Raw genomic sequence first — 57,208 nt, forward strand, 5'->3', positions numbered from 1 at the left:
GTTGGAGTACCGGTGCTGTAAAAATTCAGAAAGTACTGAGGAAAGGGGCAACGAAGAGCACTGCGGCAGGACGTTGAAACGCATTCACCAAATACCGCTGTATTTTCACAGCAATTTCAGTATAGACCGAGTTGGGAGGGCGTCAACGCTTTTTTTAGCACTTTATTTAAGTTTTTTAATCCGCAAAAACAACAAGTTGTCATAAAATCGTCACCAAACGGACGCACCGTTGTGGCGCAGGTTCCGATTGGTGACGGCGTCTCGGGGTCAGCTTTTGAACTGCTCGCTGATTTCTTCCAGTATGGCGGGGTCGTCAATCGTGCTCGGCACCGCGTAGTCCTCGCCATCGGCGATCTGCCGGATTACCCGGCGCAGGATCTTGCCGGACCGGGTTTTGGGGAGCCGCTCCACGACCAGCGCTTTGCGGAAACAGGCAATGGCGCCGATTTTTTCGCGCACCATCTCAACCAGCTCTTCTTCCAGTTCGTCGTGGTCAATGGTTGCGCCGTCCTTGATCAGTACTAGCCCCACGGGCACCTGGCCTCTCATGTCATCGTGAGCGCCGACCACACAGCATTCCGCGATTGCCGGGTGGGCGGCAACCACTTCCTCCATCTCTCCGGTGGACAACCGATGGCCCGCGACGTTAATCACGTCGTCCGTTCGACCCATGACGAATACATATCCGTCTTCGTCAACAAATCCGCCATCACCGGAGCTGTAGAACCCGTCAATGGGGGCCAGGTAGGTGTTACGGAATCGGTCGTCGTCACCCCAGACCGTGGACATGCAGCCCGGAGGTAGTGGTAGCTTAACGGCTATCTGGCCCTGTTCCCCGGCTGGAACCTGGCTGCCCTCCATGTCCACCACTTGAACATTGAACCCGGGAGACGGAAGTGTGGCCGAGCCGGGTTTCGTCGTCATCATCTCGACGCCTACCGGATTACAGCAGATCGCCCAGCCGGTTTCGGTTTGCCACCAATGGTCCAGTATTGGCAGGCGGGTATGTTCCTTTAGCCATTCGTAGGTGGGTGGGTCCAGTCGTTCACCGGCCAGGAAGAGGCGTTTCAGGGAGCTGATGTCGTAGCGGGACAGCTGATCAGCCTCCGGGTCCTCCTTGCGCACCGCCCGGAACGCGGTCGGTGCCGTGAACAACAGATTTACGCCGTGGTCCTGGACTACGCGCCAGAATGCGCCGGCATCCGGAGTTTTGACCGGCTTGCCTTCGTAGAGGATGGTGGTGCAGCCTGCGAACAAGGGGGCATAGACTATATAGCTGTGCCCAACCACCCAGCCAACGTCCGATGCCGCCCAGTAGACGTCTCCCGGGCTGGCATCGTATACCAGGTGCATGCTGTAGCGAAGAGCCACGGCGTGGCCGCCGTTGTCGCGTACGACGCCCTTGGGTTTGCCGGTGGTTCCGGAGGTGTAGAGGATATAGAGCGGGTCAGTGGCCCTGACAGGCACCGGGTCTACCGCCCGGGCCCGGCTGACCAGTTCACTCCAGTCGAAATCGCGACCTTCCCGGAGTGTGGCCTGAACCTGCGGGCGCTGGAACACAATGCAGCACTCCGGCTTGTGCTCGGCCTGATCGATGGCTTTGTCCACCAGAGGTTTGTATTCAATGACCTTGCTGACCTCGATGCCGCAGGAGGCTGTGATGACGGCCGTGGGCTTGGCATCATCAATGCGCACGGCCAGTTCATTGGATGCGAAACCGCCAAAAACCACGGAATGAATAGCGCCAATCCGGGCGCAGCCCAGCATGGCAATGACGGCTTCCGGAATCATGGGCATGTAGAGAATTACCCGGTCACCCTTGGTGATGCCTCTGTCCTGGAGAGCGCCGGCAAAGACGGCTACTGCTTGGGTAAGCTCGGCGTAGGTGTATGAGCATGTGGTGCCGGTAACGGGGGAATCGTAAATCAGGGCTTTCTGTTCGCCGCGCCCGGCCCGGATATTGGCATCCAGTGCTACATCGGAGGTGTTAAGGATGCCATCGGGAAACCATTGCCCATGGACGTTATCGGTGGGCTGCCAGATGGTTTTCGGGGGCTCCATCCAGTCAATGGCAGACGCTTTCTCGCGCCAGAAGGCGTCAGGGTGGTCGATTGATCGCCTGAACTCGGAGTGGTAGTCCATAACATCCACCTCGCATCACTGTTGTTGTTGTGTTTTGTAATACCCACAACTTTAGGCGCTTTGAGGTGTAGGACTACTAGACCATAGGCTAAGTTTCTGTCTTTTTGAAAGTTATTGGTTTCCTGATTTGACTGCGGTCACGTTCGCTTCAAGGTGGCCGCTGGCGACACGGGCGGTAATCCTGTCGCCGGGCACGAGTTCACTGGCCTGGCGAACTATATTCCCGTTTTCCTGCTGGACGATGGCGTACCCCCGGCCCAGGGTTGCCAGCGGGCTGACCACGTGCAGTGTTTGAGCCAGGTGCTCAAGCCGCTCCTGACGTTGGACGACGGACTGGCGAGCCACGCGGGCCAGCCGTTCTGACAGCTGGCTGACGCTCCTGCGGTTGTCGTTGAGCCGCTTTGCGGGGGATTGCATTCTCAGGCGCTGGCCAAGGTGCTCAGTGCGTACATTTTCCCGCTCGATGCGTTGTCGCATAGCCTTACCAAGCCGCAGGTCGAGGTCATCCATGCGCTGGGCTTTTTCCATCAGTTCACGCCGAGGGTCCCTGAGCCTGGCGGAAAGATGCTCCAACTGAGTTCCCATTCGTTTGAGCGCTCGACTGGCGGCACCGGCGAGCCGACGCTCCCGTTCCCTGAGCTGTCGGAGCCAGTCCTGTTGGTCGGGTGATATTTTTTCCGCAGCGGCGGACGGTGTTGGTGCCCGCAGGTCGGCGACAAAGTCGGCAATAGTCACGTCCACTTCGTGACCAACGGCGCTGACCGTTGGCAGGGGGCATGCTGCGATGGCGCGGGCGACGGCTTCCTCGTTGAAACACCAGAGATCTTCCAGTGAGCCGCCACCACGACCAATAATCAATACATCGGCGACGCCGTGCCGGGCTGCCCGGTCAATGGCGCGGACGATATCAGACGTTGCTGCCTGTCCCTGGACGGCGGTGGGGTAAAGGGTGACGGGAATGGCAGGGCAGCGTCTGGCAAGTACGGTGAGAATATCGTGAATGGCGGCGCCGGTGGGTGATGTCACGACGCCTATGTGGCGAGGAGTCGATGGCAGCGGTTTTTTGCGTGCAGCGTCAAACAGGCCTTCCATCTGCAACTTTCGTTTGAGCTCTTCATAGGCCTGCTGCAGCGCGCCCAGTCCCGCTGGTTCGACATGCTCGACGATGATCTGGAAGTCGCCCCGGTTCTCGTAGAGCGTTACCTTGCCACGGATGCGGACCTGCTCGCCTTCTTTCGGAATTTCTTTCACCCGCTGGTTGAAGCCCCGGAACATGGCGCAGCGGATCTGGCATTTGCGATCCTTCAGGGAAAAGTACCAATGGCCGGAAGAGGGGCGGGAAAACCCGGACAACTCACCCTCAACCCAAACCTGCATGAAGCTGGCTTCCAGCAGATGGCGGGCCTGGTGATTGAGCTCGCTGACACTCAGCGCCCGGGGCCGGGAATCCTGAAAACCGCTGTCCAAAGGGAATGCTCCTTAGTTTCTGTGGCGTTGCTGTATACGCAAAAGCCGAAAATTGGGGAGTAAAAATAGCGAAAATTCAAAAAGATGCAACTCAATAGGTAGTCAGCCCCGGTTTACTGTCAACCAAGGCCCATTTATAATAGGTCGATTAAGAATTTTGTACTGCCACAGCCGGCGGGGTGTGGTGTCAGAATTCTCCAATCTAGCATGTTCAAAAGGCGGATCCCAATGCTGCGAATTGCCGAAGAAGCCCTCACCTTTGACGATGTACTGCTCGTTCCAGGACGCTCAGAGGTTCTTCCTCACCAGGTCAGCCTGCAAACCCAGCTGACCAAAGGTATCACTCTGAATATTCCGCTGGTGTCGGCGGCTATGGATACCGTAACCGAAGCTGATCTGGCCATCTCCATGGCTCAGGAAGGCGGCATCGGCATCATGCACAAGAGCATGTCTGTTGAGCAGCAGGCCGCGGCCGTCCGCAAGGTCAAGAAGTTTGAAAGCGGCGTTGTGAAGGATCCTATTACGGTAACGCCGGACACCACGGTTCGCGAACTGGTGGACATCACCATGGCCAACAACATTTCGGGGCTGCCGGTGGTGGACGGTGTCGATCTCGTTGGTATCGTAACCGGTCGTGATATTCGCTTTGAAAGCCGCCTGGACACGCCTGTCTCGGAAATCATGACCGCCAAGGACAAGTTGGTGACGGTGAAAGAGGGTGCCAACCTGGACGACGTGAAAGAGCTGCTACATCGCCACCGCATTGAAAAAGTCCTGGTTGTGAATGACGACTTCGAATTGCGCGGGCTGATCACCGTCAAGGATATCCAGAAGGCGAAGGACTATCCCCTGGCCTGTAAAGACGAACAGGGTCGTCTTCGAGCTGGTGCAGCCGTCGGCACCGGCGCAGATACGGATGCACGGGTAGCCGCGCTGGTTGAGGCTGGTGTTGATGTGATCGTGGTGGATACGGCCCACGGCCACTCCAAGGGCGTGCTCGACCGGGTTCGCTGGATTAAAGAGCATTTCCCGGAGGTTCAGGTGATCGGTGGTAATATCGCCACCTCTGACGCCGCAATTGATCTGGCGGACGCCGGTGCAGACGCGGTCAAGGTGGGTATCGGTCCCGGTTCCATCTGCACCACCCGTATTGTGGCCGGCATTGGTGTGCCACAGATCACCGCCGTGTCCAATGTGGCAGCCGCCTTGAAAGACCGCGGCGTGCCCGTGATTGCGGATGGTGGCGTTCGCTTCTCTGGCGATATTTCCAAGGCCATTGCCGCCGGAGCCTACAGCGTTATGATCGGCAGCCTGCTGGCCGGTACTGACGAAGCACCAGGCGAGGTTGAGCTGTATCAGGGCCGTAGCTATAAAGCCTACCGCGGTATGGGTTCCATTGGAGCCATGGGGCAGGGGTCCAGCGACCGTTACTTCCAGGATGCCAGTAAAGGCATCGAGAAGCTGGTGCCGGAAGGCATTGAAGGCCGCGTTGCCTGCAAGGGCCCGATGCGGAACATTGTGCATCAGTTGATGGGCGGTCTGCGGGCCTCCATGGGTTACACCGGCAGTGCCACCATGGAAGAAATGCGTACCAAGCCTGAATTCGTCCGCATTACCAATGCGGGCATGCGTGAGAGTCACGTCCACGATGTGACTATCACCAAAGAAGCACCCAACTACCGTATCGGCTGACCATTGTCGATTCAGGCGCGGCTCATTCAGTGAGCCGCGTTTTTTCTTTCTGCTCCGAGGATTTCATGGCCCACAACATCCACGACCACCGCATTCTGATTCTCGATTTCGGTTCCCAGTACACCCAGCTCATCGCGCGCCGCGTTCGGGAAATCGGGGTCTATTGTGAGATCAAGGCCTTTGATATTACCGATGAGGAACTGAAAGAGTTCAATCCCAAAGGCATCATTCTCGCGGGTGGCCCCGAGTCGGTGACCCAACTGGGTGGCCCTCGCGCGCCGGAAGGCCTGTTTGACAAAGGGATTCCGGTTCTGGGCATTTGCTACGGCATGCAGACCATGGCTGAGCAGCTGGGCGGCCGTGTTGCCAGTTCCGAAAAGCGGGAATTCGGCTATGCCCAGGTCAAAGTACGGGCCAAGGGGCCCTTGCTGAAAGACATTACAGACCATCTCACGGCCACCGGCGAGTCGTTGCTGGACGTGTGGATGAGCCATGGCGACAAGGTTGTGGTGATGCCGGAGGGCTTCGAGCTGCTGGCATCGACGGAGAGTGCGCCGATTTCGGCCATGCAGGATACGTCGCGCAATCTCTACGGCGTCCAGTTTCACCCGGAAGTGACCCACACCCTGCAGGGCAAGCGCATCCTGGAGCACTTCATTCTCAACATCTGCCAGTGCGAGGCGCTGTGGACGCCGGCCAAGATTGTTGATGACGCGGTGGAACAGATCCGTAGTCAGGTGGGCAGTGGCAAGGTGTTGCTGGGGTTGTCCGGTGGTGTGGATTCTTCCGTGACCGCCGCACTGCTGCACAAAGCCATCGGCGACCAGTTGACCTGTGTGTTCGTGGACAACGGCCTGCTGCGCCTGAATGAAGGCGATCAGGTGATGGATATGTTCGCCAGTAACATGGGTGTGAAGGTTATTCGGGTTGATGCCGAAGACCTGTTCCTGTCCAAGCTCAAGGGTATTGATGATCCCGAGAAAAAGCGCAAGATCATTGGCAACACCTTTATTGATGTGTTCGACGACGAAGCCGCCAACATCCGCGATGTAAACTGGTTGGCCCAAGGCACCATCTACCCGGATGTGATTGAATCCGCAGCTTCCAAGACCGGTAAGGCCCATGTCATAAAATCCCACCATAATGTGGGTGGCCTGCCGGAAACCATGAAAATGAAGCTGGTAGAGCCGCTGCGGGAGCTGTTCAAGGACGAGGTTCGCCGTATTGGTCTGGAGCTTGGGCTGCCTTACGACATGGTGTATCGCCACCCGTTCCCGGGGCCTGGTCTGGGCGTGCGGATTCTGGGTGAAGTTAAGAAGGAATACGCCGAAATCCTCCGTCGGGCTGACGCCATATTCCTGGAAGAGCTGCACCGAGCTGACTTTTACCACAAGACCAGCCAGGCATTTGCGGTCTTCCTGCCCGTCAAATCGGTTGGGGTGGTCGGTGATGCGCGCCGCTACGAATACGTTGTGGCATTGCGTGCGGTGGAAACCATCGATTTCATGACTGCACGTTGGGCGCACCTTCCGTACGATCTGCTGGAAACGGTATCCAATCGCATCATCAATGAAATTGAAGGTGTGTCCCGGGTAACCTACGACGTTTCCTCCAAGCCGCCGGCAACCATCGAGTGGGAATAAGCAGGCTCTGTGGCCAGGCTGGATGCGATGACTGGCAACGAGGAAGATGAAGCCTGGATGAGCCGTGCCCTGCAACTGGCAGGGCAGGCGGGCGCTGCCGGGGAAGTTCCGGTCGGAGCTGTGGTGGTGTTGGATGGGAAGGAAATCGGCACCGGCTTTAATGCACCGATCAGCGGTTGCGACCCCACGGCTCATGCCGAGATTCGTGCGCTGCGGGACGCGGCGGCGCGGGTAGGCAATTACCGGTTGCCGGGTGCAACGCTTTACGTCACCCTTGAGCCGTGCACCATGTGTGTGGGCGCCATTGTGCACAGCCGCATCAGTCGTTTGGTGTACGGTGCGGCGGAACCGAAGGCGGGTGCGGTGGCGTCGGCTCGGCAAACACTGAACGAGCCACATCTCAACTGGCGTGTTGAGTCTGTCGGAGGTGTTCTGGCGGATCAGTGCAGCCATGTTATCAGCGAATTCTTCACGCGTCGGCGGGCCGACATCCGCCGCCGGAGGCAACTGTTTTCAGGGAAGGAGTGACGATCGATCATGAAAGTTCTGGTAACCGGCGGAGCCGGGTATATAGGTAGTCATGTCGTAAGGCAACTGGGCGAAGCCGGACACGACATTGTTGTTTTCGATAACCTGTCCACCGGATACCGTTGGGCGGTCACCTGTGGTGAGCTTGTGATCGGAGACCTCGCCGATGAACAGGCCATTGCGGACCTTTTCAGCCAGCACCGCTTTGAAGCCGTGCTGCATTTCGCCGCCAATATCGTGGTGCCGGAATCGGTCGAGAATCCTCTCAAATACTACCGCAACAATACCCGTAACACGCTGAATTTGCTGAAGGCAGTAGAAGAACACCAGGTACCTTACATGGTGTTTTCGTCGACGGCTGCCGTTTATGGCATGCCAGAGGAAACCGTACTGACGGAAGATCTTCCGCTGGCGCCGATCAATCCCTATGGCGCCTCCAAGATGATGAGCGAGCGGATGATCATGGATCTGGCTGCCGCGTCATCCCTCAATTACGTGATCCTGCGTTACTTCAACGTAGCTGGGGCCAATCCGGACGGTTTGCTGGGTCAGGCCACACCTGAAGCTACGCACCTGATCAAGGTTGCGTGTGAGTGTGTGACGGGCAAGCGCGATGGCATGAGCGTGTTTGGCACCGACTACGACACCCGTGACGGTACCTGCATCCGCGACTACATCCACGTGGAAGACCTGGCCAAGGCTCATGTGATGGCGTTGGAGTATATGGCCGGTGGAGGTGAGTCACGGGTGCTGAACTGCGGCTACGGGCGTGGGTTTACCGTCCGCGAAGTTATAGATGTGGTCAAGCGCCAGTCAGGCAACGACTTTCCGGTACAGGAAACCGGCCGTCGGGCAGGGGACCCTGCCGCGCTGATGGCTGACAATTCGCGGATCAAGAAGGTGCTGGGCTGGCAGCCGGATTACGACGACCTGGATACCATCGTCGGCACAGCCCTGGCCTGGGAAAAGATCTGGCAGGACAAGCAAGCCTGAGGCTGCTTGCTCTCGTGTTTTAAACAAATTCAATTTCAGGGTTTTGGTGGATGAAAATTACTATTTTCGGGACCGGTTACGTCGGGCTTGTGACGGGTGCCTGTCTGGCCGACGTGGGGCATCATGTCCTGTGCATGGATGTGGATCAGGGCAAGATTGATAAGCTGAAGAATGGCCATATCCCCATTTATGAGCCTGGCCTTGAGTCCATCGTAAAGCATACGGTTGAGGCAGGCCGTCTGGCGTTCACCACCGATACCCAAGAAGCCGTGGCCCATGGTTCCCTGCAGTTCATCGCAGTGGGTACGCCGCCGGATGAAGACGGTTCTGCCGACCTGCAGTACGTGACCGCCGTCGCGCGTTCCATTGGCCAGTATATGGATGACTACAAGGTGGTGGTGGACAAGTCCACCGTGCCGGTCGGCACTGGCGACAGGGTTAAGGCTGCGGTGCGCTCGGAGCTGGACAAGCGTGGCCTGGAACTTGAATTTGATGTGGTGTCCAACCCGGAGTTCCTGAAGGAAGGGGCTGCCATCAACGACTTCATGAAGCCCGACCGCATCATTGTCGGCACCGACAGTGAGCGGGCCAGGGAATTACTGCACGAAGTTTACTACCCGTTTAATCGTAGCCACGACCGTATGATCTTCATGGACATCCGGTCCGCTGAATTGACCAAGTATGCGGCCAACTCCATGCTGGCCACCAAGATCAGCTTCATGAACGAGATAGCCAACCTGGCGGAACGTTTAGGGGCCGATATAGAAAATGTACGCCGTGGCATTGGTTCCGACCCCCGTATCGGCTACCACTTTATCTACCCCGGTTGCGGTTATGGCGGTTCCTGTTTCCCGAAAGATGTACAGGCATTGACCCGCACCGCCAGGGATTGTGGCTACGACTCCCGCCTGTTGAACGCCGTGGAGGCCGTGAACAATGCCCAGAAGCACGTGTTGTTCGACAAGATCAGTCACTACTTCAATGGCAACCTGAAGGGCAAGGTCGTCGCGATCTGGGGGTTGGCGTTCAAGCCCAACACCGACGATATGCGCGAAGCCTCTTCCCGTGCCCTGATGCAGGATCTCTGGAAAGCCGGAGCGAGTGTGCAGGCCTTCGATCCGGAAGCCATGGAAGAAACCCAGCGTATCTTTGGCGACCAGACAGGGTTGACCCTCTGCGGCACCAAGGAGCAGGCGCTGAAAGGGGCGGATGTGCTGGCCATCTGTACCGAGTGGAAAGAGTTCCGTTCCCCGGATTTTGAAGCCATTGCCGCAAACCTGAAGGAGCCTGTCGTGTTTGACGGGCGCAACCTCTACGAGCCTGAAATGCTTGAACGCCACGGTATGATCTACTACGCCATTGGCCGAGGCCGGAACCAGTTCCACGGAGGTTGATATGAGTGGGGCGGAGTCGCTGTTTGTTCTGCACGAGCGTCTGGAGGCGGATACGGTCAGCCTCGGACAGAGCAAGCTGTGTGAAATTCGGTTGATGAACGACAGCAACTGGCCCTGGATCCTTCTGGTGCCAAGGGTTGACGGTGTGCGGGAGATCTATCAGCTGTCTCCGGAGCAGCAGCGACAGTTATTGGCAGAATCGTCCCTTCTCGGGGAGGGTATGATGGAACTGTTCGGTGGGCATAAGCTCAATGTCGCCGCGTTGGGTAACATGGTGCCGCAACTCCACCTTCATCATATCGTGCGTTTCGAAGGCGATTCCGCCTGGCCTGGCCCTGTCTGGGGCAAACTTCCGCCGAAGCCCTACAGTGTCAGCGACCTGGCCAGAATAAGCGAACAACTGAAGCCGTTACTGGGCCGGCTCTCGCAAAGAGTGGCTTAGCGTTTGTGCCGAGCGATGGTGCGCGACCCAACCAGGATCATCCTGAGCTCGGTTTTCAGTTTGTCTTTCAGCGCTTCCTTTTCCAGTGGTGTGGCGTCAAGTGCCTCTGCGCCTTGATTGAACACCAGTGTCACCATGGCGTCTGCCACCAATTTCGAGTCTGATAGCGGGCGATTCTCTTCGTCTGCGATGCGAGCCAGATCTGCCGCCAGCTCGGTCACAAAGTGGTCGATTTCAGCTTTGATGGCCGTGCGGAAGGGTTTTGATACCCCGGTGCTTTCCCGCAGCATCAGACGAAACAGGTTGGAGTTGTTGCCAAGATACTCCATGAAAGTGTCCACCGAGGTGCTGATGGCGCTGCCGTTCCGTGCAATTCGCTTGCGTGCCTGGCGCATGAGTTGTCGCAGGGCGACACCGCCTTCATCCACCAGAGCAAGCCCCAGCTCGTCGAGCTCAGAAAAGTGCCGGTAGAAAGATGTCGGCGCAATGCCGGCTTCCCTCGCCACTTCCCGAAGGCTCAGGCTGCCAAAGCCCCGGTCCGCGCTGAGTTGAGCAAGGGCGGCGTCCATCAGGGCGCGGCGAGTGCGGAGTTTCTGTTCGGCTCGGGCTGACAAAGGCGACTCCAAAGGGTGGTAAATCGGCCCATTCTAGCGGCCAAACGTTTTACCGTCACCCACGGTGATGGAAGCCTGATTTTCCCGTTCATTGTGTTTATAATGGGCCGCTTTTGCAGTAGGGTCCGCCAAAACCATTTTTGCAAACTTTTACGCACACATCAGATACAACGGGAACCGGTATGCGCAGTCATTATTGCGGTGGAATCAACGAATCTCACATCGATCAGGAAGTTACTCTTTGCGGTTGGGTTCATCGTCGCCGCGATCACGGCGGGGTGATCTTTCTGGACCTTCGCGATCGGGACGGTATTTCCCAGGTCGTGTTCGATCCGGATACCCCAGAGAGCTTCAATCTGGCGGAGAAGGTCCGCAGTGAATTCGTAATTCAGGTGACCGGCCGTGTGCGCCGTCGTCCCGCCGGTACCGAAAACGCTAACATGCCGACTGGGCAGGTTGAGCTGCTGGGTAAGCAGTTGTCCATCCTGAATGCCGCTGCCACGCCTCCGTTCCCGCTGGATGAGCATGTGGATGTGGGCGAAGATGTTCGCCTGAAGTATCGCTTTGTAGACCTGCGTCGCCCGGAAATGCTGAACCGCCTGCGTTTCCGTTCCAGGGTGACCAGCTATATTCGCAACTTCCTGGATAGCAACGGTTTCATGGATGTTGAGACGCCCATCCTGACCCGAGCCACTCCGGAAGGCGCACGTGACTACCTGGTGCCAAGCCGCACCCATGAAGGCTCCTTCTTTGCGCTGCCCCAGTCCCCGCAGCTTTTCAAGCAGTTGCTGATGGTGTCCGGTGTGGATCGCTATTACCAGATCGCCAAGTGTTTCCGCGACGAAGACCTGCGCGCCGACCGCCAGCCGGAGTTCACGCAGATTGATATCGAAGCCTCGTTTATTGACGAGGAAGCCCTGATGACCCTGAACGAGAACATGATTCGTTCGCTGTTCAAGGATGTACTGGAAGTGGATCTGCCTGAATTCCCGCGCATGCCGTACGCCGAGGCAATGCAGCGTTATGGCAGCGACAAGCCGGACCTGCGTATCCCGCTTGAGCTGGTTGACGTGGGTGATCTGGTTGCGGGCGTTGACTTCAAGGTGTTTGCCGGTCCCGCCAATGACCCCAAGGGCCGCGTAGCAGCACTACGTGTTCCGAAGGGCGGCGAGCTGACCCGCAAACAGATCGACGACTACACCAAGTACGTGGGTATCTACGGTGCCAAGGGCCTAGCCTACATCAAGGTCAATGATACGTCCAAGGGCGTTGAAGGTCTGCAGTCGCCGATCATCAAATTCCTGGGTGACGACGTTGCACAGGCGGTCATCGAGCGTTCCGGTGCGGAAGATGGCGATATCGTGTTCTTCGGCGCCGATAAGACCAATGTGGTCAACGAAGCCCTGGGCGCGCTCCGCATCAAGGTCGGCCATGACCTGAACATGCTGACGTCCGAGTGGGCGCCACTGTGGGTGGTGGACTTCCCGATGTTCGAGGAAACGTCTGACGGAAGTCTGACTGCGATTCACCATCCGTTCACGGCGCCGTCCTGTTCTGGCGACGAGCTGGAAGCGTCACCGGCAACAGCATTGTCCCGCGCCTACGACATGGTCCTGAACGGCACCGAGCTCGGTGGCGGTTCTATCCGTATTCACGACGAAAAAATGCAGGAAAGCGTGTTCCGTACTCTGGGTATTGAGCACGAAGAAGCTCGAGCCAAGTTCGGGTTCCTGCTGGATGCATTGAAATATGGTTGCCCTCCCCATGGCGGCCTGGCGTTTGGCCTCGACCGTCTGATCATGTTGATGACTGGCGCCAGCTCCATTCGCGATGTAATTGCGTTCCCGAAAACCCAGAGCGCCACCTGTCTGATGACACAGGCGCCCGGAGAAGTGGACGACAAGCAGTTGCGTGAGCTTCATATCCGCCGCCGCAAGCCCTTGGCCAAGGCCGGCGAAAGTAAGGAAGACACCCAGGCAGGCGAGTAACGCAATGCCGGAGCACACCCTCGTGTGCTCCGCGACTGAACGGAGTTGATTATGGCTGGACACAGTAAATGGGCCAACATCAAGCACCGTAAAGCGGCTCAGGACGCCAAACGCGGTAAGATTTTCACCAAGATCATTCGCGAGTTGACGGTGGCGGCCCGTCAGGGCGGGGGAAATCCGGATGACAATCCGCGATTGCGGGGCGTTATCGACAAGGCCCTGACCGCCAACATGAAGAAGGACACTATCGAGCGCGCCGTTGAGCGGGGTGCCGGGGATGGTGACGACAGCAACTACGAGGAACTGACTTACGAAGGTTATGGTCCTGGTGGCGTTGCGATCTTTGTGGAAGTCATGACGGATAACCGTAACCGTACCGTGGCCGACATTCGTCACGCCCTGAACAAGATGGGCGGCAACCTCGGGACTGACGGTTCGGTAGCGTATCTTTTCAGTAAGCAGGGTATTATCAGCTACAGTCCGGAGATGGACGAAGACCGGCTGATGGAAGCCGCCCTGGTTGCCGGTGCTGAGGACTTGGCAACGCTCAGTGACGGCTCCTTCGAGATTGTCACCGTGCCAGATCAGTTTCTCGACGTTAAACAGTCCTTGGTGGAGTCCGGCCTGATACCCGATAACGCAGAAGTCACTATGGTGCCCTCAACCACTGTAGAGCTGGGTGAGGAGGGCGCAGAGCCCATCCTCAAGCTCATCGATATGCTGGAAGACCTGGACGATGTGCAGAATGTCTATCACAACGCCGATATATCGGCGGACGTGATGGAGGCACTCCATCAATAAGGACGCAACGTGTCGATAATCATGGGGGTTGACCCCGGATCACGCATTACCGGTTACGGTATTGTCCGGGCCGAAGGCCGAGTGATCGAATATATTGACAGTGGATGCATCCGGGTCGGCGAGAAGCCCATGGCGGAACGCCTGCAAACCATCTTCCATAGTCTGGCAACGCTCATTGGCGAATACCGCCCTGAAGAATTCGCCATCGAGCAGGTATTCATGGCCCGTAACCCGGATTCAGCGCTGAAGTTGGGGCAGGCGAGAGGCGCGGCAATTGTTGCGGCGGCCAACAGCGGGCTGGCTGTCCATGAGTATTCCGCCCGGCAGGTGAAGCAGGCCGTCGTAGGCAAGGGCGGGGCTGACAAGGCCCAGGTCCAGCATATGGTACAGGTGCTCTTGGCGCTGTCCCGCAAGCCCCAGGCCGATGCCGCAGACGCACTGGCAATCGCGCTGTGTCACGCCCACATGAGCCAGAGCGTTGCCAGGCTGGCGTCTGGAGGCGGCGGAAAAGTGCGCAGTGGCCGGGTCCGAAGACAATAACCGGGTTCATTGAAATCCAGGGAGAAACCCATTGATTGGTCGTATCCGAGGCATCCTGATTGAAAAATCCCCCGCCCAGGCATTGGTGGAATGCGCCGGCCTGGGGTATGAAGTCGATATTCCCTATACCACCTTCTTTAACCTTCCCGAAACCGGCGCTGAGCTGGTTCTCCACACCCACTTTGTTGTTCGCGAGGACGCCCAGAGCCTCTACGGCTTCTCTTCACGGCTGGACCGGGACCTGTTCCGTTTGCTGATCAAGGTCAATGGGGTTGGTCCCAAGCTTGCCGCGGGGATTCTGTCGGGGTTAGATGCCAATCAGTTTATCCGCTGTGTTGAGGCTCGCGATGCCAATGCCCTGGTCAAGCTCCCCGGTGTTGGCAAGAAAACCGCCGAACGCCTGCTTATTGAAATGACAGATCGTATAGGGCAACTTGAAGGGCAGTTCATACCAGCGTCGCCAAATGCGACGGTTACCTCTGACTCAGCCAATGCGGGCGTTGTGGCAGGTCATGACCCCAGGGAAGAGGCGGAAGCCGCCCTGATTGCCCTGGGTTACAAGCCGCAGGAGGCGTCCAAGGCCATCAGCAAAGTGGCGGAGGAAAGCATGTCGAGCCAGGAATTGATTCGGTTAGCGCTACGGGCAATGATTCCTGCCAGTTAGCCGGCTGGTTAAAGGAGTGTCATCAACCACCTCCTGGCCCCATATGTGTAGAGAGCGTAACGTGACAGCAAAAGCGCCGTTTGTACAATTGGGGCATAATGAACCCGATACGAGTGTACAGGCATGTTGTTGATTTCCTCTGAGCGGGTAGTTCAATGATTGAATCGGATCGCCTGATTACAGCCCAGGCCGGACAATACGAGGAAGTGCAGGATCGAGCGATCCGTCCCGGTGTTCTAGCGGACTATGTTGGCCAGCCCGCTGTGCGGGAGCAGATGGAAATCTTCATTTCCGCCGCGCGGGGCCGCCAGGAGGCATTGGATCATGTTCTGATCTTTGGTCCGCCGGGGCTGGGCAAGACCACGCTCGCCAACATCATTGCCAATGAAATGGGTGTGTCGATTAAGACCACATCCGGCCCGGTGTTGGAAAAAGCCGGTGATCTGGCCGCCATGCTGACCAACCTCGAAGAGGGTGATGTCCTCTTCATTGATGAAATTCATCGTCTCAGCGCCGCCGTGGAAGAAGTGCTCTACCCGGCGATGGAAGACTACCAGCTGGATATCATGATTGGAGAGGGGCCGGCGGCCCGCTCCATCAAGCTGGACTTACCCCCGTTTACCCTGGTGGGTGCTACAACGCGCGCCGGGCTTCTGACATCGCCGCTGCGGGATCGTTTCGGCATCGTCCAGCGCCTTGAGTTCTATAACACCAAGGATCTGACCGATATTATTCTTCGTTCCGCGCGATTGTCATCGGTCACTATCGACAACGGCGGTGCCTACGAGATTGCCCGCCGTTCCCGGGGAACACCCCGTATTGCCAACCGCCTGCTACGCAGAGTGCGTGACTTTGCGGAGGTAAAAGCAGATGGCCGCATTAGTGAATCCATCGCGGACCAGGCACTGAATATGTTGAAAGTGGACGCCCAGGGGTTTGATCACATGGACCGGCGCCTGCTTTTGGCGATGATTGAAAAGTTTGATGGTGGCCCGGTGGGTGTCGAAAGCCTGGCGGCGGCGATCAGTGAAGAACGGGGTACCATCGAGGACGTTCTCGAGCCGTTCCTGATCCAGCAGGGTTTCATGGTACGCACGCCCCGTGGGCGAATGGTGACGTCCAATGCCTACCAGCATTTCGGCGTAGTACCATCCGGTCCGGAACGGGAGGACCTTTTTGACTGAGCGTTATGATTCGTCGGCCGGGTTGGCGGTTCGCGTGTACATCGAGGATACCGACGCCGGAGGTATCGTATACCACGCGAAGTACCTGCACTACATGGAACGTGCCCGTACGGAGTGGGTTCGTCACAAGGGTGTCGGGCTTCGCGCCGGCCTGGCGGATAACATCAGTTACGTTGTCCAGCGCCTGTCGATTCATTACGGTGCCCCGGCCAGGCTCGACGATGAGTTGCGAGTGATCGCGGAACCGGTGGCCTTCGGCCGTGTATGGATGGATTTTCGTCAGCAGGTTGTTCGCAGCTCCGACGACAAGGTACTGGCATCGGCGGACGTTCGCGTGGCTTGTATTGCACTGGATTCCGGCCGGCCAAGACGCCTTCCGGCAAACATGCTGGAGTTGCTGGAAAGCAACCTGAAAACCAATTCACAAGTGGAATAATCCAGGAGTAAAAGGTGGAGTCAGAAGTTTCTGTTTGGTATCTCATCGCCAACGCCGGCGTGCTGGTTCAGCTGGTTATGCTGTTGCTTGCCCTGGCGTCCATTATCTCCTGGGCACTGATCTTCCAGCGCCTGAAGGTGTTCCGCAAGGCCAAGCAGGCCCAGTATGCGTTCGAGGAACGGTTCTGGTCCGGAATGGACCTGGGTCAGCTCTACCGGGAAGTGAACAGTAATCCGACGCCGTTCTCCGGTATGGAATCGTTGTTCCGCGCCGGTTTCAAGGAATTTTCCCGTCTGCGCCAACAAAGCCGGGATGCCGATGCTGTCATGGAAGGCACCCAGCGTGCGATGCGAGTGGCGTTTTCCCGCGAGCAGGAGCGGTTGGAGATGCATTTGCCGTTTCTTGCAACCGTCGGCTCCACCAGCCCCTATGTCGGTCTGTTTGGCACGGTCTGGGGCATCATGAATTCGTTTCGGGGACTGGCTCAGGTTCAGCAGGCGACCCTTGCAACGGTAGCCCCCGGTATTTCCGAGGCATTGATAGCAACGGCAATGGGCCTGTTTGCGGCCATCCCCGCCGTGATTGCCTACAACCGTTTCTCCGCTATCTCCGACGCACTGCTGAAGAACTATGAAACCTTCGCCGATGAGTTTTCGAGCATCCTCCATCGCCGTGTGCATAACAGCGAGCAGTCAGCCGCATGAGGATGGCAGCCAGTAAAGGACAGCCAGTCGGGAGAGCCGAAACATGAAAGGCATGGGAATGATGCCGGCGAGAAGTCGCAAGCCGATGTCTGAAATCAACGTCGTACCCTACATCGACGTCATGCTGGTGCTGCTGATCATCTTTATGGTGACGGCGCCGATGCTGACGCAAGGCGTAAAAGTGGATCTGCCGGAAACCACATCACAGCCGATCCAGTCCGACAAGAACGTGGAAACCATCGTGGTGTCTGTGGACAGCAACGGTGCGTATTTCATGGATATCGGGGACGAAAGCAGCGACCCGATGTCGCTCGCCGACATTCGCGACCGGATCGCCAAAATTCTGTCCCAGCGTACGGACCGCGAGGTGCTTGTTCGGGGTGATGAGCATGTTGAGTACGGTACCGTTGTGCGGCTGATGGCACAGTTGCAGGCCGCAGGGGCGTCTAATGTCGGATTGATCACCGAAGCGCCATCCATTGATGAGTAGGTACAGAGCAGGCAGGTTTTTGTGAGAGGTCATGAGCGTGATGTAACCAACACGGGCCAGCCCCCCTGGAAGTCGCCCGTGGCTCTGTCAATCCTGCTGCATGGATTGATTCTGGGCGTGGCCCTGGCCGGGTGGACATGGACCGATCCCTCCGAGGATCCGCCGCCGCCCAGTATTTCTGCGCGCCTGATCACTCCGAACGAGCCGGAGCCCAGCCCGGTGACGGAACCGGTTGATGAGCCGGATCGTGACGAAGAACGCAGGCAGGAGGAAGAGAAAGAACGTAAGGAAGAAGCCGAACGCCGAAAAGCCGAAGAAGAGCGCGAACGGGAAGAGGCCCGCCGTATCCAGCAGGAAAAAGAGCAGAAGCTGGAGCAGCAACGCCAGGAAGAAGCGGCCGAGCGGGAGCGTGAGCAGCAGCGCAAAGCGGAAGAGGCTGCCCGCCAGAAGGCTGCGGCTGAAGCCAAGGAGCGCGAGCGTCAAAAGGCCGAGGAAGAAAAGCGTCGTCAGGAAGAGGCCGCCCGGAAGGCTGCGGAGGAAAAACGCCGCGCCGAAGAGCAGCGAAAGAAGGAAGAGGCCGAGCAGAAAGCAAGGGAAGAGCGAGAGCGCCAGGAAGCCGAACGCAAACGCAAGGAGCGAGAGCGGCGGTTGAAGGAGCAGCAACTGGAAGCTCTGGCGGAAGAAGCGCAGCAAGAGCGCGAGGCTGAAGAGCGCCGTAAGAGGGAGGCGGCTGCTGCCAAGGCACGCGAGTCACAAATGCTGTCGGAAAGTCAGAAATATCAGGCGCTGATTCGGGAACGGTTAAGTCAGGCCTGGTATCCGCCATCGTCGGCAACGGAGGAGATGACCGCAAGGCTTCAGATCACCTTGCTACCGACGGGTGAACTTGCCTCGGTAAAGCTTGTCTCCACCAGTGGAAACACGGCATTCGATAATTCAGCGCTGGGCGCGGTTAAATCGCTGAATCGTTATCCGATTCCCGATGATCGGGACACGTTTGAAAAGTATTTTCGCCAGTTTACGATTGAGTTCAATCCCCGGCGGTTGAGATAAGGGCAATGGGAAATCAAATGACGAACCGGAGTACAACAGGCACAACCCCTACCAGCATGGCGATGACATGGTTGCTTATGCTGATGGTGATGATAGGAAGCAGCCCGGCGGCCCACGCAGAGTTGTTGATACGAATCACGGAGGGTGCGGATTCCGCCATTCCGGTCGCCGTGGTCCCATTCGCTGAAACGGGTCAAATCCCGTCTGGCGATAAGGTCAGCAGTATCGTTCGCGACGACCTCACCATGAGCGGTGAATTCAAGCCACTGCCACCGGAGAAAATGCTCAGTCTGCCGTCCAGTGGCGACGAGGTTTATTTTCGCGACTGGCGGCTTCTTGGCCAGCGATATGTGCTGGTTGGCCAGCTCACTCGCACCGGCGACAAGATCGAGGCCCGTTACGAGTTGTTCGATGTGAACCGCGAGGAGAGGATCCTTGGGGCAACAGCGTCCTCATCGGTGAACAGCACACGAAGCCTTGCACACCACATCAGTGACAAGGTGTATGAGGCTATTACCGGTGTGCCGGGCGCATTTTCGACCAAGCTGGCCTATGTCACGCTTCAGCGCTCCGGTGGCAAAGCCCTGTATCGTCTGCAGGTCAGTGATGTGGATGGCAAAAGGGCCAGAGTCAGGCTGGAAAGTGATGAGCCTATCTTGTCGCCAGCCTGGTCGCCCGATGGCAAGAGGCTCGCCTATGTGTCGTTTGAAACCGGTAAGCCCGCGATTTACATCCATGAGCTTTCATCGGGCAACCGCACGAAAATTGCGGACTTCCGGGGTTTGAATTCCGCGCCAGCCTGGTCTCCTGATGGCCGTTCACTTTTGTTGACCCTGTCAAAAGACGGCAATGCCGAAGTCTATAAGATGGATATCCAGAGCCGCTCGCTCAAGCGGCTGACCAGTCACTGGTCTATTGATACGGAACCCACCTGGGATCATACGGGTAAAGGTTTCTTCTTTACGTCTGATCGTTCCGGGGGGCCGCAGATCTACCATAAGTCCAGTGAGAGCGCGGAACCCCGCAGAATTACCTTCGGTAGTCGCTATAATGCCCGCCCGCGGCCAGACAACGATGGCAAGTACGTCTACTATGTGCATCAGAGAGACAAGGCGTTTCACATAGCGAGGACGAACCTGCAGACGGAGGAAGAAACGATTCTCACCCGGACTGAGTCCGATGAGTCGCCCAGTGTTTCGCCCAATGGCCGGATGTTGATCTATGCAACCAAGCAGGGCGGCGACAGTGTACTAACTGTAATTGCCGCGGATGGCGGAGCGGCCTATAGTCTGCCGGCCTCGGAGGGTGATGTGCGTGAACCGGCATGGTCACCGATCGTAGAGTAAACCGGAACTCCAAACAGAACAGGTTCGTTTGTATTAACGTACAACAGACTCTCAAAAAAGGAAGGAAGTGATTATGAACGTATCAGCTCACCACAAATTGTTCGCCATGGTACTGTCTCTTGGTCTGATTGCTGGTTGCAGCAGCACCGGTGAGACCACTGAAGACGGCGCGTACGGTTCTGATGTTTCTGCTGTCGATCAGGACGGTGGCAGCACTGTTTATGGCGGCGACGATGATGGCGGTGTGTCTTCGTCCGAGATGAGCGAAGAGCAGCGTCGTGAGGCAGAAGCTCGTGCCGCACGGGCTGAAGAGGCTGCCATGCGCGAAATCACCACCTTTTACTTTGATTTCGATACTGCCGAAATCAAAGCCGAAGCCCGCGAAGTGCTGGTGGCTCACGCCCGGTTCCTGCAGGCCAATCCTGGCCAGAATGTCCGTATTGAAGGGCATGCTGACGAACGTGGCACGAAAGAATACAACCTCGCGCTGGGCGAGCGTCGTGCCAACGCCATCGAGCGTTTCCTGATCGTGAACGGCGCTTCCCGTGGCCAGACCGAAACCATCAGCTATGGTGAAGAGAAGCCGGCCGTGATGGGTTCCAGTGAGAGCGCGTGGGCTCAGAACCGTCGCGTTGAACTCGTTTTCCAGTAACAGGCGAACCCCATGAGACATTTGCTCATGGCGACAGTGATGCTCCCGCTTGCCTTCGGGCAAGCGGGCGGCGCGCTGGCGCAATCCGTTTCTCCGGCGTTCCAGGACAATGCGTCTGAGGCTGAACGCAAGGCTGGCAACAGTCAGGCCAATGCGGAACTGTTCTACATGATTCAGCAGCTGCAGGGCGAGATTCGCCGATTGCAGGGGCGGGTCGAAGAACAGCGCAACCTCATTGATCGGCTCACCAAGCAGTCACGGGACCGCTATATCGACCTCGACCAGCGAATTCTGAAACTCTCTGAAAAGATCTCGGAAGCGCCTGCGCCGAGCTCAGAGGGTGCGGGTGACTCGGCCGAAACAGCGGGAGAGTCGGGGGTGAAAACCAGAATCTACCGGCAGCCTTCCGACAAAGAACGAACGGATTACCAGAAAATCCAGACTCTGATTCATCAGGAAAAGAATTACGACCAGGCGATCAATGGGTTGTACGACTTTATAGATGAATATGAAGAGGGCGACCTGACGGTCAACGCCTATTACTGGCTGGGCGAGGTGTACCTCGTTGAGGAGCAGCTGGAACAGGCGCGGCAGGCGTTCACCATCGTTGCGACCCGTTATGGGGATCATCGCAAGGCTCCGGATGCCGTTTACAAGCTTGGCGTGACCCTGGACCGGCTTGGTGATAAGGAGCAGGCTCGTGGGCGTATGCAAACCGTGGTCCGTGACTATCCGAATACCAGTGCCGCTGAGTTGGCGCAGAAGTACCTCGACTCCAATAACGGCTGATCATGGTCATCGCGAGGAATGTTGAGAAACCTGGGAATTAGGGGTTGATCGGCGCTGAAAAATCATTACTATATGCGCCTCGTTTGGGTCGTTAGCTCAGTTGGTAGAGCAGTTGGCTTTTAACCAATTGGTCGAAGGTTCGAATCCTTCACGACCCACCAAATTACGAATGAGGCGGTGGACTGAGTCGTCGCGTTGTTCCGGTCCGGATTCGGGCCGACAGTTATGGGTCGTTAGCTCAGTTGGTAGAGCAGTTGGCTTTTAACCAATTGGTCGAAGGTTCGAATCCTTCACGACCCACCAACAGAACAGGAAGCCAAAGCGGCTCCTGTCGAAAAAAGAGCCTTCGGGCTCTTTTTTTTTTGGGTATACGGTCATACATCTGTGATAGTGGGCGTAGTGAAAGGGTGCATGTGAACAGCCTAAGCAAAACTCTGTGACAGCAGGGTGTCAGCCCAGTGAAAGTCGTGGCCGAAGTGATATACTTCCGACGTTAACGCAATACAGAGATGCAGTAATGACGCGAGTTGAAGACCGTATTCTCGTTCAGGAACATCTGGCACACCAGGCGGAGCCAAAGACCCTGAGCGACGACGAGAAAGCCAACCTTGAGTCCCGTATTCGTGCAGCGCTGAAAGCGCAGGATGCGGTGCTCGTGGCTCATTACTACACCGATCCCGACATTCAGCGCCTGGCCGAGGAAACCGGCGGCTGTGTTGCCGATTCGCTGGAAATGGCCCGGTTTGGCAACCAGCATAAAGCGTCGACCGTGGTTGTGGCGGGTGTCCGTTTCATGGGTGAAACCGCCAAGATTCTGAACCCGGAAAAACGGGTGCTGATGCCCACACTGGAGGCTACCTGTTCGCTGGACATTGGCTGTCCCGCGGACGAGTTCTCAGCCTTTTGCGATCAGCATCCCGACCGCACCGTTGTGGTCTACGCCAATACCTCCGCAGCAGTGAAGGCGAGGGCGGACTGGGTGGTCACCTCCAGTTGTGCTCAGGCCATTGTGGAGTCGCTGGATGCCCGCGGTGAAAAAATACTCTGGGCCCCGGACAAGCATTTGGGTTACTACGTGCAAAAAACCACCGGTGCGGATGTGTTGCTCTGGGATGGTTCATGCATCGTGCATGAAGAGTTCAAATACCGGGGGCTGGAAGACCTGAAGGCGCTGTATCCGGATGCGGCGGTTCTGGTGCACCCTGAATCGCCCAATGCGGTGGTCGAGATGGCCGATGTTGTCGGCTCGACCTCCCAGCTGATTCATGCGGTACAGACGCTGCCCAACGATCAGTTCATCGTTGCCACTGACAACGGCATTTTCTACAAGATGCAGCAGTTGGCCCCCAACAAAACCTTGATTGAGGCACCAACGGCTGGAAACGGCGCCACCTGTCGTAGCTGCGCCCATTGTCCGTGGATGGCGATGAATGGCCTCGAGAACCTGCTGTCAGTAATTGAGAACGGCGATCAAGAGGTTCACGTGGACCCGTCGTTGCGGGAGGATGCGTTGAGGCCGCTTCAGCGAATGCTGGACTTCACGGCCGAGATGAATCTGAAGGCTGCCGGCAACGCCTGATGTCAGCTGCGGCGCTGGTTCAGCCGCTCTGACACCTGTGACAATCGTTCGGTCACGATTTGGCGCAACGGCGCTCCGGCGGGGAGCCTTTCCTGGGCCTGGCGCAATTGGCGCTGGGCCGCCTCAAGGTCGCCCATCAGGATATCGTATTCGGCCCTTGCCCGATGCACCCCGACGATGTTGCGTGCCAACCCCTCGGCTTCTGCCAACCTCAGCCAGAGATGCTCTTTCTTCGGCAGTTCCCGCGTCAGCCTGAGGAGGTATTCGGCGGCACGTTCGCCGTTACCCGCCGCAGTCTCCAGGCGTGCGAGCATGTCGGTAATCGGGTAGTTGCCGGGGTTCCTTGAAAGGGCCTCGGAAAGCAGGCTGCGAGCTTCGTTGAGCTTGTCCTGCTCAATCAGCGCCTCCGCAAGTGTAACCTGGTAGGTGATGCGTCCCGGTGTTCCATCAAGCAGCCTTTCAAGCTCAGTGACCGCCTCACTCTGGTTTCCATTTCGCAGCCACGCAACCGCCAGGCCGTAACGAATGGCATCCGGCTTTTCAGTATCCGAGCGGTTCAGGTAGTCCTTGAAGGTTTCCACAGCGATATCTGCGGACTTGGCGTAGCGAACCTGCAGCCGGGATCGAATCAGATGATATTCCTGGGCATCGGCCACATCCCTGCGAGGGTATTGCTCGGCGCGGTTGCGGGTGTCGGATACCCGATTCTGCGTCAGCGGGTGGGTGGACAGATACTCCGGTACGCGATTTCCCTGCAGGCGGTTCTGACGCATCATGATTTCGAACATTTCCGGCATCCCTCTCGGGTCCATGCCGGAGCTGGCCAGTATGTCCATGCCGACGCGGTCAGCTTCCTGTTCGTGAGCCCGGCTATAAGCCAGCATGTTCTGCACCGCCAGTGCCTGGGTGCCGGCGATAGCCGCAATGCCGACATCCGACTGGGTAACTGCTGAGAGTATGATGCCAGCGATCATGCCGGCAATGGTCAGCGGGGCACTGGTTTCCTGTTGTTCCAGGCGCCTGGCGAAGTGGCGCTGGCTCAGGTGCGCCAGTTCGTGGGCCAGAACCGAGGCAAACTGCTGCTCACTCTCGGCATTCAGGAACAGGCCGCCATTAACGCCGACGACATTGCCGGGAACCGCAAAGGCGTTGATGTCGGGGCTGTCGATGATCGCCAGCGTAAGGTCGCTGCTACTGAGGGGAGCCGAGGGTACGAGGCGATAAATGATCGAGTTCAGGTAGTCCTGGACCAGGGCGTCGGTGATCTGAGGGGCGGATCGACGGATGGATGTCATCACCTGGCGCCCGATATCCGATTCCTGGCGCTCAGAGATAAGCCCGCCGCCGGCGCCACCAATGGATGGCAGCGTGCTGTCCGACGACTGTGCCGAGGCCTGACCGACGTTCAGTGAAAACGCCAGGGCCAGGGCGGGTATCAGCATGCCTGGCCATTGAATTCGGCGGCGGTTTGTTACAGTCATGAATGGGCGATGTCCGTTGTCATGGGGTTCTCTCTGACAGCATTGTGCCACCGAAAGTTCTTTCGGGGTTCGTCTGTTACGATTGAGGTGCAATACAATATCACTGTGGGCATAATGCCGGCTCCTGTTTTGAACATACGGATGCCTTATTGCCATGGCTGACCGAACACTGGATGCATCGGGCCTGCGCTGTCCGATGCCGTTATTGAAAACCAAGCTCGAACTCAACAGCATGTCTCCCGGCCAGGAACTTGAAGTTATCGCCACAGACGCCGGTTCTGCAAGAGATATTCCTGCGTTCCTCAAGCTGTCGACCCATGAACTGGTTCGTACATCCGAACAGGGTGGCTGTTTCACCTTTGTGATAAAGTGCGGCGGTTAAGCCCGTAGTAATGACCCTCCGGAGTCGTTGATGATCAGAATTTTACGTGGTCTTGCCCACAAATACTTTTCAGATGAAGAAGCCGTCATTCTTTTCCTGCTGATACTGGCAGGTGTCATCTTCATCATTTTTTTCGGTTCCATGCTGGCGCCCGCGATTGCTGCCGTTATCGTCGCGTTTATTCTCCAGGGGCTGGTCACCAAGCTTAATCGGCTCGGCATCCCGGAAATCGTGTCCATCATAGGCGTGTTCTTTGTCTTCCTGGGGCTGCTTATTGGCGTCTTGTTCGGGCTGTTACCTCTGATCTGGACTCAGGTGACCGGGTTGGCGGGAGAAGCTCCTCGTATTTTCAGAGAGATGCAGTCCTATCTTGAAGTGCTTCCTGAACAGTACCCAACGCTGATATCCATGGAAGGCATCAACACCATCTACAATCAGGTCACCACCGAAGCCGGCCGCATGACCCAGTGGTTGGTGTCGTTTTCGTTGGAAAGCATTCCGGATCTGGTGGCGCTGCTGATCTACATGGTGTTGTTGCCGATCCTCGTATTCTTCTTCCTCAAGGACCGCCGGGTGCTGCTGGGTGCCATCGCTCGCATGCTGCCGTCCCAACGTCCGATGATGGTCAGGATCTGGCACGAAGTGAATCTTCAGTGTGCCAACTATGTGCGGGGCAAGGCGGTCGAGATACTGATCGTTGGGGGGATCACCTACGTGGCCTTCAAGGTTCTGGGTATGCCCTATGCGGCGCTGCTGTCATTGATGGTGGGGCTGAGCGTAGTGATTCCCTATATCGGGGCAGCCGTTGTAACCATCCCCGTCGCCATGATCGCGCTGTTTGCCTTCGGGTGGGGCAGTGAGTTTATCTGGGTCATGGTGGTGTACGGTGTGATCCAGGCGCTGGATGGCAACGTTCTGGTTCCCATCCTGTTTTCGGAAGTGAATAATCTGCACCCCGTTGCCATTATCGTGGCCGTATTGTTCTTCGGCGGTATCTGGGGCTTGTGGGGGGTGTTCTTCGCCATTCCGCTGGCGACCATGCTCAAGGCAATCTTCTCGGCATGGCCGGTCAAGAACGGACAGGCAGAGGCGCTGCCAAAGGAGTCTTAAAGACTCCTGGTGGCCTCCAGCACTTCGTCAACGTGGTCTGGTACTTTCACACCTCGCCACTCCCTGCGAAGAACCCCGTCCTTGTCGATCAGGAAGGTACTGCGGTCAATGCCCATGTATTCCTTGCCGTAGAGCTTCTTCAGCTTGATAACATCGAACAGTTGGCAGAGGGCTTCGTCCTTGTCGGAAATCAGGTGAAAGGGGAATGCCTGTTTTTCGCGGAAGTTTTCGTGGGCTTTCAGGCCGTCGCGTGACACGCCGAAAATGACCGTGTCGAGTGCTTCAAACTGGTCGTGCCGATCACGGAAATCCTGACCTTCGGTGGTGCATCCAGGGGTGTTGTCCTTTGGGTAAAAATAGACCACCACGTTCCGGCCCTTCAGGTCTGATAAACGAATGGTTTGATCTCCGGTAGCCGGAGCCTCAAAATCATCAACAGGACGGTTCAGTTCGGGTGCTGACATGACATCTCCTTTAATTCCCTTGTGTCAGTGGGTGCCCAACATTACCATATCGTTTTTATTCGCACGGAGTTTTTATGATTACGGGGAGCCTTGTCGCACTGGTCACGCCCATGCATTCCGATGGCAGCGTTCATTGGGAGCACCTTGATAAGCTGGTGGACTTTCATCTCGACAACGGAACGCATGGTATCGTGGCCGTTGGAACGACGGGTGAATCCGCCACGCTGGACCCGGAAGAGCACATGCGGGTGGTCGGGCATATCATAAAACGCGTCAACGGCCGCATCCCCGTGATTGCCGGTACCGGCGGCAACAGCACCCGCGAAGCCATAGAGCTGACCGAGGAAGCTCACAAGCTGGGTGCCGATGCCTGCCTGCTTGTGGTTCCGTATTACAACAAACCGACCCAGGAAGGCCTTTATCGGCATTTCAAGACCATTGCCGAGGCTGTCCCGGTTGATCAGATTCTCTACAACGTTCCGGGCCGAACAGCGTGCGACATGTTGAACGAGACCGTAGAGCGCCTGGCGGATATTCCGAACATCATCGGCATCAAGGATGCCACCGGCAACATTCCCCGAGGTGCCGAGCTGGTTGAAGCCGTTAAAGGCCGCCTGGTGGTCTACTCTGGTGACGACGCGACGGCCGCCGGGCTGATGCTCGCCGGCGCCAAGGGCAACGTCTCTGTTACCGCCAATGTGGCGCCCAAGGGTATGGCTGCGTTGTGTGAAGCCGCCATCGCTGGCAATGAGGAGGAAACCGAGCGGCTTAACGAGTTGCTCATGCCCCTGAACCGCAAACTTTTCCTCGAGGCCAATCCCATCCCTGTGAAATGGGCTCTCTACCGTATGGGCCTGATCGGGGAGGGCATCCGTCTTCCGCTCACCCCCTTGAGTGACAGGTTCCACGGTGAAGTGGAAGACGCACTGAAAGCCTCTGGCGTACTCTGAGTCAGGCTGTACCATCTATCGTAACTGGAGTCGCCTGATGGCGTTTAGGTTCAGGACAGAAATCAAAAAATCCGAAAAATGCATCAGGCCCCTGGCGGGCCTGATGTTTGTTGTGGCCCTGTCAGGCTGTAGCCTTATCGAAGACCGCTCCGAGCGCTACGTCGATGCGCCGGAAGGCACGCCGCTGAAACTTCCGGAAACGGCGGATGAAGGCGAATTTGGTCAGATCATGCCGATACGTGAAGCGACCGCTGCCGACTCGGGCCGGATGTTTCGGGGAAGCATACCCAGGCCGCCGGATATGACCTCCGATATCCTTGACGAAAACTACGTGGTTGAGGAGCTGGATGGCCAGATATGGCTGCTGGTAAATGATGTGCCAGGTCGCCTTTGGCCTGCAGTCACCTCCTACATGAATGAGAACGGCCTTGGTGTCGCGTACGACAGCCCTCAGCTCGGCCTGATGCAAAGCGAGCTTGTTAACTTCAGCAAGCAGGCGAGGGGCTTGCTGGGGCTGCCGGATAACCCCGACGGGCAAGAGGCGAAAGTGGTGGTTCAGGCCCGCGTCGCGCCCGGTGTGCGCCGCAAGACCACAGAGGTTCAATTCCGTTCCTTCGAAGTTGCTAATGACCCGAACGAACTGATGGCATGGAGCGGTGGAGACACCCGCAGCCGTGAGCAACTCGACACCAGTCGGAAGCTGCTCGAAGACCTGGGCCAGTATTTACGCAACCGGGAAGACAGTAAATCATACTCCCGCGCGGCATTGGGCATGGCCAGCGAACCGCTGGTCAGGCTGGTATCGGACGACGAGACGCCCCGGGAAATCGTAATGAGCCTGGATTATGGCCGGGCCTGGGCGGAAGTACGCCGGGCGGTGGATGACGCGGGCATACCGGTGATCGACCTGAACCGCGAAGACGGGTATTTCTTTGTGGATTTCCGGCCGGAATCCGAGCGCGAGTCGGGATGGTTTAGCTGGTTCTCCGACACCCCGGAACCGGTACATTCGTTTGATATACGGCTTGAGGCACGCGACGGCGATATTGTCGTTTCCACCGCCATCGCCGAGAGTTACGATGGTGAGAATCGCTCGTCCGAGCTGCTCTCAGAATTGTTCGAATACCTTTACTAATGCAAGCAGTGCCTGCGCAGAGCGGGCACGTCCGGAGACCTGACATGGAAAAGCGTGAAGAGCTTTACGCGGGCAAGGCCAAATCCGTATACCGTACCGACGATCCCGACCGGTTTGTGATGGTGTTTCGCGACGATACGTCGGCTTTCGACGGCGAGAAAAAAGAGCAGCTTAACCGCAAAGGCATGGTGAACAATCGCTTCAATGCCTTCATCATGGAGAAACTGGAAGCCGCCGGCGTTCCCACGCACTTTGAGGGCCTGCTTTCCGATACGGAATCACTGGTCAAGAAGCTGGACATGATCCCGGTGGAATGTGTTGTTCGTAACATCTCCGCCGGCAGCCTGTGCCGCCGCCTGGGTGTCGAGGAAGGGCTGACGCTGAATCCGCCCACCTTTGAACTGTTCCTGAAGAACGACGCCATGCATGATCCCATGGTCAATGAGTCACTGGCGGTCAGTTTTGGTTGGGCGAAAGCCGAAGAACTTGCCAGAATGAAAGAACTGACCTATCAGGTGAATGACGTACTGAAGGCCCTGTTCGAGGAAGCTGGCATGTTGCTGGTGGACTACAAGCTGGAATTTGGCCGCTCGGGTGGCCAGATTGTTCTGGGTGACGAATTCAGCCCCGACGGCTGTCGTATCTGGGATAGGGAAACCCGAAAAAAGATGGATAAGGACCGTTTTCGTCAGGGACTGGGCGATGTGATTGAGACCTACGAAGAGGTTGGTCGTCGTCTCGGCATCCGTTTCGACTGATCAGTCAGGTACAACAACCAGAAAACAGGTGCACTATGCGTAAACTGATTCTTGCCATCGGCGGCTCTTTGGTCATCGCTGCCCCAGTCGCAACCGCTGATGTCGTTGGGGTGGGGGCCAATGTCAGTTATTGGGATTCTGACCTCTCGGGCAAAGCCGGCAAAAACAACGACGTGGTCGACGTCGAAAACGACCTTGACTTGGAAAGCGACACCAATGCCAATCTGAGTGCCTACCTGGAGCACCCGGTGCCGGTATTGCCCAACGTGCGCCTGAATTACACCCGCATTGAACAAAGCGGCAGTGGCGAAGTGTCCACGCAATTTGACCTGGTGTCCGGCGACGTCGATTCGGATCTGGACCTGAGTCAGTTTGACGTCACCCTGTATTACGAAGTGCTCGACAACTGGGCCAATCTGGATCTGGGCGTGACCGCCCGCAATCTGGATGGCGAACTGATTGTTCGTGAGCAGGCCACCAATGGCCAGGTCAGTAAGACTGAGGTCGACGGCGTGATTCCGATGGGTTATCTGGCTGCCCGCTTTGATTTGCCCTTTACCGGTGTTTCTGTCGGTGGTGAGGCCAACCTCATCAGCTTCGACGGCGATTCCGTGTACGACTACAACGCCTATGGCCAATACGAACTGTCGTTGTTACAGCTGCGTGCTGGATACCGTCAGATCAGCATTGATTACGAAGACAGCGATGACCGTCTGGACATCGAACTCGGTGGCCCGTTTGTGAGTGCCGGGCTAACGTTCTGAAGGAACAGGAGAGAATACGTTGAAAATTCTGGTTACAGGTACGGCGGGCTTTATTGGCTCCCATCTGGCGCATCGGCTGCTTGACCGAGGTGATGAAGTAATCGGCGTGGATAACGTCAACGATTACTACGACCCCACCCTTAAGGAAGCGCGGCTTGAGCGCCTGACCTGTAAACCAGGATTCACCGAAGTTCGTAAGGACGTGGCCGACAGGCCTGCCATGGAAGCCCTGTTCCGAGAGCATAAGCCAGAGCGTGTGGTTCACCTGGCCGCCCAGGCGGGTGTGCGGTACTCCCTGGAAAACCCCCATGCCTACATCGACGCCAACTTGGTGGGTTTTACCAACATTCTGGAAGGGTGTCGTCACAACGGTGTTAAGCACCTGGTGTACGCCTCCAGCAGCTCTGTCTACGGCGCGAATGAAACCATGCCGTTCTCCATCCACGACAACGTGGATCATCCTCTGAGTCTGTACGCGGCCTCCAAGAAAGCCAACGAGCTCATGGCTCATACCTACAGCCACCTGTACAACATGCCCACCACCGGCCTGCGCTTCTTCACCGTCTATGGCCCCTGGGGCCGCCCGGATATGGCGCTGTTCATCTTCACCAAGAACATCCTGGCCGGTGAGCCCATTGATGTGTTCAATCATGGGCACCATAGGCGCGACTTCACCTACATTGACGATATTGTGGAAGGCGTTATCCGGACCCTGGACAATGTCGCCACCCCCAACCCGCAGTGGAGTGGTGAAACGCCAGACCCCGGCACCAGCAAGGCGCCATATCGACTGTATAACATCGGTAGCAACAACCCGGTGGAGTTGTCCCGGTTTATTGAGATCATCGAAGAGCGCGTTGGCAAAAAGGCCGAGAAGAACCTGCTGCCCCTGCAGCCCGGCGACGTGCCCGCCACTTACGCCAATGTGGATGACCTGATTGACGATGTGGGCTACAAGCCGTCCACCACGGTGGAAGAGGGCATCGCCAACTTCGTGGACTGGTATCGGGATTTCTACAAGGTCTAGGTTTTTCAGGCGCACACAAAACCGCTGAAGGGCACCTTCGGCGGTTTTTTTATGCCCCCATTACTGGGGGGCGTATTTAGCGTAACGCAATCAAGCGTTTACCGTGTCGAGAGCTTGCTATGTAGTTTATTGCTGTTATTCTGAGATTGGTTTCACAATTATTCAAAATAAAAAGGGAAGATGATGAATAAACTCGCCTGTGTTACTGCAGTACTTGGCCTCACGCTTGGCCTGACTTCCTCGGTCTTTGCCGATGAATTTTCGGATATGGATCCCGTCACTTTGCGCTTGGCCCACGTTGTTAATGAGCAGGATGGCTTCCACATTGCCGCTGTAAAATTTCAGGAGCTGGTCAGTGAGCGCACAGAAGGTGCAGTGACCATCGAACTCTATCCCAATGCTTCCCTCGGCGACGAGCGCACCCTACTCGAGGGTATGCAAATTGGTACCGTGGATATGGGCGTCATAACCAACGGCCCGGTCGCCAATTTTGTAGAAGAAATGGCTGTATTTGAGTTGCCCTTCCTGTTCTCCTCCCCAGAAGAAGCCTATGCAGTGCTTGATGGTCCCATCGGCCAGGAGCTACTGGGCAAATTGAGCGAAGTTAACCTCAAAGGCCTGGCATACGCTGAGCGCGGCTTCCGTAACCTCACCAACAGCGAACGGCCGGTCAGGCATCCGGATGATATTGACGGTTTGCGCGTGCGTGTCATGGAGAATCCTGTTTACGTTGATACGTTCCGTGAGTTGGGGGCAAATGCCGTTCCCATGGCCTGGACTGAAGCGTTGACAGCCATGCAACAGGGCACCATCGATGGCCAGGAAAATCCCGTCAACGTCGTACACTCCTTCAAGCTTAATGAGACTCAGAACTATATGACGATGTCGCGGCATACCTACGCGCCGGCGATATTTGTCATGGGGATGCCAGTATGGAACCGCCTGCCGGAGGCGGCTCAAGGCGTCATCGAACAGGCGGCCCAGGAAGCTGCGGAACATGAACGCCGCGTAAACGCCGAAATGGAGTCGAAGCAGTTGGCGGAGCTTCGGGCATCGGGAATGGAAATCGTGGAAGATCCGGAGGTTGATGCCTTTCAGGCTGCTGTCGCCCCAGTCTATGAAAAGTACGGTAATCAGTTTGGTGAATACCTGGACCGGATTCGTGAATCCCAGCAGCCATAATTAAAGGACCCGACGACGTTATGTTGGGAGTTCTGAAGAGGATTGAACGTGCAATCGATGCCATCATGCAGCCTATGGTTTTTGCGGCCATGGTGGCGTTGATCGCCGTAATCACGCTGCAGATCCTATCCAGGGTTTTCTTCACGGCGGTGGGCTGGACCGAAGAATTAGCGAGGTTCCTGCTCATCTGGATTACCTTTATGGGGGCCACTCTCGCGTTTCAGCGTGGTCGCCACATTGCTGTTACCTTTGTCGTCGACGCACTGCCAGGCAGGCTGCGGCAAGTGACGCGTATCCTAGCTGTGGCCGTTTTCCTAGGGTTCATGATTGCGTTGGTGCTTGTTGGCTATCGCTATATGCAGATGCAAAGCTTCCAGACCTCAGCCTCTCTTGGCTGGTCGATGACGTACGTTTACGCGATTATCCCGGTCTGTGGAGCGCTGATGAGCTGGTACGCATTTGTTGATCTGGTTGAACTGGTGTCAGAAGGATCTGGCACTGACGAGACTGCCTCTGATATGAGTGACCCGCCACTGTGACTGGCCTGCTGTTCGTTCTTTTCTTCCTGTTCATGCTAATCGGCGTACCTATTGCTGTGTCAATCGGTGCCAGTACGATGGCAGCGCTGTTTTTTCAGGGTGTGCCACTGATGGTGGTTACCCAGCAAATGTTTCAGGGGATTAATTCCTTCGCTCTGGTTGCGGTGCCTATGTTCATACTGGCCGGCGACCTCATGGCCCAGGGCAAGGTGAGCGAGAAGCTGGTCAGTTTTGCGGACTCACTGTTCGGGTTTCTGAAAGGCGGGCTTTCTATCGTGGCCGTACTGGCCGGTATGTTCTTTGCGGCGATATCCGGCTCAGGGGCTGCCACCACTGCAGCCGTAGGCTCCAGCCTGGTGCCGGAGCTCCGTAAAAAAGGGTATGACCCGGCGGCCGCAGCGAGTTTGATTGCCGCCAGCGGTACTATTGGTGTGGTTATCCCGCCATCCGTGCCGATGATTATCTACGCTGTTATTGCTCAGCAATCGGTTTCCAAGCTGTTTCTGAATGGTTTTATTCCGGGCCTTATCATGGGATTGGGGCTCATCGCGATTGCCATTACCCAGGGTTACCGGCGGAATTATCCGCGTGGCACCGCATTATCCCTCGCGACCATTTGGGGCACGCTCAAGAGCGCAAGCTGGGGGTTGATGACCCCCGTCATTATTCTGGGTGGAATATTCTCTGGCATCTTTACGCCCAGCGAAGCGGCAGTAGTGGCGGTCAATTACGCACTGTTAGTTTCATTGTTTATCTACCGCGACCTCAAGCTTCCGGATATCTATCGGATATTGATCCGCTCTGCGATTACAACCGCCGTTATCATGTTCGTCATTGCCACATCGGCCGTTCTGAGCTGGACACTATCAAGTTGGCAGGTACCCGGCGCGATTGCTGAATCGGTCCTGTCACTGTCCACTAACCCTTACATCATTATGCTACTCGTCGTCGGTATCATCCTGATAACGGGGGTGTTCATCGAAACAGCGAGTGCCCTGATAATCTTGACCCCGGTTCTATTGCCGTTAGTCATCCAGCTAGGAATCGACCCAATCCACTTCGGTCTCATAATTGTGGTGGGACTGGCCATTGGTATGATTACGCCTCCAGTCGCAATCAACCTTTATGTGGCATCCTCTGTCACCGGTTTGCCGCTCGAGCGCATCACCCGCGCTATCATCCCCTACCTGCTTGGCTTAATCGCAGTGTTGCTTCTGGTGGTTTATATCCCGATTTTTACAGGCATTTCAGGTTAGGCAGGAATCGCTGTGTCTAAGTTGTCTTATGAGACGGTTTGGCATCAGATGGGGGTGAGCTAGTGAACAAGCTGGCCCGGGAGTGGTAGTAGGAATCTTATTGGAAGAGCTTTGAAACAATATCGGGAAAGAAAGACGGTATAGAGAAGGGAACTGCAAAAAACGGATCGTTAAGCAGAAATGGTAGGACCAGGCAGATTTGAACTGCCGACCTCTGCCATGTCAAGGCAGCGCTCTAACCAACTGAGCTATGGTCCTATGTCCTGCAACGGGGTGGAAATATACTGATTCCGATGGGCGTGGTCAACCTCTTTCAGGCGGTTTTCTGCTTTCTGGCCCAGCCTTTTATGGCCTTGCTAAGCACCCCCCACCGATTGATCAGCAGTGCCAGGAATATCAGGCCGCAACCGGCAAGTTGTGTGGCGGACATGGATTCACTGAACCAGCCTGCAGCGAACAGCGCGACCCATACCGGCTCCAACACCAGGATCACGACTCCGTGGCTGTGGGTAGCCAGGCTCTGGGCATAGGTCTGCAGCAGGAAACGGCCTGCCGTTCCTACCACGGCACTGGCAATCACCCAGCCGGCGAGAATGCCGGAGAAATTTTCGATAGTCGGTGTCCAGGGTTCCAGCAGCGCTGACTCGGTTAAGGTGACGGTGCCTACGGTGAGTAGCGCAATGGTCGTGAGGGGCAGGGCGGGGACGCGGTGTTTTTCCACGGATTCTCCCCGGCGGTTGATCACCGTGCGCTGGTTGGCCGCGCGGGTATTGAGGGTGAAATACAGCGCAAAGATAAAGGCGGCGATCACGAAGAAAACCTGCCCGATCTCCGGCCGGAATCCGTTCTTGAGCGACAATAGCGCAAGCCCGCCCACCGCGACCGGAATCGCGAACCAGGTGCTGATCGGTTGCGCTTCCTGAAAGATAACCCGGGCAATCACCGGCACGATGACCACGCCAAGGCTGGTCAGGAAGGCGCCTTCGCCTATGTGGGTGACATGAAACAGCCCCATCACCCAGAAGCTCATGGCCACTCCGAATACCAGCCCCACGCCGGCACTGCGCTTGAATTGGTCCAGGCTTAGCCGTGTCAGCGAAGGCCAGGCTATGGCCGCCAATACCGAACCGGCCAACAGGAAACGCAGGGCCATAAACATCAGCGGTGGCATCAGCAATACGGCTTCCTTGGAAAATATCCAGCTAATGGCGGCCATCAAGGTGACAACCACCAGTAACAGGTCGGATTTATGGGTGTTCGAGAGGGGCATTCACAACCGCCATAGAGTGGATAGGCATTAGAAAGACAGCGGCAGAGTTTATCACGGGCGGGTAAAAAATGGCTCTTCCATGAGCCGGTTGGTACTCCTTCAGACGGTTGGGTCCATCTTGGTATTTTTAGTTGTTGAGTGTGTTGTAGACCAGTGTCGACATATCGGTCTGGTCCGAACCGGGTACTTCGATATATCGGTCACCGGACCCCCACCACTGCCACCAGGCGCGCTTGTTGTAGGTGCGACTGGCGAAATCGACACGCAGCCCATTAAGAGTGGTGTCATTCACTACGGGGACTGAAATGTTGCCGGTTTCCGAGCCCAGAACGCCGCTGTGGGAAACGCCCTCGTTCATCAGGATCGGAAAGTGGTTGTAGTACAGGTCCGAGGGCCCATTCTGGCTGGACACCTTGCCCGCCAGGCTCAGGCTGGAGCTACAGGAGTCGATGCCGTTGCTGGTGGTAGCGCCACAGGCCGAGTGGGTTGGTACCACGCCATCATCGGTGCCGGCAATGAACGGCTTGGTGATGCCGCCGTAAGAGGAGCCGCCGGCGACAAATCGCAGTCGCGGAATATTATTGGGGCTGACGGCCAGGTTGCGTGCTGTGTTGGTTTGCAGGTCGTTGACGACACCCAGTTTGCCAGGTTCAGGGGTGATGCCTGTGAACGCACGAACCGCCTGTTTGAGTGGCCAATTGTACCAACTGTCGTTGTAGGCAATGTTCAGGGCCAGGTCGGCCAGCTCCGTACCGCCGCCGGCGCCGGAGTAGTCGATTGCAGCGAGTATTTTCAGCGGCTGCAGTCCGTCGGCCTGAAGCCAGCGGGCCTGATTCTCGAGAAGATAACGGGTGACCAGGTCACCGGTGGAATGGGACACCACGATGCAGAAATCGTTGCACAACCCTTGCTGGCTGATGTCACGCAGTTGCTGATAGGCCTGCTGGGCGATGTTGCCCTCCACGCGGCCATCGCTGCCCCAGTCTACACGGGCGTCGGAGCGGGACAGCCAGAAGGTACGCCAGTAGTCCTCGCCAGCGCTTTTCACTTCATTGAGGTTGGCCGGTGGGTTGGCCAGGTCTTCCTGCTGGAAGCCGTGAACCAGAATCACGTTGTGGCCCCCAAGCTGGGCGTGGGCGGTACCGGCGAACAAACCACCGGCGATGGCAACCGCGAGGGCGGTCTTACAGGCACTTCTCTTTCTTGTTTTCATAAAGGCTCCGTCTTTGTTTTATTGTTGTATCAGAACTTGTCTGCCAGCTTTTGCAGCAGGGCAGCACGTTGCTCTGATTCGGGGTCACCTGCCGGGCTGTCGGTCAATCCGTCCAGGTCCGGTGGCGAAAACGAGTAGCCGTCATCTGGCCCAAAGCCATAGTCGGTGCGGTCTCCGGGCGAGGCCGGCAAACGCCGGATCTGCAGGTTGCGCAGTTCCAGCTTACCGGTAATCTCGCGATGGGCGAGCACCGAGCCATGAGCTTTGAGCTCCAGGGTGTCTGTGGTTCCGTCGAGTCGCTTTTCCGTCTGCAGCTGCGCGAGTGCGCGGCCGTTGTGGTAAAGCTGGGCAGAAAGCGCGTAGAAGCCGGGCTCTTTGGCGTCGAAATGAACCGGTATGATCAGGTCGTTGCTGGTCACCCGTGGGTCACCCAGGCCGTCAAACTCTCCGAGGTCGGGCTCGATGGTTAGGGTCGAAACGTGGCGTACGGGTTTGCCATCAATGGTTGCCTCAACGATCAACCGATACTCTCCGGGCTCTGCATCGGCCTCAATGATGCCTTCATAATAGGGCGCGCCGGCCTCGTTATTGAGAGCAGTGCTGGCAATCGCCTGGCGAGACTCGGGTGACTCCAGGGTTACGTTCAGGCTGGGGCCTACTACCTGAGAGCCGGTAATACTCGCCGCCACCAGAATGTCCTCTTCCTGCACGAAGCGGTATTTCTCAAGCGTGACGGTAAATTGCCCGCCCCCGTCGAGCGGCAGCTCCACAGGGTCGAAACGGTTGCCGGCGTAGGCCCTGGCCTGATCTTCGGAGATCGGAATGGAGTAGGTCGGGTAGCGTATGTTCTGGCTGTATTGGGCGGCGGCACTGGCCAACATGAAGCCAATCGCATTATCAGAGGGTTTCTGCTTCTCCGTCGTTGGCGAATCTACCGGCGCAGGCTTGGAGCGGGTGGTGTCTGTTCCTGAAGGGGGCGGGCTCCGGCCCCCACTTTCCCCGGTTATCCAGGAGAATCGGTCGGCATTGTCGGCCGCCAGCAGATATCCCAGGCCGACGGCACCGGATACGACGAACGTTAGGGCCAAGAGCAACCGCAGTGGCATCTTTGAATCCTTGTTGGAGGCATTCTATGGCGCGAACGCCATTATTTTTGTTGTTGTATTAACATAACGGGCCAAACTGACTTCGCGCAAAAAAATGGCCCGAATGTGTAACAAAATGTGTCCAGTCTGTGATGCCGTTCACACTACCTCATAACCAGCCGGACTCTTTCACGGCTTCCAGGCCGAACCTGAGACGAACGTCATCGCCCACCAGGTCCTGGTCAATGCCGTAGGTCATGCCCCAATTGCTGCGCTTGATGGTGGTTTCGGCGGTGATGCCAAGGGTGTAGTCCTCGTGCCCGATGGGGTATTCGGCTGATTTGTTAAGGGTCACATCCACATCCATCGGGCGGGTTTTGCCCAGCAGGGTCAGGTCACCGGTCACGATACCAGTGTTGTCGCCAGTGGCTTCGAAATTAGTGATCTCAAAGGTGATATCCGGGAAGGTTCCGCTGTTGAGGAAATCCTTATTGCGTAGGTGGCCATCCCGTTTATCGTGATTGGTAAAGACGCTTTTGCTCTTGAACGTCAGTGTCCCGGAAGTGAGCTGTTTGGTCTCCTCGTCGTAGTCAAACTGTCCCTCCACATCCCGGAACATGCCCATCACCGGGGCATAGCCAATGTGGATCACCTCAAACGACATCGAGAAATGCTCATCGTCGATAACGTAGGTTTCCGGCTCGGCCATGGCTACCGGGGCGGATAATGCCAGCGAGGCGGTCAGTGCAGCGGTGGATAGGAACCTTTTCATGCCTTTCTCCCTGTTTGATAAAGCCAGCGCAGGTCTGTAAAAAACGAATAACTCAGAAGTAACAGCGCGATAGCGAGTGTGGCGGACGCGAAGCCGGTCGGCGTTATGGGTAATATGGCAACCATCAGCGTGACTATCTGCCATACACAGACCGTTTTGCGTCGAAAACTGTCGGGCAGTGGTTGGTCCATGAAACGGAACCAGCGGCCAGCGGCTACAAAGGCGTAACGCATCAGCCCCAATGCCAGAACCCATGGGCCGGCTTTGCTCTGGGCCAGGACCGCAACACAGAGCCCCAGGATGAACAGCGCATCCAGTTCCATGTCGAATCGGGCACCGAACGCCGTCGTCGAACGGGTCGCCCTGGCGACAGCGCCATCCACGCCGTCAAGAATCAACGCCAGTAAACACAATGACCCGTACAACCACAGCCAGTTCCCCAACTCGGGAGTGAAGGGTGCCAGGCTGGTCAGGAGTATGACGAGGGAGGCGCGCACCAGGGTTGCCCGGTTGGCCCAGCCAAAGTCCTGTTCTGCGGGCCAGAAACGAATAACAGGTACTGCAATGGCCAGGCAGAGCAACATGGCGATTGCGTAAAAGCTGGCATGGGGGTGGAAACCGATGCCGGCGGCGGCCACCATAAGCGCCGTCAGGCTACCGAACCAGGCAAGATCTGCGGCCAGGGGCATGCGGAACGAGTGAGTGTGGGAATCCATCATTAAACCCCAGCGTAAGAATGAGCGTGCATCCGGCCAAAGCAGGGTGCTACCAAAAACATCGATGCGCCTGTATGCACTATAGCTGGCAAAGCCGCGTGTACTATAGCTTGCGTGTACTATAGTGAGTTACGTGCGCTGTAAGGAAACAGACGATATGACAAACGCATTTTGGGTGACCGGATCCGGGGAAGGGGCCATTCTCCCAGCAACCTATGATCATGTTTCGACCGCCGACCCTGATGGGCCCACCGTGGCGGTTAGGGCACTATACTCCGGCATCAGTCGTGGAACCGAATCGCTGGTATTCAATAACCGTGTGCCACCGTCGGAATACGATTCGATGCGTGCCCCGTTTCAGGAGGGTGATTTTCCCTTCCCGGTCAAATACGGCTATGCCAGCGTCGGCCGTGTTGTGTCAGGCTCCGAGACCATCGTTGGTCAGTCGGTTTTCTGCCTGTTCCCCCATCAGGATCAGTACCAGGTTCCAGCATCCGCCGTTGTCCCCCTTCCTCCCGGCCTTCCGGAATCCAGAGCGGTGTTGGCCGCCAACATGGAAACCGCCGTCAACGGCCTGTGGGATGCCTCACCACGGGTGGGCGAGCGAGTCGCGGTGGTTGGCCTTGGCGTCGTTGGCCTGCTGATCGCCTGGCTTGCCAGTCGCATACCGGGTACCCGCGTTACCGCCGTGGATATCAATCCACAACGTAAGGTGGTCGCGAACTCCCTGGGACTGAACTTCCAGACCCAGTGCCAACAGGACGACCACGATTTGGTCATCCATGCCAGCGGCCACCCGCAAGGTCTTGAAGCCGCACTCGCCCTGGCCGGGCAGGAAGCACGCATTATCGAGATGAGCTGGTATGGCGAGCAGCCTGTGCCGGTATCGCTGGGCCGGGCATTCCACTCCCGTCGGCTGACGATACGGTCGAGCCAGGTCGGCAATCTTCACCCCGAGCAGCGACCGCGTTGGTGCCATCGGGATCGAATGGCGCTGGCCCTGGAGCTGTTGCGGGATGATGTCCTGGACTGTCTGATCAGTGGAGAAACCGCCTTCGGTTCACTGCCGGATGTGATGCCGGCACTTGCTGGAAACGGTGCTGGCGGAATGGCCTCCGACACCCTCTGCCACCGTATTCTATACCCAGACAACTGACTCCATTTTACTTGCATCGAGGATCCACAACGCATGTTCAGCCTTACCGTCAGAGACCACATGATGATCGCCCACAGCTTTAAGGGTGACATCTTCGGCCCCGCCCAGGGCCTGCATGGGGCCACCTACGTGGTTGATGTCACTTTCGAGCGGGAAGCCCTCGACCGCGACGACCTGATCGTCGATATCGGACTCGCGTCCGAGGTGTTGTCGTCGGTGATTGCCGAGTTCAACATGAAGAACCTGGACGACATTGAGGAGTTCGCCAATCGCAACACCACCACCGAATTCATGGCGATGACGGTGTTTGAGCGAATGGCCGCGGCAATCCGCCAGGGGCGGCTGGCTGAAACCGGCAAAGGCCTGTGTTCAATGAAGGTCACCCTTGGCGAATCCCATATTGCCTGGGCCAGCTACCATGGCAAACTCTGAGCCGTTAACGTCGGTGTTGTTCGTGGTTCCGGGGGATCCGGAACAGAAAACCGGGGGTTACCGGTACGTCCAGCGGGTTGTCGCCGGGCTTAGGGAGAACGGCGTGGATGCGCTCGTTGCCGGGCTCTGTGGCAGCTTCCCGGTGCCAGACCGCATGGCGGAGGCATCCATGGACAGGATGCTTGCCGACCTTGCGGATGATTCGGTGGTGGTGCTTGATGGCCTGGCCATGGGCGGACTTCCGGACGTGGTCGCCAGCCATGCATCCCGCTTGCGGGTTGTGTCGCTGGTTCACCACCCCCTGGCGGATGAAACGGGGCTGACTCAAGAAGTGCAGGATTGGCTTTTCCGGGTGGAGCGTCGGGCGCTGTCGAAAGTGGCCGGGGTGATCACGACCAGTGCCCACACCGCGCAACGCCTGAAAGACTACAGCGTACCGGCCACCGCAATCCGTGTGGTTGAGCCGGGCGCCGACACCATAGCTGGCATTGGTGCTGAAACCCAGCCATCAAGGGCCCACGGCCGCACGATTCATCTGCTCTGCGTTGCCCACCTGTCGCCACGCAAGGCCCAGCATCATCTGGTTGACGCGTTAAGCGACCTCCGGGACTATTCATGGCACTGCACCCTGGCAGGCTCATTGGGTCGCGACGAGCACTATGCCCGCGAGCTTCGTGGCATCATTGCGAACCTGGGTCTTGAACATCGGATAAGCCTTGCGGGGGAACTGGACGACACTGAGCTTGCCAGTGCCTATCGTAACGCCGATGTATTCGTGCTGCCTTCCGTTTATGAAGGGTATGGCATGGTGATTGATGAGGCGATAGCTGCGGGCTTGCCGGTGATCACCACCGATGGGGGGGCTCTTTCTACCACAGGCCTGCGGCCTGGCGTTCGGCAGTATCCAGCCGGTGATGTGGCAGAGCTGCGGGCCTGCCTGGAAGACTGGCTGTCAGATCCTGGTGCTCTTGGCGAGGCGGCCACTCAGGCACGACAGGCGTCTTGCTCCCTACGTAGCTGGCAGAGCACCGCCATTGCGTTCCAGCGGGCGTTGGAAGACCTGCTGCCGCCACCGGACCCGACCACCTTTGACAGTGGCTGGCTGGCACTGCGTGAGTCTGCAGATCACCGTGCTCGCAACAAAAGACTGCTCTCGGAGGTGCTGACGTGGGTGGAACAGGACTACTGCCCCCCGGGCGTTCTGAGCGGTCATCACGCACCACCACTACTGGTGGTGGACCTGGGCACGGGCACCGGCTCCAACGCCCGTTACTTGGTGCCTGCCATGACGGTGCCTCAGCGCTGGGTACTGCTGGACCAGGACGAACACCTGCTTGCCCTCGCGGGAGAGAGTCTGCAACACCTTGATGTCCCGCTGGAAACCCATGCCTGTCACTTGAGTGCCACGCGGCTTGCCGGCCAGATTCCGGATGGCACGCGACTGGTCACGGCCTCGGCCCTGATTGACCTGATGTCGGAAGACTGGTTGGAGGCATTGGCGGTAGCCGCCGCCAGACACAATGCCGGCGTGTTTATCGTTCTGAGTTACGCGGGTGACTTTGAGTTGTCGCCGGAAGATCAGGACGACGACTGGATACGCAAGACCGTCAACGAACACCAGCACAGTGACAAGGGGGCTGGCGCCGCGCTCGGGCCATCGGCGACGAACTACCTCAAGCAACAGCTCGAATTGCGTGACTATCAGGTGTCTGTTGCACCAAGCCCGTGGCATCTGACGCCTGCTCAAAGCGCACTTCAACACGCCTTGATCGAAGGCTGGCGGGACGCGGTGATGCAGCAGTCGCCAGGAGAGCGTCAGCGGGCCGAGCGCTGGTTTGGCCTGCGCCTGAAGCAGGCTGATGAGCAGAGCCTGTCAATCCGTGTGAATCATGAAGACCTGTTTGCCCGGCCAGCCAGAAAAGGCGTTGCCTGACGTGCGACGCCTGCCCCAAACCCGTTATCTGCGCTGGGGTTTCACCCTGTTGTTGTTATTGATCACAGGCTACTTCCTGGACCTGACCGTGCTTGGTCGGGAACTGGCGCAGTTCTCATTACTGGCGTTATTGGCTGCAATGGTGGTGTCCGTTGCACAGGTGGTGCTTTCGGCCTGGCGCTGGTGTTACACCGCCCGGCGATTGGGTCTGGTGTTGCCTATGGCCGTTGCCGTGCGGGAATACTACCTTGCGACCTTACTGAATCAGGTGCTTCCTGGTGGCGTGTTGGGCGATGTTAATCGGGCCTGGCGTCACAGTCTCGACTCCGGTGCCCGTCTTGCGTCCGCTCACGCCGTTATGATCGAGAGGCTGTCCGGCCAGTTGGTTATGATAGCGGTGGCGCTTGGCCTGGGTGGTTGGCTCGTTTGGCACCGACACGGAATGCTTGAAGCCCTCTCGGAATATGGCGAACGGGTGCTGTTGTTGCTGGCCGGCCTGGTGGCGATAGTGGTATTGGTTGCCAGCCTTTGGCAGCGTGCGAAGCGTTATGTTCATGCGCTGCGGAGGGATTTGCGCCAAGCTCTGCTGGAGTGGCCGGCCCTTGGTATCCAGATCGTGTCATCCGCCGGCGTGGTAACCAGTTACCTGGCCGTATTCTCACTGTTGGCTCTGGGCGCGGGTTATTGGACTGATCCCCACATGGCGTTGGTCCTGATGTCTCTTTGCAGTCTTCTGCTGTTGGTCATGGCCATTCCTGTGACCGTCGCAGGCTGGGGGGTGCGCGAGGGCGCTGCGGCGTTGCTCTGGCCCATGGCCGGGCTGCCGGCAGAGCAGGGCGTTGCACTCAGTGTTGGCTACGGGTTAGCGGTTCTGTTGTCGAGCCTTCCGGGCGCGCTGTTCGTGTTCACTCGTCGACAGTCGAACGGCTGAAATCCAGATCAAACAGCATATCACTGCCCAAATCCACCATTTGGGCCTTCGGGCGCAGGGCTCTGTCAAGTTTCTTGATTTCCGGCAGTGAAAACGCCGGGCGTCCACTGCCGATGATCATGGGGGCGACCATGACATGCAGCCGGTCGAGCAGGGCCGCATTCAGGAATTCAGATACGGTAAGCCCACCTCCCTCCACAAAAATCTTGCGAAGGCCAAAGTCCGCGAGAACCTCGAGTATATGGGCAGGGTCCGTGGTGTCATCCCGTCCGAGGCAGGGTACATCCGTTACGCCGTGGCGGGGGGCCAGCTTATCGCCAGCATGGTAGTCGCCGGCAACAAGACGAAGCGTGGGGGATGCTTCGTCGCTGAACAGATGATGGCTGTCCGGTACCCGATGGTTGCGATCAATCACCACCCGCACAGGATTGATGCCGGACGTCTTTCGGACTGTCAGCCTGGGGTTGTCGGTGGAGGCGGTTCCGGCGCCGACAATGACCGCTTCTGACACCGCCCGCAGACGGTGCAGGTGGGTAATGCCGTCCTCGCCATTGATGAACTTGGAGGCGCCGGTCACCGTGGCAATGCGTCCGTCCAGGCTCTGCCCCATCTGGCCCACAACCCGTGATCGTACACCCGGGGCGACCGGGCAACACAGAGGCAGGAAAACCGACAGCAGGTTGCGTGCGTCCAGGTCCGCCGGCAGTCGTAGTGCCCATTCGCCGTTCAGGCCAATATCCAGTGCTGGCTTGTCACTTCCCGGCAATGAGAGTGTCACATTGCTGCGATTCACTGCGTCCAGAATCAGCTCCCACGCGGTGTTTTTATCCAGTGCTTTTGCCGCCATACCGAGTTATTTCCGTTGCTAATGGATTCATTATAGGTAGATTGTGTGTAAAGCTATATGTACGTTACATTTCCGGTTTGATTCACTGAAAGTGCCATCAGACCACAAGATTCACCTCGGCAGAGAATACTCCTATGCGGTACCTGCAAACCTTTAACCGCCGCCTGCGGCAGATTCGGGAAGCCGGGCAGTTGTCGTGTGAGGATGTGGCGGAAATGTGCGGAGTGGATGAAGCACGGGTGGTGAGTTGGGAGTCAATGGACGTGAGGCAGCGGGCATGGCCGGGGGTCACCGAGTTACTGGATTTTTGCCTGAAGACGGAAACCCCACTGGAAGACCTGCTGGATCTGGACGACGCCGGGGACACGGGCCAATTGGAGCTTCCGGGCCTGGCGTTCAGCCAGGGTGATGATCTGTCAACGGCCTTGAAAGAACTCGAGCAGGAAATCAGCCGGATTCAACTTTCAGAAGAAGAAATGGAACTGCTGCGCCGGTTTCGGAAAACCTCCGGTGAAAACCGGCGCATGATCCTGCAGATTCTCGGCAAATAGTCGACTACTTACCTTTCTTGTAGATGTTTTCGTAAACGTAGTTGGTCGCATCCACAAATCCGTCAATGCTGCCGCAGTCGAACCGGCGGCCCTTGAACTTGTACGCCAGCACGCAGCCATTTTTTGCCTGCTCCAACAGGGCATCCGTAATCTGAACTTCACCGTTCTTGCCGGGCGGAGTGCGCTCAATGATGTCGAAGATGTCCGGCGTGAGGATGTAACGGCCGATGATTGCCAGGTTACTGGGGGCCTTTTCCGGAGCGGGTTTCTCGACCATATCGGTAATGCGATAGAGCCCGTCTTTCATGGACTCACCCGCAATAACGCCGTACTTATGGGTCTCATCCTCCGGCACTTCTTCAATGGCCACGATGGAGCAGCGAAACTGATTGTAAAGTTTGACCATCTGAGCGAGTACGCCTTCTCCGGCGCCATCAGCCACACAGAAGTCATCCGCCAGTACAACCGCGAATGGGTTGTCGCCGACCAGATTGCGACCGGTGAGGATGGCGTGACCGAGCCCTTTCATTTCATTCTGACGGGTAAAGGCGAAAGAGTTGTTGTCGATCAGCTCCCGGATCGACGTTAACAGGTCTTCCTTGCCTGAACCGGCAATCTGGTGCTCCAGCTCATAGCTGATGTCGAAGTGATCCTCGATGGCCCTTTTGCCACGACCGGTAACGAAACCGAACTCGTGAACCCCCGCTTCTGCAGCTTCCTCCACACCGTATTGAACAAGGGGTTTGTTCACAATGGGCAGGATTTCCTTGGGCATGGCCTTGGTGGCCGGCAGGAAGCGGGTGCCGTAGCCGGCAACAGGGAAGAGACACTTCTTGATCATAACGTTCGTCCTTATTTCGTTTCGGTCACGGCCTGTTTGAGGTCAGTCGTCCGTGTAGGCTGACTCACGAATTGTGCCAAGTGTAACCAAGTTAGTGATCCAAATGGAGGTCTCGGTAGCGAAATGTAGAATTTGGTAATAAGCGGCACCAGTTCCCAACACCTCCCGCTTGTTGAAATCTATAGAAAAAACTTTCAGAGGTGCTTGTAATTATATGTTTTAAATGAAGATTAACTTTGTAAATTTTGGCAACCAGTGATGGATTTAAGGGCGTTAATGCAATACATTCCGCAGTGACGATTTTTTAAGAATAACCGGCACCCTTCTCAACCGGCGGCCGGCGCTCACTGGCAGGATTAGAAACATTGAGACATTCCCTGTTGCTCGCACTGGTTTGGTGCGTTCTCAGCCAGCCCTTGTACGCCCAATCATCCGGTTCCTGGTTGCGTAACGGCTGGAAACCCTATGCCGATAACTTTGAAGGCACCGTGAACGCGTTCCGTGATGAGCGTGAACATTGGCTCAGATCCCGATTGAAGTTTTCCGGCAAAACCTCCCTGAATAGTGATGGAATGGATGGGGACATTGGTGTGTCTGCTGACAGTCTGGTCGGCAGCAGCGATGCTATCGGGTTTCACTATCGCGATGCCCGGTCCCACAAAAACCGCTCGGACGTTAACGCAACATCGTTTCGCTACCGCTTTCCAGCGGGTGCCAACCAAGTGACCGTGGAAACCGGAAGTTCCTACTACAGCCATGCCGTTACCAGTGGTGACAGGCGCTACAATGCCAGCGGCGAGTCCAGTGTGGTGGGCGTCGGGGCCAGTCGGTCGCTGTTTTCAAAGTTTGGTATGGCGTTTGATGGCATTGCCCACCATACCGGTCGCGACAGCCGCACCCTGGAGAAGGGGAGTCTGGTATCGGAGAGTCGCTACGAGTTGTCCTCAGTTGGTCTCAAGGCGCAGGGCGGCCATGAGCTTTGGGATGGCTTGCAGGCCAACACCGGTCTTCTGGCGGTGAGTGGTCGCGAATACAGTTCGACCGATTATCGGTTGCAGGATGATGTCGGTCGCGAAGACGCCTTCTACAAAGTGGCCATGTCCGCGTCGCTGGAACAGGAACTCTATCGGTGGCGCTGGCGGATTCACGGCCGTTACCAGTTCGCTGATGAAGATCTTCCGGTGTCGGAGTATCTGACCGTGGCTGGCCCTTCCATGATTGCCGGTTTTAACGGGCAATCCGTATCAGTTGTTCGGGGTGGCTGGCTGCGCCTGGACACCGCCAGCCCGTCGTGGCAGATGCCGTTTATGGACGGCGTGCTTTCCAGTGTGAACTTCGCGGTGTTGCACGGTTGGGTTCCCTACTCGGAAACCCAGTCCGACCGCCACGGTCGGGCCTCCGCTGGCCAGGTGTCATTGAAGTTCGAGGGCCGGGCGTTCACGGCCAATGTCAGTGTCGGCCGCATGATTCGTGCCTCGACGATGGCAATGACCATGCCCGAACGTCCGGACTTTCGGTTTTCCCTCACCATGGGTATCTGATTGATGGCGAACGACTCTCTAGCTCCCTCCTGATGCCTCTCTGGCCCTCCGTGGCCAACCTGCCTTACGAAGATGTCACTTGAGACGGCGCCGGTCGCAGGTGCTACATTAAAACGTCGATGGACATATTTAAGGTAGGAGCTACATGCATTCAGGGAAACGATGGCTGATCGGCCTGATATTGCCGGGGCTGCTCTACGCCCACGCGGCGGGGGCGCTTGAGTTCAAGGAAATAGTGGACAAGGCCAAAGCGAGGGCCGAAGGTGAGTATCAGCCTCCTCCGTCGGTGCCCGGGTTTCTCAGGAACCTGAGCTACCGAGCCTACCAATCCATACGATTCAATCCGCAAGCCAGCCTTTGGCGGGAAGGGCGCTCCCGGTTCCAGGTGATGATGGTGCCACCGGGGAGCTATTACACCCACACGGTCAAGTTGAATGAGGTGGATGCCGACGGCGTAAAACCCATCCCGTTTGATAAATCCGGGTTCAGTTTCCCTGATCCCGAACTTGCCAAAAGGGTCCCTGCGGATCTGGGCTATTCAGGCTTCAAGCTCACCTACCCGATGGGCGAAGGCGACGAACAGAACCAGTTTCTTGTCTTCGCCGGCGCAAGCTACTTCCGGGGCGTGGGGGCCGATAACCACTTTGGCCTGTCGGCGCGGGGTATCGCGATAGACACCGGGCTGCCCTCCGGCGAGGAGGTGCCATCGTTCGTTGAATTCTGGCTTGAGCGGCCGGGAGGTGGCAGTGAACGTATGCGGGTTTACGGCTTATTGGATGGCCCCAGCGTAACTGGCGCGTACCGTTTCGATATTCAGCCCGGTGCGACCACACGCATCGATGTGACCGCTGAATTGTTCTACCGCAATGCGGTGGATCAGCCGGGCCTGGCGCCGCTGACCTCCATGTTCTACTACGGCGAGAATACCGCCAGACCGCGCGGTGAATGGCGGCCTCAGGTGCACGACTCAAGCGGACTGCTGATTCATGACCAGGGCGCGGGCGAATGGTTGTGGCGCCCTCTGACGAATCCGTCACGCCTTCGGCTCAGCTACCTTCAGGTTGATCGCCTGGCTGGCTTTGGGTTGATGCAGAGGGACACCCAGTTTGATCAGTTTGAGGACGCCGAGGCCCGATACGATAAGCGGCCCAGTGCCTGGGTTGCCCCAAGGCAGGGATGGTCGAACGGCGAGGTCGTATTGGTTGAGATCCCTACCGATGCGGAAACCAACGACAACATCGTTGCCTTCTGGAAACCGAAAGAACCCGTGAAACAGGGTGACCACCGGACATTTGCCTACAGCCTTCTTTTTGGCGACAAGAACGTATCCGGGCAGGATATCGGGCGCGCATTGCAAACGTTTGTCGGAGATGGCAATCGCCCTGGGGGCGGCACGGAAGAAGGTGCCTACCGAATCATTGTTGATTTTGCGGGAGGGCCGCTGGACGACCTCAAGCCCAACGCTGCCATCGTCAGTAAGGTCAGTGAAGGAAGCGGAAACAGCGATGCCGTTGAGATTATAGAGCATTTCGTTGAATACGTTGAGGCGGATGGCACCTGGCGCCTGTCGATGCTGGTTCGCCCCGTTGGTGAAAAGGCCCCGGTCCTCCGAGGACAACTCCTGCTTGAAAACAAGCCGTTGACCGAGACCTGGACCTATTCCATAGGTCCGGATTCCGGGCTTGGCCAGAAACAATAGAGCGGGGACGTGTTCATGCCGGAAACCTTATGCCAGCAGGCGATCGAGAGGGTCATGACCTATCTGCAAGACGATGGCGTGGAACTGGACGCGGAAACCTGTCGACAGGTGTTGCGTTTGGTTGACAGCGCCATGACGGACGGTGGTGGGCCTGACTTGCCCGCCCGGTGCATTGAACTCGTGCCGGACTACTTCAACCTGCCGGGAATGAACATCCCGGCGCCGATTCCACCCCTCATGCGCGGCCACCTAGGGTACTACCCCCATGACTGAAGTCGTTAATGAGACCCCCGGCGATCGCTCGGGAACCTGGCGACGTACCGCCACAGTGCGTCGTTTTTTCCTGACACTGTTTGTGGTTGGGCAAACCGTTGTTGCCAGTTACTTCCTGCTCTGGATTCTGCCGTATCACGGCGGAACATGGGTTGAGCTCGGCCTGCTTGCGCTTTTTATCCTTCTTTATATGTGGATTGCTGTGGGATTCTGGACGGCCGTGTTTGGCTTTGTGCTCAGGCTGACAGGTGGTGATCGTCACAGTCTTCTCAAGCGCCATCCGGAGTCGGAACTGGAAAACACGGCGCTGGCGAAAACCGCCATCGTTATGCCGATCTACCATGAGCCCGTGCAATGGACTCTCAGTGGGTTGAAAGCGGTCTACCAGGACATTGAACGGACAGGGCACCTGGACCGCTTTGAATTCCATATTATCTCCGACAGCAGGGACCCAAACGTCTGGCTACAGGAACAGGCCGAGTGGCACCGTTTATGCGAAGAACTCGGGGCTGAGGGCCGGCTGTTCTATCGTCGGCGGCGCGTCAATCTCAATTTCAAAAGCGGCAACGTTGCGGATTTTTTGCGGCGTTGGGGCCGCCGCTACCGCTATATGGTTGTGCTGGATGCCGACAGCCTGCTGAGCGCGGGAACCATCGTGAAAATGGTGCAACTGATGGAGCGGGAGCCCAACGTGGGTATCCTGCAGACCGCACCCACCATCATCAACGGCGAGTCTCTGTTTGCCAGGGTTCAGCAATTCGCGAACCGCCTTTATTCGTCGTTATTTGCCACTGGCCTGGCAGCCATACAGATGGGAGACGCCGCTTTCTGGGGCCACAACGCCATTCTGCGTGTTGAGCCTTTCATGGCGCACTGCGGTCTGCGCAAACTGCGGGGCTTTGGGCTTTTTCGCGGGCCCATCATGAGTCACGATTTTGTGGAAGCGGCCTATATGGGCCGCGCCGGTTATGAGGTGTGGCTTGAGCCTGAGCTTGGCAACAGTTTTGAAGAATCTCCACCCACCATTTCGGATGAGCTCTCCCGGGACAATCGCTGGTCCAGGGGCAATCTGCAGCATCTCTGGATTCTGCTGTTCGGGCGGAAGTTGCGCCTGGCTCACCGCATGGCGCTGCTTAACGGCATCATGGCGTACCTGGCGTCGCCACTCTGGTTGGCGTTTCTGATTCTGACGACCGTTGAAGCCGTGCAAATGACGGTTGCCAGCATCAACTATTTCCCGGAAGGGCATCAGGGGCTATTCCCCCTATGGCCGGAGTGGCGGCCGGAGTGGGCTATCGGGCTGGCGTTGAGCACCCTGTCGCTGTTGTTCCTGCCAAAGTTCCTGGCCATCTTTGACGCTGTGATCCACGGCTTTGTGCGGGGCTTCGGGGGCGTCTGGCGGCTATTTCTCAGTGTGTTACTGGAAATTGTTGTGTCCGTCCTGCTGGCTCCGGTCAGGATGATGGCCCATAGCCGATATGTCCTTGGCGCTCTTCTTAATGTCTCTTTGTCCTGGGCAGGGCAGAACCGTACCGAAGAAACGACATGGCGGGACGCTTTTCTGACCCAGTTTCCCGGCATGCTTGTGGGGGCGGGTTGGTCCGCTTTCGCCTGGAGCCTGGACCCCATGTTTTTTCTCTGGTCCCTGCCCGTAGCGGTGCCACTTGTGTTGGCGGCCCCGACATCGGTGGTGCTCAGTCGCGTAGGTCTCGGCCGGGCGTTCCGAAAAAAAGGGCTTCTGGTAATACCGGAAGAGCTTACGCCGGTCGCGGTGTTAAACGACGCCAGACGCGCTAGGGCCGTGACTGATGAGGTTCCGGTGATTACCGCCGTGGAAGCCGCCGTGATCCGGCCCCGATTGAACCAGCTTCACCTTGCCCTGGCGCGCACAGATCGCCACCCCAGAAGGGCAGCGTTGCTGGCGCCATTGGTGCAACGACTCGCTGACAAAGGGCCGGATTCATTGTCCCGGAGCGAACTCAGCCAGGTGTTCTGTGACCGCACGGCGCTGGCGGAGCTGCACCGGCTTGCCTGGCGCTCAGCGCCGGACAGTTTCTGGGGGCGGCGAATAGCGAGTCTTGGCAAGACAGAACCTGACGAGTAAAGCGCTTCAACATAAGACGGGAGCATGACATGGACAGACGCACACTGATCAAAACCTTCGTCAGTCTGGCGGGAGCCCAGGCATTGCCCCTCTCGGCATTGATGTACAGTGGTTCCAGCGTGGCGGGCGAGGTTGGTGAGCCCAAGCCATTCAGTTACGCCTGGTTAAAAGGCCACGCGCGGGCATTGGCCGGCGAACCCTGGGTGTCACATGAAGGGGAGTTGCCCGGCTCGTTAAAGGACCTGTCCTGGGACGATTACCAGGCGATCGGGTTTCGCGCCGACGAAGCGCTATGGCGTAATGACGACAATGCGTTCCAGGTGCAGCTTTTCCATCTTGGTCTCTACTTCAAAACCCCAGTGCGAATCCACGAAGTGGAGGATGGCGAAGCCCGGGAGCTGGCGTACAAGCCGGAATACTTCCGTTATGAGGGAGAGCAACCCCTGGGAACGCTGCCGGAGGATCTTGGCTATGCCGGTTTCCGTGTGCACTTCCACACGGATTACGGGCGCGACCTGGCCGCCTTCCTTGGTGCCAGCTACTTCCGGGCGGTGGGGTCGGAGATGCAATATGGGCTTTCCGCCAGGGGCCTGGCGATTGACACCGCACTGGAAACTGGGGAAGAGTTTCCCCAGTTTTCAGCCTTCTGGCTGGAGAAGCCGAAACCGGGTAGCCAGAACATGGTGGTCTATGCGCTTCTGGATTCACCCAGCACGACCGGTGCCTATGCCTTTACGTTGACCCCTGGCCGGAACATGGTGATGAGCGTGGATGCGGCGCTATACCCGAGGAAACCTATTCAGCGGGTAGGGATCGCGCCACTGACCAGCATGTACCAGACCGGTGAGAACGATCGCCGCATGGCCTATGACTGGCGCCCGGAGATTCACGATTCCGACGGCTTGTCGATTATGAACGGCCAGGGCGAATGGCTGTGGCGGCCACTGGTCAATCCTCGGTCGCTCCGGGTAAACACCTTTGTAGACAATAACCCTCGTGGGTTTGGCCTGCTGCAGCGGGACCGACGGTTTGCCAACTACCAGGACGACGGCGTGTTCTACGAGAAACGTCCGAGCGCCTGGGTTACGCCCCACGACGATTGGGGTAAGGGCAGTGTGATGCTGGTGGAGATTCCCACCAAGGACGAGACGTTCGACAATATCGTTGCCTTCTGGCACCCCGAGAAGCCCCTGGAGCCGGGGCAGGAACATCTCTATTCCTACACCCTGTCATGGGGGGCGGAGCCACCAATGGAGCCAGAGGAACTGGCCACAGTTCAGGCAACGCGTACGGGATTGGGTGGTGTTGTCGGGCAGGAGAGAAAATACTTCTCCTGGCGGTTTGCCGTGGACTTTGCCGGCGGCGCGTTGCCGCTGGTGGGGGACGATGCGGAAGTAGAGCCGGTGATAACGGCCAGCCGCGGAGAGGTGGAAATCACCTCTGCACGGCCACTGGACTCCATTGGTGGTTATCGGGCGATGTTTGACCTCGTGCCCGACGACTCCCTGGAACCGATTGACCTGCGCCTTCAGCTCAAACTGGGCAATCAGGTGCTTACCGAAACCTGGCTGTATCAGTACACGCCGCCTCCCAAGGATGAGCGCACGCTCTATTAGCCTCGCCTCTGAGTGATGAAGCCTGTCTCTCTGTCAACAATGAAGCTCCCGGGGTAACCCGGGATTGTTGACAATAATCGAGTTAGGGCGTAAATTTCCGGTCAATCCAGTCACTATTGTTGACAAAATATGCCGGAAGCTATCGCCCAAACCTATACTCGTGCCGATGAAGCCTTCGATTGTCTGCAAACGGCCATCGTGAAAGGGGACCTTGTCCCCGGCGAAAAGATCGGCGAAGTCGAGCTCTGCTCCCGCTTCAATCTCACCCGTGGCCCGCTGCGCGAGGCGCTTGGGCGCCTTGAATCCCGAGGGCTGTTGGTGCGCCGGCCCCACGCCGGGGTAAAAGTGGTTTCCGTCAGCGCTGATGAACTCATGGAGCTCTACCGCATTCGCGAAACCATGGAGGGCCTGGCCGCCCGCCAGGCCGCCGAGCGGATGACCGATCAGGAAATCGCTGATCTGTCCGCCACCCTCGATAGCCATGAGCGAATGATCGAACAGGCTCAGGGCCAGGCCTACTACCAGGCGGAAGGTGACTACGACTTCCATCACCGTATTGCCACCGGCAGCCGCAACACCAAACTAGCGCAAATGCTGCTGGGTGATCTTTACTATATGGTCCGGATGTACCGTTACCGCTTGAGCACATCGTCCGGGCGCCCTCACATGGCGCTGGGAGAGCATCGCAGGATTGTTGAAGCCATCGCCCAACGTGACGGCGAGTTGGCGGAATTCCTGATGAAGCGACACATCCATGCGGCCCGCAAAAACATCGAGAAAAAGATCCAGCAAGGCGAACTAACGATCTAGGTCCTTCACTCCAAACAACGAGGTTACTCATGTCCAAAACACTATCCCCAGGTGCGCGCTTTCGCAAAGCCCTGAAAGAAAACCACCCCTTACAGATCGTCGGCACCATCAACGCCTATACTGCGATGATGGCCGAGAAGGTCGGTCACCAGGCCATCTACCTGTCTGGCGGCGGCGTCGCCAATGCTTCCTATGGTTTGCCGGATCTGGGCATGACCACCCTGAATGATGTCGTTGAAGATGTCCGCCGCATCACTGCGGCTACCGACGTACCACTGCTGGTCGATATTGATACCGGTTGGGGCGGGGCCTTCAACATTGCTCGCACAATTCGTGAAATGGAACGCGCTGGCGCTGCAGCGGTTCATATTGAAGATCAGGTTGCCCAGAAGCGCTGTGGTCACCGACCGAACAAGGAAATTGTCTCGCAGGAAGAAATGGTGGATCGCATCAAGGCCGCCGTGGATGCCCGTCAAGACGATGACTTTTTCATCATGGCCCGTACCGACGCGTTCCAGAAAGAAGGCCTGGACGCCGCGATCGAGCGTGCAAAGGCTTGCATAGAGGCGGGCGCCGACGGCATTTTCGCCGAAGCGGTGACCGAGTTGGAACACTACAAGGCCTTCTCTGAAGCCCTGGACGTGCCGGTGCTGGCCAATATTACCGAGTTCGGCGCCACGCCGTTGTACAATCGCAAGGAGCTTGCGGAAGCCGGCGCCGGTATGGTGCTGTATCCATTGAGTGCCTTTCGCGCCATGAACAAGGCCGCATTAACGGTTTACGAAAACATCCTCGAGAAAGGTGACCAGAAAGACGTGGTTGATCTTATGCAAACGCGGATGGAATTGTACGATTTCCTGAACTACCACGATTTCGAACAGAAGCTGGACGAGCTTTTCCAGCAGAAGAAGGGTTAATCAAAATCCAAACATTGATGAGGGGGAAAACCATGGCTGAAGCAAAAAAACTCGGAGGCGCAGGTCTTCGCGGCCAGGTGGCTGGCGTTACGTCACTGTGTACTGTTGGCCAGTCCGGCGCCGGCCTGACCTATCGTGGCTATGACATCAGCGATCTGGCGGACCACGCCCAATTTGAGGAAGTGGCTTACCTGCTGTTGCGCGGCAAGCTGCCTAACCGGCAGGAGCTTGAGGACTACAAGAAAAAGCTTGTAAGTATGCGTGAGCTACCATACGCCGTGAAATCCGTACTGGAGCACATTCCCAAAGACGCTCACCCCATGGACGTCATGCGCACCGGCTGCTCCATGCTGGGCAACCTGGAAACCGAGACCGACTTCAGCCAGCAGGACGACAAAATCGACCGCATGCTGGCTCTGTTCCCGGCCATCATCACCTACTGGTACCGCTTCGCCCATGAAGGCGTGCGTATCGATACCGCCAGCGACGTGGATTCCATTGGTGGTCATTTCCTGGAACTGCTTCACGGCAAGAAGCCCAGCGAACTGCATGAGCGGGTTATGAACGTGTCGCTGATTCTGTATGCAGAGCATGAGTTCAACGCCTCTACGTTCACGGCTCGTGTGTGTGCTTCCACCCTGTCGGATATCCATAGCTGCGTGACCGGTGCTATTGGCACCCTGCGCGGACCGCTTCACGGTGGTGCGAATGAAGCAGCCATGGCGCTGATCCAGAAGTTCCAGACTCCGGACGAAGCCGAGAAAGGCCTGCTGGGTATGTTGGAGCGCAAAGAGAAGATTATGGGCTTCGGCCACGCGATCTACCGGGAGTCTGATCCCCGTAACGCCATCATCAAGAAATGGTCCGAGGAGCTCGCCAAGGAAGTGGGTGATACCGTTCTGTACCCGGTATCGGTTCGTTGTGAGGACGTCATGTGGCGCGAGAAGAAGCTGTTCTGCAACGCCGACTTCTTCCATGCCTCCGCCTATCACTTCATGGGCATCCCAACCGAGTTGTTTACCCCCATCTTCGTGATGTCGCGAGTATCTGGTTGGACCGCCCACGTGAAAGAGCAGCGTGAGAACAACCGCATCATCCGCCCAAGTGCCGACTACGATGGCCCGGCGGATTCGAAGTGGGTGCCGATCGACGAGCGGCCATAATCCGATAAACCAGAATTTGAGTACCGCCCATGAACACTGATTATCGCAAACCACTCCCGGGCACCGACCTGGAGTATTTCGACACCCGTCAGGCCGTGGAAGACATCCAGCCTGGCGCCTACGACAAACTGCCGTACACCTCCAAGATCCTGGCGGAGCAGTTGGTTCGTCGTTGTGATCCATCGGCACTGACGGATTCCCTCAAGCAGCTGATCGAACGCAAACGGGACCTGGATTTTCCCTGGTACCCGGCCCGCGTGGTCTGCCATGACATCCTCGGCCAGACGGCCCTGGTGGATCTGGCTGGCCTGAGGGACGCCATCAAGGAAAAAGGGGGAGATCCCGCAAAGGTCAATCCGGTGGTGCCCACCCAGTTGATCGTGGATCACTCGCTGGCCGTTGAGCACGCCGGTTTCGAGAAAGACGCGTTTGAGAAAAACCGCGCGGTTGAAGATCGCCGCAACGACGACCGCTTCCACTTCATCAACTGGACCAAGACCGCGTTCAAGAACGTGGATGTGATCCCTCCCGGCAACGGCATCATGCACCAGATCAACCTGGAGAAGATGTCGCCGGTGGTTCAGAATCGGGACGGTATTGCGTATCCGGACACCTGTGTTGGAACCGACAGCCACACGCCGATGGTCGACGCCCTCGGTGTTATCTCAGTGGGCGTGGGCGGCCTCGAAGCCGAAAGCGTGATGCTGGGCCGCGCCTCCATGATGCGCCTGCCAGACATCGTGGGTGTGGAGCTCACGGGCAAGCTGCAACCGGGCATCACTGGTACCGACATGGTGCTGGCCATCACTGAGTTCCTGCGTAAGGAAAGGGTGGTGGGTGCCTATCTGGAATTCTACGGCGAAGGCGCCGACAGCCTCACCGTGGGCGACCGGGCCACCATCTCCAACATGACCCCAGAATACGGCGCCACGGCGGCAATGTTCTATATCGACGGCCAGACCATCGATTACCTCAAACTGACGGGCCGTGAAGACGACCAAGTCGCCCTGGTGGAGAAATACGCCAAAGAGACTGGCCTGTGGGCCGACAGCATGAAGAGTGCCGAATACGAGCGGGTGCTGACGTTTGACCTGTCCAAGGTGCACCGTACGCTGGCGGGCCCGTCCAACCCCCACGCGCATCTTCCGA

Annotated in this window: 55 protein-coding genes and 3 tRNA genes (1 of these 58 cut by a window edge); 45 read left to right on the forward strand and 13 right to left on the reverse strand. The window is 57.4% G+C overall.

The features are described from left to right. Positions 1–267: 267 nt before the first annotated feature. Together MDG893_RS04045 and xseA are read right to left on the reverse strand one after the other, a co-directional pair. Positions 268–2,142 (reverse strand): propionyl-CoA synthetase, encoded by a 1,875-nt coding sequence (locus MDG893_RS04045; RefSeq protein ID WP_007152452.1) that lies wholly within the window; start codon positions 2,140–2,142, stop codon positions 268–270. Positions 2,143–2,253: 111 nt separating this feature from the next. Continuing rightward, positions 2,254–3,609, reverse strand: coding sequence for an exodeoxyribonuclease VII large subunit (gene xseA, locus MDG893_RS04050; protein WP_007152453.1), 1,356 nt, complete (start codon positions 3,607–3,609; stop codon positions 2,254–2,256). Between the two features lie 228 nt (positions 3,610–3,837). Between xseA and guaB the strand changes: the two genes are divergently transcribed. The 6 genes from guaB (at position 3,838) to MDG893_RS04080 (ending at position 10,301) form a co-directional block, all read left to right on the forward strand. After that, a complete protein-coding gene (gene guaB, locus MDG893_RS04055; protein ID WP_007152454.1) occupies positions 3,838–5,301 on the forward strand; it encodes an IMP dehydrogenase in 1,464 nt (487 codons plus the stop codon). 65 nt (positions 5,302–5,366) lie between these two features. Then, on the forward strand, positions 5,367–6,944 hold the full coding sequence (gene guaA / locus MDG893_RS04060) for a glutamine-hydrolyzing GMP synthase (protein WP_007152455.1): 1,578 nt from the start codon (positions 5,367–5,369) through the stop codon (positions 6,942–6,944). Positions 6,945–6,971: 27 nt separating this feature from the next. After that, positions 6,972–7,472: a tRNA adenosine(34) deaminase TadA gene (tadA, locus tag MDG893_RS04065; protein ID WP_007152456.1), complete on the forward strand. Its 501-nt coding sequence runs from the start codon at positions 6,972–6,974 to the stop codon at positions 7,470–7,472. Between the two features lie 9 nt (positions 7,473–7,481). Next, entirely contained in the window at positions 7,482–8,465 is a 984-nt protein-coding gene (galE, locus tag MDG893_RS04070) for a UDP-glucose 4-epimerase GalE (protein WP_007152457.1), read from the forward strand. 50 nt (positions 8,466–8,515) lie between these two features. Beyond that, a complete protein-coding gene (locus MDG893_RS04075) occupies positions 8,516–9,859 on the forward strand; it encodes a UDP-glucose dehydrogenase family protein (protein ID WP_007152458.1) in 1,344 nt (447 codons plus the stop codon). Position 9,860: 1 nt separating this feature from the next. Further along, the gene (locus tag MDG893_RS04080) at positions 9,861–10,301 is read left to right on the forward strand and encodes an HIT domain-containing protein (RefSeq protein ID WP_007152459.1); all 441 of its coding nucleotides are present in this window, start codon (positions 9,861–9,863) and stop codon (positions 10,299–10,301) included. On the opposite strand, the gene fabR is transcribed toward MDG893_RS04080, so the two are convergent. Then, a complete protein-coding gene (fabR, locus tag MDG893_RS04085) occupies positions 10,298–10,915 on the reverse strand; it encodes an HTH-type transcriptional repressor FabR (protein ID WP_007152460.1) in 618 nt (205 codons plus the stop codon). The genes MDG893_RS04080 and fabR overlap by 4 nt on opposite strands. Before the next feature lie 182 nt (positions 10,916–11,097). On the opposite strand from fabR, the gene aspS reads away from it, so the two are divergent. From aspS to nadA, 15 genes are all read left to right on the forward strand, one after another. Continuing rightward, positions 11,098–12,903 carry an aspartate--tRNA ligase gene (gene aspS, locus MDG893_RS04090; RefSeq protein WP_007152461.1) on the forward strand — a complete coding sequence of 602 codons (1,806 nt, stop codon included), beginning with the start codon at positions 11,098–11,100 and terminating at the stop codon, positions 12,901–12,903. Positions 12,904–12,954: 51 nt separating this feature from the next. After that, the gene (locus MDG893_RS04095; RefSeq protein ID WP_007152462.1) at positions 12,955–13,704 is read left to right on the forward strand and encodes a YebC/PmpR family DNA-binding transcriptional regulator; all 750 of its coding nucleotides are present in this window, start codon (positions 12,955–12,957) and stop codon (positions 13,702–13,704) included. 9 nt (positions 13,705–13,713) lie between these two features. Continuing rightward, positions 13,714–14,244 (forward strand): crossover junction endodeoxyribonuclease RuvC, encoded by a 531-nt coding sequence (gene ruvC, locus MDG893_RS04100; RefSeq protein ID WP_040474279.1) that lies wholly within the window; start codon positions 13,714–13,716, stop codon positions 14,242–14,244. Between the two features lie 31 nt (positions 14,245–14,275). Next, complete coding sequence (gene ruvA / locus MDG893_RS04105; RefSeq protein WP_007152464.1) at positions 14,276–14,908, forward strand: Holliday junction branch migration protein RuvA; 633 nt, start codon at positions 14,276–14,278, stop codon at positions 14,906–14,908. 155 nt (positions 14,909–15,063) lie between these two features. Beyond that, the gene (ruvB, locus tag MDG893_RS04110) at positions 15,064–16,092 is read left to right on the forward strand and encodes a Holliday junction branch migration DNA helicase RuvB (RefSeq protein ID WP_007152465.1); all 1,029 of its coding nucleotides are present in this window, start codon (positions 15,064–15,066) and stop codon (positions 16,090–16,092) included. Next, entirely contained in the window at positions 16,085–16,528 is a 444-nt protein-coding gene (gene ybgC / locus MDG893_RS04115; protein ID WP_007152466.1) for a tol-pal system-associated acyl-CoA thioesterase, read from the forward strand. Before ruvB ends, ybgC begins: the two co-directional genes overlap by 8 nt. Positions 16,529–16,542: 14 nt before the next feature. Beyond that, positions 16,543–17,232 carry a protein TolQ gene (gene tolQ / locus MDG893_RS04120; protein WP_007152467.1) on the forward strand — a complete coding sequence of 230 codons (690 nt, stop codon included), beginning with the start codon at positions 16,543–16,545 and terminating at the stop codon, positions 17,230–17,232. A gap of 43 nt (positions 17,233–17,275) precedes the next feature. Next, complete coding sequence (tolR, locus tag MDG893_RS04125) at positions 17,276–17,722, forward strand: protein TolR (RefSeq protein ID WP_007152468.1); 447 nt, start codon at positions 17,276–17,278, stop codon at positions 17,720–17,722. A gap of 78 nt (positions 17,723–17,800) precedes the next feature. After that, positions 17,801–18,775, forward strand: a complete 975-nt coding sequence (tolA, locus tag MDG893_RS04130) for a cell envelope integrity protein TolA (protein WP_007152469.1) — start codon at positions 17,801–17,803, stop codon at positions 18,773–18,775. A 62-nt stretch (positions 18,776–18,837) separates the two neighbouring features. Further along, positions 18,838–20,121: a Tol-Pal system beta propeller repeat protein TolB gene (gene tolB / locus MDG893_RS04135; RefSeq protein WP_007152470.1), complete on the forward strand. Its 1,284-nt coding sequence runs from the start codon at positions 18,838–18,840 to the stop codon at positions 20,119–20,121. A gap of 73 nt (positions 20,122–20,194) precedes the next feature. After that, complete coding sequence (gene pal, locus MDG893_RS04140) at positions 20,195–20,773, forward strand: peptidoglycan-associated lipoprotein Pal (RefSeq protein WP_007152471.1); 579 nt, start codon at positions 20,195–20,197, stop codon at positions 20,771–20,773. A gap of 12 nt (positions 20,774–20,785) precedes the next feature. Next, entirely contained in the window at positions 20,786–21,562 is a 777-nt protein-coding gene (gene ybgF, locus MDG893_RS04145) for a tol-pal system protein YbgF (RefSeq protein WP_040474281.1), read from the forward strand. A gap of 85 nt (positions 21,563–21,647) precedes the next feature. Next, positions 21,648–21,723 (forward strand) — tRNA-Lys (locus MDG893_RS04150). Between the two features lie 66 nt (positions 21,724–21,789). Beyond that, positions 21,790–21,865, forward strand: a tRNA-Lys gene (locus MDG893_RS04155). Between the two features lie 214 nt (positions 21,866–22,079). Beyond that, positions 22,080–23,141 carry a quinolinate synthase NadA gene (gene nadA / locus MDG893_RS04160; RefSeq protein WP_007152473.1) on the forward strand — a complete coding sequence of 354 codons (1,062 nt, stop codon included), beginning with the start codon at positions 22,080–22,082 and terminating at the stop codon, positions 23,139–23,141. Positions 23,142–23,143: 2 nt separating this feature from the next. On the opposite strand, the gene MDG893_RS04165 is transcribed toward nadA, so the two are convergent. Then, positions 23,144–24,622, reverse strand: coding sequence for a M48 family metalloprotease (locus MDG893_RS04165; RefSeq protein WP_007152474.1), 1,479 nt, complete (start codon positions 24,620–24,622; stop codon positions 23,144–23,146). Between the two features lie 154 nt (positions 24,623–24,776). Between MDG893_RS04165 and MDG893_RS04170 the strand changes: the two genes are divergently transcribed. Continuing rightward, positions 24,777–25,004, forward strand: coding sequence for a sulfurtransferase TusA family protein (locus MDG893_RS04170; RefSeq protein WP_007152475.1), 228 nt, complete (start codon positions 24,777–24,779; stop codon positions 25,002–25,004). Positions 25,005–25,034: 30 nt separating this feature from the next. Further along, positions 25,035–26,114 carry an AI-2E family transporter gene (locus MDG893_RS04175; protein ID WP_007152476.1) on the forward strand — a complete coding sequence of 360 codons (1,080 nt, stop codon included), beginning with the start codon at positions 25,035–25,037 and terminating at the stop codon, positions 26,112–26,114. Here the strand turns inward: MDG893_RS04175 and MDG893_RS04180 are convergent. Continuing rightward, positions 26,111–26,578: a peroxiredoxin gene (locus MDG893_RS04180; RefSeq protein WP_007152477.1), complete on the reverse strand. Its 468-nt coding sequence runs from the start codon at positions 26,576–26,578 to the stop codon at positions 26,111–26,113. The genes MDG893_RS04175 and MDG893_RS04180 overlap by 4 nt on opposite strands. A 74-nt stretch (positions 26,579–26,652) precedes the next feature. Between MDG893_RS04180 and dapA the strand changes: the two genes are divergently transcribed. The 8 genes from dapA (at position 26,653) to MDG893_RS04220 (ending at position 34,189) form a co-directional block, all read left to right on the forward strand. Next, positions 26,653–27,528 (forward strand): 4-hydroxy-tetrahydrodipicolinate synthase, encoded by an 876-nt coding sequence (gene dapA / locus MDG893_RS04185; protein ID WP_007152478.1) that lies wholly within the window; start codon positions 26,653–26,655, stop codon positions 27,526–27,528. Positions 27,529–27,565: 37 nt separating this feature from the next. Further along, complete coding sequence (gene bamC / locus MDG893_RS04190; protein ID WP_007152479.1) at positions 27,566–28,663, forward strand: outer membrane protein assembly factor BamC; 1,098 nt, start codon at positions 27,566–27,568, stop codon at positions 28,661–28,663. A 44-nt stretch (positions 28,664–28,707) separates the two neighbouring features. Further along, on the forward strand, positions 28,708–29,421 hold the full coding sequence (gene purC, locus MDG893_RS04195) for a phosphoribosylaminoimidazolesuccinocarboxamide synthase (RefSeq protein ID WP_007152480.1): 714 nt from the start codon (positions 28,708–28,710) through the stop codon (positions 29,419–29,421). A gap of 35 nt (positions 29,422–29,456) precedes the next feature. Beyond that, positions 29,457–30,185 (forward strand): TIGR04219 family outer membrane beta-barrel protein, encoded by a 729-nt coding sequence (locus MDG893_RS04200; protein ID WP_007152481.1) that lies wholly within the window; start codon positions 29,457–29,459, stop codon positions 30,183–30,185. Between the two features lie 19 nt (positions 30,186–30,204). Further along, positions 30,205–31,212 (forward strand): NAD-dependent epimerase, encoded by a 1,008-nt coding sequence (locus MDG893_RS04205; RefSeq protein ID WP_007152482.1) that lies wholly within the window; start codon positions 30,205–30,207, stop codon positions 31,210–31,212. A gap of 183 nt (positions 31,213–31,395) precedes the next feature. Then, positions 31,396–32,394 carry a TRAP transporter substrate-binding protein gene (locus MDG893_RS04210; protein WP_007152483.1) on the forward strand — a complete coding sequence of 333 codons (999 nt, stop codon included), beginning with the start codon at positions 31,396–31,398 and terminating at the stop codon, positions 32,392–32,394. Positions 32,395–32,414: 20 nt separating this feature from the next. Further along, on the forward strand, positions 32,415–32,933 hold the full coding sequence (locus tag MDG893_RS04215; RefSeq protein ID WP_007152484.1) for a TRAP transporter small permease: 519 nt from the start codon (positions 32,415–32,417) through the stop codon (positions 32,931–32,933). Continuing rightward, on the forward strand, positions 32,930–34,189 hold the full coding sequence (locus MDG893_RS04220; protein WP_007152485.1) for a TRAP transporter large permease: 1,260 nt from the start codon (positions 32,930–32,932) through the stop codon (positions 34,187–34,189). The genes MDG893_RS04215 and MDG893_RS04220 overlap by 4 nt, the downstream gene beginning before the upstream one ends. A 181-nt stretch (positions 34,190–34,370) precedes the next feature. Here MDG893_RS04220 and MDG893_RS04225 read toward each other — a convergent pair. The 6 genes from MDG893_RS04225 to MDG893_RS04250 form a co-directional block, all read right to left on the reverse strand. Beyond that, positions 34,371–34,447: transfer RNA gene (locus MDG893_RS04225), tRNA-Val, on the reverse strand. Between the two features lie 55 nt (positions 34,448–34,502). Continuing rightward, positions 34,503–35,459 (reverse strand): DMT family transporter, encoded by a 957-nt coding sequence (locus MDG893_RS04230; protein WP_007152486.1) that lies wholly within the window; start codon positions 35,457–35,459, stop codon positions 34,503–34,505. 127 nt (positions 35,460–35,586) lie between these two features. Continuing rightward, positions 35,587–36,672 (reverse strand): hypothetical protein, encoded by a 1,086-nt coding sequence (locus MDG893_RS04235; protein ID WP_007152487.1) that lies wholly within the window; start codon positions 36,670–36,672, stop codon positions 35,587–35,589. A gap of 29 nt (positions 36,673–36,701) precedes the next feature. After that, positions 36,702–37,778: a hypothetical protein gene (locus MDG893_RS04240; protein WP_007152488.1), complete on the reverse strand. Its 1,077-nt coding sequence runs from the start codon at positions 37,776–37,778 to the stop codon at positions 36,702–36,704. Between the two features lie 148 nt (positions 37,779–37,926). Next, the gene (locus MDG893_RS04245; protein WP_007152489.1) at positions 37,927–38,529 is read right to left on the reverse strand and encodes a YceI family protein; all 603 of its coding nucleotides are present in this window, start codon (positions 38,527–38,529) and stop codon (positions 37,927–37,929) included. After that, the gene (locus MDG893_RS04250) at positions 38,526–39,245 is read right to left on the reverse strand and encodes a CDP-alcohol phosphatidyltransferase family protein (RefSeq protein WP_157132763.1); all 720 of its coding nucleotides are present in this window, start codon (positions 39,243–39,245) and stop codon (positions 38,526–38,528) included. The genes MDG893_RS04245 and MDG893_RS04250 overlap by 4 nt, the downstream gene beginning before the upstream one ends. A 157-nt stretch (positions 39,246–39,402) precedes the next feature. On the opposite strand from MDG893_RS04250, the gene MDG893_RS04255 reads away from it, so the two are divergent. Genes MDG893_RS04255 through MDG893_RS04270 form a run of 4 tightly spaced genes read left to right on the forward strand, consistent with a single transcriptional unit; the run spans position 39,403 to position 43,697 of the window. Further along, entirely contained in the window at positions 39,403–40,401 is a 999-nt protein-coding gene (locus MDG893_RS04255; RefSeq protein WP_007152491.1) for a zinc-dependent alcohol dehydrogenase, read from the forward strand. Positions 40,402–40,434: 33 nt separating this feature from the next. Beyond that, a complete protein-coding gene (locus tag MDG893_RS04260) occupies positions 40,435–40,833 on the forward strand; it encodes a 6-pyruvoyl trahydropterin synthase family protein (RefSeq protein WP_007152492.1) in 399 nt (132 codons plus the stop codon). Beyond that, the gene (locus tag MDG893_RS04265) at positions 40,820–42,766 is read left to right on the forward strand and encodes a glycosyltransferase (protein WP_007152493.1); all 1,947 of its coding nucleotides are present in this window, start codon (positions 40,820–40,822) and stop codon (positions 42,764–42,766) included. The genes MDG893_RS04260 and MDG893_RS04265 overlap by 14 nt, the downstream gene beginning before the upstream one ends. Further along, positions 42,723–43,697, forward strand: coding sequence for a lysylphosphatidylglycerol synthase transmembrane domain-containing protein (locus tag MDG893_RS04270; RefSeq protein WP_157132752.1), 975 nt, complete (start codon positions 42,723–42,725; stop codon positions 43,695–43,697). Before MDG893_RS04265 ends, MDG893_RS04270 begins: the two co-directional genes overlap by 44 nt. Here MDG893_RS04270 and MDG893_RS04275 read toward each other — a convergent pair. Continuing rightward, positions 43,672–44,544: a RibD family protein gene (locus MDG893_RS04275; protein WP_007152495.1), complete on the reverse strand. Its 873-nt coding sequence runs from the start codon at positions 44,542–44,544 to the stop codon at positions 43,672–43,674. The genes MDG893_RS04270 and MDG893_RS04275 overlap by 26 nt on opposite strands. Before the next feature lie 134 nt (positions 44,545–44,678). Here MDG893_RS04275 and MDG893_RS04280 point away from each other — a divergent pair, with 134 nt between their 5' ends. After that, positions 44,679–45,095, forward strand: a complete 417-nt coding sequence (locus tag MDG893_RS04280) for a helix-turn-helix domain-containing protein (RefSeq protein WP_007152496.1) — start codon at positions 44,679–44,681, stop codon at positions 45,093–45,095. Between the two features lie 4 nt (positions 45,096–45,099). On the opposite strand, the gene galU is transcribed toward MDG893_RS04280, so the two are convergent. Continuing rightward, the gene (gene galU, locus MDG893_RS04285) at positions 45,100–45,936 is read right to left on the reverse strand and encodes a UTP--glucose-1-phosphate uridylyltransferase GalU (protein ID WP_007152497.1); all 837 of its coding nucleotides are present in this window, start codon (positions 45,934–45,936) and stop codon (positions 45,100–45,102) included. Between the two features lie 365 nt (positions 45,937–46,301). Here galU and MDG893_RS04290 point away from each other — a divergent pair, with 365 nt between their 5' ends. The 9 genes from MDG893_RS04290 to acnD all read left to right on the forward strand — a co-directional run. Further along, on the forward strand, positions 46,302–47,477 hold the full coding sequence (locus MDG893_RS04290) for a ShlB/FhaC/HecB family hemolysin secretion/activation protein (RefSeq protein ID WP_007152498.1): 1,176 nt from the start codon (positions 46,302–46,304) through the stop codon (positions 47,475–47,477). Between the two features lie 145 nt (positions 47,478–47,622). Further along, positions 47,623–49,176, forward strand: coding sequence for a glucan biosynthesis protein G (locus tag MDG893_RS04295; protein ID WP_007152499.1), 1,554 nt, complete (start codon positions 47,623–47,625; stop codon positions 49,174–49,176). A gap of 15 nt (positions 49,177–49,191) precedes the next feature. Then, the gene (locus tag MDG893_RS04300; protein ID WP_007152500.1) at positions 49,192–49,449 is read left to right on the forward strand and encodes a hypothetical protein; all 258 of its coding nucleotides are present in this window, start codon (positions 49,192–49,194) and stop codon (positions 49,447–49,449) included. Beyond that, positions 49,442–51,553 carry a glucans biosynthesis glucosyltransferase MdoH gene (gene mdoH, locus MDG893_RS04305; RefSeq protein WP_007152501.1) on the forward strand — a complete coding sequence of 704 codons (2,112 nt, stop codon included), beginning with the start codon at positions 49,442–49,444 and terminating at the stop codon, positions 51,551–51,553. Before MDG893_RS04300 ends, mdoH begins: the two co-directional genes overlap by 8 nt. A gap of 29 nt (positions 51,554–51,582) precedes the next feature. Further along, complete coding sequence (locus MDG893_RS04310; protein ID WP_007152502.1) at positions 51,583–53,169, forward strand: OpgD/OpgG family glucan biosynthesis protein; 1,587 nt, start codon at positions 51,583–51,585, stop codon at positions 53,167–53,169. Between the two features lie 129 nt (positions 53,170–53,298). Next, positions 53,299–53,979 carry a GntR family transcriptional regulator gene (locus MDG893_RS04315; RefSeq protein WP_007152503.1) on the forward strand — a complete coding sequence of 227 codons (681 nt, stop codon included), beginning with the start codon at positions 53,299–53,301 and terminating at the stop codon, positions 53,977–53,979. A gap of 29 nt (positions 53,980–54,008) precedes the next feature. Further along, positions 54,009–54,896, forward strand: coding sequence for a methylisocitrate lyase (prpB, locus tag MDG893_RS04320; protein WP_007152504.1), 888 nt, complete (start codon positions 54,009–54,011; stop codon positions 54,894–54,896). 32 nt (positions 54,897–54,928) lie between these two features. Further along, positions 54,929–56,059: a bifunctional 2-methylcitrate synthase/citrate synthase gene (gene prpC, locus MDG893_RS04325; protein ID WP_007152505.1), complete on the forward strand. Its 1,131-nt coding sequence runs from the start codon at positions 54,929–54,931 to the stop codon at positions 56,057–56,059. Positions 56,060–56,088: 29 nt separating this feature from the next. After that, positions 56,089–57,208 carry the 5' portion of a Fe/S-dependent 2-methylisocitrate dehydratase AcnD gene (gene acnD, locus MDG893_RS04330; RefSeq protein ID WP_007152506.1) on the forward strand. The gene runs 1,478 nt beyond the window's last position, so only the first 1,120 of its 2,598 coding nucleotides appear in the window; it begins with the start codon at positions 56,089–56,091; its stop codon lies beyond the right edge, outside the window.

This window comes from Marinobacter algicola DG893 (assembly GCF_000170835.1).
Lineage (GTDB): Bacteria > Pseudomonadota > Gammaproteobacteria > Pseudomonadales > Oleiphilaceae > Marinobacter > Marinobacter algicola.

Excerpts from the sequence above, each read along its gene's own strand:
- MDG893_RS04045 (WP_007152452.1), bottom strand. The coding sequence starts at position 2,142 with ATGGACTACCACTCCGAGTTCAGGCGATCAATCGACCACCCTGACGCC.
- guaB (WP_007152454.1), top strand. The coding sequence starts at position 3,838 with ATGCTGCGAATTGCCGAAGAAGCCCTCACCTTTGACGATGTACTGCTC.
- guaA (WP_007152455.1), top strand. The coding sequence starts at position 5,367 with ATGGCCCACAACATCCACGACCACCGCATTCTGATTCTCGATTTCGGT.
- tadA (WP_007152456.1), top strand. The coding sequence starts at position 6,972 with ATGACTGGCAACGAGGAAGATGAAGCCTGGATGAGCCGTGCCCTGCAA.
- galE (WP_007152457.1), top strand. The coding sequence starts at position 7,482 with ATGAAAGTTCTGGTAACCGGCGGAGCCGGGTATATAGGTAGTCATGTC.
- MDG893_RS04075 (WP_007152458.1), top strand. The coding sequence starts at position 8,516 with ATGAAAATTACTATTTTCGGGACCGGTTACGTCGGGCTTGTGACGGGT.
- MDG893_RS04080 (WP_007152459.1), top strand. The coding sequence starts at position 9,861 with ATGAGTGGGGCGGAGTCGCTGTTTGTTCTGCACGAGCGTCTGGAGGCG.
- aspS (WP_007152461.1), top strand. The coding sequence starts at position 11,098 with ATGCGCAGTCATTATTGCGGTGGAATCAACGAATCTCACATCGATCAG.
- MDG893_RS04095 (WP_007152462.1), top strand. The coding sequence starts at position 12,955 with ATGGCTGGACACAGTAAATGGGCCAACATCAAGCACCGTAAAGCGGCT.
- ruvB (WP_007152465.1), top strand. The coding sequence starts at position 15,064 with ATGATTGAATCGGATCGCCTGATTACAGCCCAGGCCGGACAATACGAG.
- tolR (WP_007152468.1), top strand. The coding sequence starts at position 17,276 with ATGAAAGGCATGGGAATGATGCCGGCGAGAAGTCGCAAGCCGATGTCT.
- tolB (WP_007152470.1), top strand. The coding sequence starts at position 18,838 with ATGACATGGTTGCTTATGCTGATGGTGATGATAGGAAGCAGCCCGGCG.
- pal (WP_007152471.1), top strand. The coding sequence starts at position 20,195 with ATGAACGTATCAGCTCACCACAAATTGTTCGCCATGGTACTGTCTCTT.
- ybgF (WP_040474281.1), top strand. The coding sequence starts at position 20,786 with ATGAGACATTTGCTCATGGCGACAGTGATGCTCCCGCTTGCCTTCGGG.
- nadA (WP_007152473.1), top strand. The coding sequence starts at position 22,080 with ATGACGCGAGTTGAAGACCGTATTCTCGTTCAGGAACATCTGGCACAC.
- MDG893_RS04165 (WP_007152474.1), bottom strand. The coding sequence starts at position 24,622 with ATGACTGTAACAAACCGCCGCCGAATTCAATGGCCAGGCATGCTGATA.
- MDG893_RS04170 (WP_007152475.1), top strand. The coding sequence starts at position 24,777 with ATGGCTGACCGAACACTGGATGCATCGGGCCTGCGCTGTCCGATGCCG.
- MDG893_RS04175 (WP_007152476.1), top strand. The coding sequence starts at position 25,035 with ATGATCAGAATTTTACGTGGTCTTGCCCACAAATACTTTTCAGATGAA.
- MDG893_RS04180 (WP_007152477.1), bottom strand. The coding sequence starts at position 26,578 with ATGTCAGCACCCGAACTGAACCGTCCTGTTGATGATTTTGAGGCTCCG.
- dapA (WP_007152478.1), top strand. The coding sequence starts at position 26,653 with ATGATTACGGGGAGCCTTGTCGCACTGGTCACGCCCATGCATTCCGAT.
- bamC (WP_007152479.1), top strand. The coding sequence starts at position 27,566 with ATGGCGTTTAGGTTCAGGACAGAAATCAAAAAATCCGAAAAATGCATC.
- purC (WP_007152480.1), top strand. The coding sequence starts at position 28,708 with ATGGAAAAGCGTGAAGAGCTTTACGCGGGCAAGGCCAAATCCGTATAC.
- MDG893_RS04200 (WP_007152481.1), top strand. The coding sequence starts at position 29,457 with ATGCGTAAACTGATTCTTGCCATCGGCGGCTCTTTGGTCATCGCTGCC.
- MDG893_RS04210 (WP_007152483.1), top strand. The coding sequence starts at position 31,396 with ATGAATAAACTCGCCTGTGTTACTGCAGTACTTGGCCTCACGCTTGGC.
- MDG893_RS04215 (WP_007152484.1), top strand. The coding sequence starts at position 32,415 with ATGTTGGGAGTTCTGAAGAGGATTGAACGTGCAATCGATGCCATCATG.
- MDG893_RS04230 (WP_007152486.1), bottom strand. The coding sequence starts at position 35,459 with ATGCCCCTCTCGAACACCCATAAATCCGACCTGTTACTGGTGGTTGTC.
- MDG893_RS04235 (WP_007152487.1), bottom strand. The coding sequence starts at position 36,672 with ATGAAAACAAGAAAGAGAAGTGCCTGTAAGACCGCCCTCGCGGTTGCC.
- MDG893_RS04240 (WP_007152488.1), bottom strand. The coding sequence starts at position 37,778 with ATGCCACTGCGGTTGCTCTTGGCCCTAACGTTCGTCGTATCCGGTGCC.
- MDG893_RS04245 (WP_007152489.1), bottom strand. The coding sequence starts at position 38,529 with ATGAAAAGGTTCCTATCCACCGCTGCACTGACCGCCTCGCTGGCATTA.
- MDG893_RS04250 (WP_157132763.1), bottom strand. The coding sequence starts at position 39,245 with ATGGATTCCCACACTCACTCGTTCCGCATGCCCCTGGCCGCAGATCTT.
- MDG893_RS04255 (WP_007152491.1), top strand. The coding sequence starts at position 39,403 with ATGACAAACGCATTTTGGGTGACCGGATCCGGGGAAGGGGCCATTCTC.
- MDG893_RS04260 (WP_007152492.1), top strand. The coding sequence starts at position 40,435 with ATGTTCAGCCTTACCGTCAGAGACCACATGATGATCGCCCACAGCTTT.
- MDG893_RS04265 (WP_007152493.1), top strand. The coding sequence starts at position 40,820 with ATGGCAAACTCTGAGCCGTTAACGTCGGTGTTGTTCGTGGTTCCGGGG.
- MDG893_RS04270 (WP_157132752.1), top strand. The coding sequence starts at position 42,723 with ATGAAGACCTGTTTGCCCGGCCAGCCAGAAAAGGCGTTGCCTGACGTG.
- MDG893_RS04275 (WP_007152495.1), bottom strand. The coding sequence starts at position 44,544 with ATGGCGGCAAAAGCACTGGATAAAAACACCGCGTGGGAGCTGATTCTG.
- MDG893_RS04280 (WP_007152496.1), top strand. The coding sequence starts at position 44,679 with ATGCGGTACCTGCAAACCTTTAACCGCCGCCTGCGGCAGATTCGGGAA.
- galU (WP_007152497.1), bottom strand. The coding sequence starts at position 45,936 with ATGATCAAGAAGTGTCTCTTCCCTGTTGCCGGCTACGGCACCCGCTTC.
- MDG893_RS04295 (WP_007152499.1), top strand. The coding sequence starts at position 47,623 with ATGCATTCAGGGAAACGATGGCTGATCGGCCTGATATTGCCGGGGCTG.
- MDG893_RS04300 (WP_007152500.1), top strand. The coding sequence starts at position 49,192 with ATGCCGGAAACCTTATGCCAGCAGGCGATCGAGAGGGTCATGACCTAT.
- mdoH (WP_007152501.1), top strand. The coding sequence starts at position 49,442 with ATGACTGAAGTCGTTAATGAGACCCCCGGCGATCGCTCGGGAACCTGG.
- MDG893_RS04310 (WP_007152502.1), top strand. The coding sequence starts at position 51,583 with ATGGACAGACGCACACTGATCAAAACCTTCGTCAGTCTGGCGGGAGCC.
- MDG893_RS04315 (WP_007152503.1), top strand. The coding sequence starts at position 53,299 with ATGCCGGAAGCTATCGCCCAAACCTATACTCGTGCCGATGAAGCCTTC.
- prpB (WP_007152504.1), top strand. The coding sequence starts at position 54,009 with ATGTCCAAAACACTATCCCCAGGTGCGCGCTTTCGCAAAGCCCTGAAA.
- prpC (WP_007152505.1), top strand. The coding sequence starts at position 54,929 with ATGGCTGAAGCAAAAAAACTCGGAGGCGCAGGTCTTCGCGGCCAGGTG.